This window comes from Delftia sp. 11MD (assembly GCF_050907895.1).
Classification (GTDB): Bacteria; Pseudomonadota; Gammaproteobacteria; order Burkholderiales; family Burkholderiaceae_C; genus Comamonas; species Comamonas tsuruhatensis.
In genome coordinates this window covers 335,332-392,139 of record NZ_CP194333.1, presented here as the reverse complement: position 1 = coordinate 392,139, position 56,808 = coordinate 335,332, and the positions used below count along the sequence as shown (strand labels likewise).

49 protein-coding genes, 1 tRNA gene and 3 pseudogenes (2 of these 53 cut by a window edge) are annotated in these 56,808 nt (G+C 62.9%); 20 read left to right on the top strand and 33 right to left on the bottom strand.

Features of this window, described 5'->3' with window-relative positions; translation table 11 throughout:
* Positions 1-755: the 5' portion of an O-antigen ligase family protein gene (locus tag ACRSCF_RS01745; protein ID WP_016448583.1), read on the bottom strand. Its footprint begins 514 nt before the window's first position; 755 of the gene's 1,269 nt are visible here — the first part of the coding sequence; the start codon lies at positions 753-755; its stop codon lies beyond the left edge, outside the window.
* Between the two features lie 130 nt (positions 756-885).
* Between ACRSCF_RS01745 and ACRSCF_RS01740 the strand changes: the two genes are divergently transcribed.
* Positions 886-1,746 (top strand): capsular polysaccharide synthesis protein, encoded by an 861-nt coding sequence (locus tag ACRSCF_RS01740; RefSeq protein ID WP_017407684.1) that lies wholly within the window; start codon positions 886-888, stop codon positions 1,744-1,746.
* Between the two features lie 31 nt (positions 1,747-1,777).
* Here the strand turns inward: ACRSCF_RS01740 and ACRSCF_RS01735 are convergent, their stop codons facing one another.
* The 4 genes from ACRSCF_RS01735 to radA all read right to left on the bottom strand — a co-directional run bounded on the left by ACRSCF_RS01735 (position 1,778) and on the right by radA (position 5,007).
* Positions 1,778-1,987, bottom strand: coding sequence for a zinc-finger domain-containing protein (locus ACRSCF_RS01735; protein WP_012202256.1), 210 nt, complete (start codon positions 1,985-1,987; stop codon positions 1,778-1,780).
* A gap of 121 nt (positions 1,988-2,108) precedes the next feature.
* Positions 2,109-3,047 (bottom strand): branched-chain amino acid transaminase, encoded by a 939-nt coding sequence (locus tag ACRSCF_RS01730; RefSeq protein ID WP_016448585.1) that lies wholly within the window; start codon positions 3,045-3,047, stop codon positions 2,109-2,111.
* Between the two features lie 44 nt (positions 3,048-3,091).
* On the bottom strand, positions 3,092-3,538 hold the full coding sequence (locus tag ACRSCF_RS01725; protein WP_016448586.1) for a hypothetical protein: 447 nt from the start codon (positions 3,536-3,538) through the stop codon (positions 3,092-3,094).
* Between the two features lie 83 nt (positions 3,539-3,621).
* The gene (gene radA, locus ACRSCF_RS01720; RefSeq protein WP_016448587.1) at positions 3,622-5,007 is read right to left on the bottom strand and encodes a DNA repair protein RadA; all 1,386 of its coding nucleotides are present in this window, start codon (positions 5,005-5,007) and stop codon (positions 3,622-3,624) included.
* Between the two features lie 142 nt (positions 5,008-5,149).
* Here radA and ACRSCF_RS01715 point away from each other — a divergent pair.
* Positions 5,150-5,226 (top strand) — tRNA-Met (locus tag ACRSCF_RS01715).
* Positions 5,227-5,294: 68 nt separating this feature from the next.
* Here ACRSCF_RS01715 and ACRSCF_RS01710 read toward each other — a convergent pair.
* Complete coding sequence (locus ACRSCF_RS01710; protein WP_046239700.1) at positions 5,295-6,110, bottom strand: siderophore-interacting protein; 816 nt, start codon at positions 6,108-6,110, stop codon at positions 5,295-5,297.
* A gap of 96 nt (positions 6,111-6,206) precedes the next feature.
* Here ACRSCF_RS01710 and ACRSCF_RS01705 point away from each other — a divergent pair, with 96 nt between their 5' ends.
* On the top strand, positions 6,207-6,647 hold the full coding sequence (locus ACRSCF_RS01705; protein ID WP_016448589.1) for a MarR family winged helix-turn-helix transcriptional regulator: 441 nt from the start codon (positions 6,207-6,209) through the stop codon (positions 6,645-6,647).
* Here ACRSCF_RS01705 and alr read toward each other — a convergent pair whose 3' ends face one another.
* Positions 6,648-7,751: an alanine racemase gene (gene alr, locus ACRSCF_RS01700; RefSeq protein ID WP_133073784.1), complete on the bottom strand. Its 1,104-nt coding sequence runs from the start codon at positions 7,749-7,751 to the stop codon at positions 6,648-6,650. It lies immediately after the preceding gene.
* A 134-nt stretch (positions 7,752-7,885) separates the two neighbouring features.
* Here alr and lplT point away from each other — a divergent pair, with 134 nt between their 5' ends.
* Positions 7,886-9,187: a lysophospholipid transporter LplT gene (lplT, locus tag ACRSCF_RS01695; RefSeq protein WP_016448591.1), complete on the top strand. Its 1,302-nt coding sequence runs from the start codon at positions 7,886-7,888 to the stop codon at positions 9,185-9,187.
* 198 nt (positions 9,188-9,385) lie between these two features.
* Positions 9,386-10,285, top strand: a complete 900-nt coding sequence (locus ACRSCF_RS01690) for a DMT family transporter (protein WP_016448592.1) — start codon at positions 9,386-9,388, stop codon at positions 10,283-10,285.
* Positions 10,286-10,312: 27 nt separating this feature from the next.
* On the opposite strand, the gene ACRSCF_RS01685 is transcribed toward ACRSCF_RS01690, so the two are convergent.
* From ACRSCF_RS01685 to ACRSCF_RS01650, 8 genes are all read right to left on the bottom strand, one after another.
* A complete protein-coding gene (locus tag ACRSCF_RS01685; RefSeq protein WP_034365701.1) occupies positions 10,313-10,831 on the bottom strand; it encodes an AmiS/UreI family transporter in 519 nt (172 codons plus the stop codon).
* Positions 10,832-11,139: 308 nt separating this feature from the next.
* Positions 11,140-12,006, bottom strand: coding sequence for a ProQ/FinO family protein (locus ACRSCF_RS01680; protein ID WP_034365703.1), 867 nt, complete (start codon positions 12,004-12,006; stop codon positions 11,140-11,142).
* An 84-nt stretch (positions 12,007-12,090) separates the two neighbouring features.
* Positions 12,091-13,341, bottom strand: a complete 1,251-nt coding sequence (gene glcF, locus ACRSCF_RS01675; RefSeq protein ID WP_034365716.1) for a glycolate oxidase subunit GlcF — start codon at positions 13,339-13,341, stop codon at positions 12,091-12,093.
* Between the two features lie 61 nt (positions 13,342-13,402).
* On the bottom strand, positions 13,403-14,185 hold the full coding sequence (locus ACRSCF_RS01670; RefSeq protein ID WP_012202244.1) for a YoaK family protein: 783 nt from the start codon (positions 14,183-14,185) through the stop codon (positions 13,403-13,405).
* A 25-nt stretch (positions 14,186-14,210) separates the two neighbouring features.
* Positions 14,211-15,350 carry a glycolate oxidase subunit GlcE gene (glcE, locus tag ACRSCF_RS01665; protein ID WP_034365705.1) on the bottom strand — a complete coding sequence of 380 codons (1,140 nt, stop codon included), beginning with the start codon at positions 15,348-15,350 and terminating at the stop codon, positions 14,211-14,213.
* A 192-nt stretch (positions 15,351-15,542) separates the two neighbouring features.
* Positions 15,543-16,916 (bottom strand): ammonium transporter, encoded by a 1,374-nt coding sequence (amt, locus tag ACRSCF_RS01660; protein ID WP_026062912.1) that lies wholly within the window; start codon positions 16,914-16,916, stop codon positions 15,543-15,545.
* Positions 16,917-16,947: 31 nt separating this feature from the next.
* The gene (locus ACRSCF_RS01655; RefSeq protein ID WP_012202241.1) at positions 16,948-17,286 is read right to left on the bottom strand and encodes a P-II family nitrogen regulator; all 339 of its coding nucleotides are present in this window, start codon (positions 17,284-17,286) and stop codon (positions 16,948-16,950) included.
* Between the two features lie 23 nt (positions 17,287-17,309).
* Complete coding sequence (locus tag ACRSCF_RS01650) at positions 17,310-18,041, bottom strand: TorF family putative porin (protein WP_016448601.1); 732 nt, start codon at positions 18,039-18,041, stop codon at positions 17,310-17,312.
* Positions 18,042-18,504: 463 nt separating this feature from the next.
* Between ACRSCF_RS01650 and tssI the strand changes: the two genes are divergently transcribed.
* From tssI to ACRSCF_RS01620, 6 genes and pseudogenes are all read left to right on the top strand, one after another.
* Positions 18,505-20,859 carry a type VI secretion system tip protein TssI/VgrG gene (gene tssI / locus ACRSCF_RS01645; RefSeq protein ID WP_432675182.1) on the top strand — a complete coding sequence of 785 codons (2,355 nt, stop codon included), beginning with the start codon at positions 18,505-18,507 and terminating at the stop codon, positions 20,857-20,859.
* Positions 20,860-20,946: 87 nt separating this feature from the next.
* Positions 20,947-25,511, top strand: a pseudogene (locus ACRSCF_RS01640) (RHS repeat-associated core domain-containing protein).
* A complete protein-coding gene (locus tag ACRSCF_RS01635; RefSeq protein ID WP_128422766.1) occupies positions 25,511-25,759 on the top strand; it encodes a hypothetical protein in 249 nt (82 codons plus the stop codon). Before ACRSCF_RS01640 ends, ACRSCF_RS01635 begins: the two are co-directional and overlap by 1 nt.
* A gap of 218 nt (positions 25,760-25,977) precedes the next feature.
* Positions 25,978-27,003: pseudogene (locus tag ACRSCF_RS01630) on the top strand (RHS repeat-associated core domain-containing protein); the annotation flags it as partial.
* Positions 26,951-27,478 carry a hypothetical protein gene (locus ACRSCF_RS01625; RefSeq protein ID WP_244451736.1) on the top strand — a complete coding sequence of 176 codons (528 nt, stop codon included), beginning with the start codon at positions 26,951-26,953 and terminating at the stop codon, positions 27,476-27,478. The pseudogene ACRSCF_RS01630 and the gene ACRSCF_RS01625, both read left to right, overlap by 53 nt.
* A 297-nt stretch (positions 27,479-27,775) precedes the next feature.
* Entirely contained in the window at positions 27,776-28,639 is an 864-nt protein-coding gene (locus tag ACRSCF_RS01620; protein WP_034368739.1) for a DUF4034 domain-containing protein, read from the top strand.
* A 68-nt stretch (positions 28,640-28,707) separates the two neighbouring features.
* On the opposite strand, the gene ACRSCF_RS01615 is transcribed toward ACRSCF_RS01620, so the two are convergent.
* A complete protein-coding gene (locus tag ACRSCF_RS01615; protein ID WP_034368742.1) occupies positions 28,708-30,036 on the bottom strand; it encodes a sulfatase family protein in 1,329 nt (442 codons plus the stop codon).
* A gap of 85 nt (positions 30,037-30,121) precedes the next feature.
* Positions 30,122-31,099, bottom strand: coding sequence for a tripartite tricarboxylate transporter substrate binding protein (locus tag ACRSCF_RS01610; RefSeq protein ID WP_034368745.1), 978 nt, complete (start codon positions 31,097-31,099; stop codon positions 30,122-30,124).
* A 102-nt stretch (positions 31,100-31,201) separates the two neighbouring features.
* Between ACRSCF_RS01610 and ACRSCF_RS01605 the strand changes: the two genes are divergently transcribed.
* On the top strand, positions 31,202-31,717 hold the full coding sequence (locus ACRSCF_RS01605) for a MarR family winged helix-turn-helix transcriptional regulator (protein WP_016452095.1): 516 nt from the start codon (positions 31,202-31,204) through the stop codon (positions 31,715-31,717).
* 58 nt (positions 31,718-31,775) lie between these two features.
* The gene (locus tag ACRSCF_RS01600) at positions 31,776-32,759 is read left to right on the top strand and encodes an alpha/beta hydrolase (RefSeq protein WP_034368747.1); all 984 of its coding nucleotides are present in this window, start codon (positions 31,776-31,778) and stop codon (positions 32,757-32,759) included.
* 13 nt (positions 32,760-32,772) lie between these two features.
* Here the strand turns inward: ACRSCF_RS01600 and aldA are convergent, their stop codons facing one another.
* From aldA to ACRSCF_RS01580, 4 genes are read right to left on the bottom strand one after another with little or no spacing between them, the layout of a single operon-like run.
* Positions 32,773-34,206, bottom strand: a complete 1,434-nt coding sequence (gene aldA / locus ACRSCF_RS01595; RefSeq protein WP_244387734.1) for an aldehyde dehydrogenase — start codon at positions 34,204-34,206, stop codon at positions 32,773-32,775.
* 16 nt (positions 34,207-34,222) lie between these two features.
* Positions 34,223-35,032: an HpcH/HpaI aldolase family protein gene (locus tag ACRSCF_RS01590; RefSeq protein ID WP_034368748.1), complete on the bottom strand. Its 810-nt coding sequence runs from the start codon at positions 35,030-35,032 to the stop codon at positions 34,223-34,225.
* Between the two features lie 11 nt (positions 35,033-35,043).
* Complete coding sequence (gene rhmD / locus ACRSCF_RS01585) at positions 35,044-36,231, bottom strand: L-rhamnonate dehydratase (RefSeq protein WP_043823180.1); 1,188 nt, start codon at positions 36,229-36,231, stop codon at positions 35,044-35,046.
* A 29-nt stretch (positions 36,232-36,260) separates the two neighbouring features.
* Positions 36,261-37,556 (bottom strand): MFS transporter, encoded by a 1,296-nt coding sequence (locus ACRSCF_RS01580; RefSeq protein WP_034368750.1) that lies wholly within the window; start codon positions 37,554-37,556, stop codon positions 36,261-36,263.
* A gap of 204 nt (positions 37,557-37,760) precedes the next feature.
* Here ACRSCF_RS01580 and ACRSCF_RS01575 point away from each other — a divergent pair, with 204 nt between their 5' ends.
* The 4 genes and pseudogenes from ACRSCF_RS01575 (at position 37,761) to ACRSCF_RS01560 (ending at position 41,638) form a co-directional block, all read left to right on the top strand.
* The gene (locus tag ACRSCF_RS01575) at positions 37,761-38,780 is read left to right on the top strand and encodes a LysR family transcriptional regulator (protein ID WP_034368751.1); all 1,020 of its coding nucleotides are present in this window, start codon (positions 37,761-37,763) and stop codon (positions 38,778-38,780) included.
* A gap of 336 nt (positions 38,781-39,116) precedes the next feature.
* Positions 39,117-40,100, top strand: a pseudogene (locus tag ACRSCF_RS01570) (YifB family Mg chelatase-like AAA ATPase); the annotation flags it as partial.
* A 661-nt stretch (positions 40,101-40,761) separates the two neighbouring features.
* Positions 40,762-41,289, top strand: coding sequence for a hypothetical protein (locus tag ACRSCF_RS01565; protein ID WP_050042366.1), 528 nt, complete (start codon positions 40,762-40,764; stop codon positions 41,287-41,289).
* Entirely contained in the window at positions 41,282-41,638 is a 357-nt protein-coding gene (locus ACRSCF_RS01560; RefSeq protein WP_050042368.1) for a hypothetical protein, read from the top strand. Before ACRSCF_RS01565 ends, ACRSCF_RS01560 begins: the two co-directional genes overlap by 8 nt.
* Before the next feature lie 237 nt (positions 41,639-41,875).
* Here ACRSCF_RS01560 and ligD read toward each other — a convergent pair whose 3' ends face one another.
* From ligD to ACRSCF_RS01545, 3 genes are read right to left on the bottom strand one after another with little or no spacing between them, the layout of a single operon-like run.
* Positions 41,876-45,289, bottom strand: coding sequence for a DNA ligase D (ligD, locus tag ACRSCF_RS01555; RefSeq protein WP_154833160.1), 3,414 nt, complete (start codon positions 45,287-45,289; stop codon positions 41,876-41,878).
* Between the two features lie 4 nt (positions 45,290-45,293).
* A complete protein-coding gene (locus ACRSCF_RS01550; protein ID WP_016452108.1) occupies positions 45,294-45,476 on the bottom strand; it encodes a DUF3606 domain-containing protein in 183 nt (60 codons plus the stop codon).
* Positions 45,477-45,503: 27 nt separating this feature from the next.
* Positions 45,504-46,418 (bottom strand): Ku protein, encoded by a 915-nt coding sequence (locus ACRSCF_RS01545; protein ID WP_034369066.1) that lies wholly within the window; start codon positions 46,416-46,418, stop codon positions 45,504-45,506.
* 181 nt (positions 46,419-46,599) lie between these two features.
* Between ACRSCF_RS01545 and ACRSCF_RS01540 the strand changes: the two genes are divergently transcribed.
* Positions 46,600-46,890: a hypothetical protein gene (locus ACRSCF_RS01540; RefSeq protein WP_052151777.1), complete on the top strand. Its 291-nt coding sequence runs from the start codon at positions 46,600-46,602 to the stop codon at positions 46,888-46,890.
* A 106-nt stretch (positions 46,891-46,996) separates the two neighbouring features.
* Here the strand turns inward: ACRSCF_RS01540 and ACRSCF_RS01535 are convergent, their stop codons facing one another.
* The 6 genes from ACRSCF_RS01535 to ACRSCF_RS01510 form a co-directional block, all read right to left on the bottom strand.
* Positions 46,997-47,317 (bottom strand): GlcG/HbpS family heme-binding protein, encoded by a 321-nt coding sequence (locus ACRSCF_RS01535; RefSeq protein ID WP_203400978.1) that lies wholly within the window; start codon positions 47,315-47,317, stop codon positions 46,997-46,999.
* Positions 47,318-47,699: 382 nt separating this feature from the next.
* Positions 47,700-47,966: a helix-turn-helix domain-containing protein gene (locus ACRSCF_RS01530; RefSeq protein ID WP_082254177.1), complete on the bottom strand. Its 267-nt coding sequence runs from the start codon at positions 47,964-47,966 to the stop codon at positions 47,700-47,702.
* Positions 47,967-48,761: 795 nt separating this feature from the next.
* Positions 48,762-49,265 carry a DUF4142 domain-containing protein gene (locus ACRSCF_RS01525; protein ID WP_034366591.1) on the bottom strand — a complete coding sequence of 168 codons (504 nt, stop codon included), beginning with the start codon at positions 49,263-49,265 and terminating at the stop codon, positions 48,762-48,764.
* A gap of 72 nt (positions 49,266-49,337) precedes the next feature.
* Positions 49,338-49,682, bottom strand: coding sequence for a hypothetical protein (locus ACRSCF_RS01520; protein ID WP_050042241.1), 345 nt, complete (start codon positions 49,680-49,682; stop codon positions 49,338-49,340).
* Positions 49,683-50,047: 365 nt separating this feature from the next.
* Positions 50,048-52,033: a S9 family peptidase gene (locus tag ACRSCF_RS01515; protein ID WP_154833156.1), complete on the bottom strand. Its 1,986-nt coding sequence runs from the start codon at positions 52,031-52,033 to the stop codon at positions 50,048-50,050.
* A gap of 298 nt (positions 52,034-52,331) precedes the next feature.
* Positions 52,332-53,495: a zinc-dependent alcohol dehydrogenase gene (locus ACRSCF_RS01510; protein ID WP_324622884.1), complete on the bottom strand. Its 1,164-nt coding sequence runs from the start codon at positions 53,493-53,495 to the stop codon at positions 52,332-52,334.
* A gap of 551 nt (positions 53,496-54,046) precedes the next feature.
* Here ACRSCF_RS01510 and ACRSCF_RS01505 point away from each other — a divergent pair.
* Positions 54,047-54,484: a response regulator gene (locus ACRSCF_RS01505; protein ID WP_046985312.1), complete on the top strand. Its 438-nt coding sequence runs from the start codon at positions 54,047-54,049 to the stop codon at positions 54,482-54,484.
* 69 nt (positions 54,485-54,553) lie between these two features.
* Positions 54,554-54,976 (top strand): hypothetical protein, encoded by a 423-nt coding sequence (locus tag ACRSCF_RS01500; RefSeq protein WP_152630152.1) that lies wholly within the window; start codon positions 54,554-54,556, stop codon positions 54,974-54,976.
* Between the two features lie 157 nt (positions 54,977-55,133).
* Here the strand turns inward: ACRSCF_RS01500 and ACRSCF_RS01495 are convergent, their stop codons facing one another.
* From ACRSCF_RS01495 to ACRSCF_RS01485, 3 genes are all read right to left on the bottom strand, one after another.
* Positions 55,134-55,688 (bottom strand): isochorismatase family cysteine hydrolase, encoded by a 555-nt coding sequence (locus tag ACRSCF_RS01495; RefSeq protein ID WP_324622883.1) that lies wholly within the window; start codon positions 55,686-55,688, stop codon positions 55,134-55,136.
* Positions 55,689-55,696: 8 nt separating this feature from the next.
* Positions 55,697-56,305, bottom strand: a complete 609-nt coding sequence (locus ACRSCF_RS01490) for a hypothetical protein (protein WP_034366608.1) — start codon at positions 56,303-56,305, stop codon at positions 55,697-55,699.
* Between the two features lie 141 nt (positions 56,306-56,446).
* Positions 56,447-56,808, bottom strand: partial view of a sensor domain-containing diguanylate cyclase gene (locus ACRSCF_RS01485; RefSeq protein ID WP_050042251.1) — the 3' portion only. The gene runs 1,216 nt beyond the window's last position; the window shows 362 of its 1,578 coding nt (coding positions 1,217-1,578); the start codon falls outside the window, past its right edge — the gene reads right to left on this strand; its stop codon occupies positions 56,447-56,449.

Genomic DNA, 56,808 nt, shown 5'->3' with positions numbered 1-56,808 from the left:
AGGTAGACCTCGTCGACGCGCTCGCTGACGCGGGGTATGAAGGCCATCACGGTGGCCAGCGCCACCACGATTGCAGCGCAGCCCAGCAACAGGCGCCCGAAGTACTGCGGGCGGTACATGCGCACCAGCACCATCAGCATGAGGAACATCGGCAGCAGCGCCAGCCAGCCCCCCCGCGAGCCCGACAGCAGCGAAGCCAGCGCACCCATTGCAGCGGCCGCCAGCACCAGCAGGCGCCACAGCAGGGAGCGCTGGTGCCAGAAGGACATGGCATAGATGCAGGAGAAGCAGCCCAGCAGCAAGGCCATGTTGCCCCACTGGATGGCATTGGTGTAGCCCGTGGCCCGCTCCATGCCCAGCACGCAGACCTGCCACAGGGCCATGAAGCCCGCGCCTGCGCTGCCCAGCGGTATGCCCCACAGGAAGATCCGCGCCGTGGGCGGGTAGCACATGGCGAACAGCAGGCTGACCGCGCCCAGGATGAATTTCACGGGGCGGTCGAACTGACCGGTGCCCCCGTCCAGCACGGACAGGTGGTACCACATCACCGCCATGCCCATGAACAGTGCCACCAGCAGCCAGGTGCCAGGCGACTGCCTGTACCGGACCCAGCGGGGCAGAAAACACAGGGCGCCCAGGGCCATGAGGCCCGCGCCATAGGAATAGCCCGAACGCAGCCACAAGGCCAGTCCGGGCACCAGAACAGCGGCCAGGGTCGTGAGGAGCCCTGGCAGCTTCGACTTGTCAAATCTCATCAAGACCGCGACTTTCTGCCCCAAAATGCGGGCATTCCGCTTTCCATCCGCTATGAAAAAAATTCCTGCGGTCTTATTCAGGCTGCTCCATCGCTGGGCAGCCCCTTCCAAAATCGGCGCAGATTACACCATGCCCGCGCCCTTGCAGCTGCCCCCATCGCCCCCGGCAGCCGATGGTCTTGCAGCGGACATCCCGAAGACGATCTGGACGTACTGGAACCAGTCCGGCCTGGACCCTTTCGTCCAGCAGTGCGTGGACAGCTGGCGGCGGCAATGCCCGGGTCACCAGGTCATCGTCGTGACACCAGAGAGCCTGGGCCAGTACGTGGCCTGCGGCGACCTTCCTGCGGCGTTTGCCGAACTCCACCCCACCAAGCAATCGGACTGGCTGCGCCTGTATCTGGTGGCGCACCACGGCGGCTACTGGTTCGATGCCACCACGCTGCTGACCGCGCCGCTGGACTGGATGGGCGCCGGCGCAGGCGCTGCCGAGCTGACCGGCTTCTACCTTGAGGGCTTCACCAGGGACAGGCGCTACCCCGTGATCGAAAGCTGGTCATTCTGCGCTCCGGCCGGCTCGCGCTTTGTATCGGAATGGCAAAAGGAGTTTCACCAGGCGCTGATCGTGGAGGGCCCTGCGGCCTACCTGCAGCGCCTGCAGTCGCGGCCCGACGCCGCCGAGGTGCTGCAGGGCATCCCCGATCCAAATTACCTTCTGATCCATGTGACGGCCCAGCAGGTGATGCGCCGGCTGCCCGATGCCCGGCTCACGCTGTTCAAGGCCGAGGACACCGCCTTCTTCTACCACCGCGCCCTGCGCTGGAAGTGGTACCTGCTCTACCCCCAGCTGTGCCTGGCGAAGGCGCCGCAGGTGGCGGCACCCATCGTCAAGCTGCGCGGCGGGGAACGGCGCCATTTCACGGACATGCTGGCCTTGCACGGAGGTGCTGCGCCAGACAGCATCTGGAGCCGCGCGCTTTCGGCGCGCTGAGACACGCAAAGCGGGCCGAGGCCCGCTTTGCTCAATGCCCGCCTGCGAAGACTTCGCCGGCCTTCAAGCGGTACAGCGTGCCGCAGTAGGGGCACTTGGCCTCGCCGGTGTGGGCCACGTCCAGGTAGACCTTGGGATGGCTGTTCCACAGCTTCATGTCGGCCTTGGGGCTGGGGCAGAACACGCCGCCCTGGGCGTTGAGGTCCTTGGCCGCCAGTTCGACGGTGGCATTCGTTGTCATGCTTGCTTATCTCTTTCGTGGGTATCTGTCATTTTCATCGCCGGGCCGCCCCAAGATGAAAAGCACCCCCTCGGGGGGCAGTGGACCTTGCAAAGCAAGGGTAGCGTGGGGGTCATTTTTCTCAGACCCGAGTCAGCCAATGGGCGTACTTGGGGTTGCGGCCGTTGACGATGTCAAAGAAGGCCTGCTGGATCTTTTCGGTGAGGGGGCCGCGGCTGCCCGCGCCGATCTCGATGCGGTCCACCTCGCGGATGGGCGTGACTTCGGCGGCCGTGCCGGTGAAGAAGACTTCATCGGCGATGTACAGCTCGTCGCGCGTGATGCGCTTTTGCACCACCTCCAGGCCGAGGTCCTTGCAGATGTGCATCACGGTATTGCGCGTGATGCCGTTGAGCGCGCCGGCCGACAGGTCGGGCGTGTAGACCACGCCGTCCTTGATGACGAAGATGTTCTCGCCCGAGCCTTCGGAGACGAAGCCCGAGGCGTCCAGCAGGATGGCCTCGTCATAGCCGTCGTCCAGTGCCTCGGTGTTGGCCAGGATGGAGTTGGTGTAGTTGCTCACCGCCTTGGCCTGGCTCATGGTGATGTTCACATGGTGGCGCGTGAAGCTGGAGATCTTCACGCGGATGCCGCGCTGCATGCCTTCCTCGCCCAGGTAGGCGCCCCAGGCCCAGGCCGCAACCATCAGGTGGATGGTGTTGCCCTTGGGGGAGACGCCCAGCTTGCGGTCGCCGATCCAGGTCAGCGGGCGCAGGTAGCACGATTCCAGCTGGTTGGCGCGCACGACCTCCACCTGGGCCTGGTTCACCGCTTCCTGGGTGAACGGGATCTGCATGCGCAGGATCTTGGCGCTGTTGAACAGTCGCTTGGTGTGGTCTTCCAGGCGGAAGATGGCCGGCCCCTGTTCGGTCTTGTAGGCCCGAACGCCCTCGAATGCGCCGCAGCCGTAGTGCAGCGTGTGGGTCAGCACGTGGATCTTGGCATCGCGCCAGTCCACCAGCTGTCCATCCATCCAGATCTTGCCGTCACGATCGGCCATCGAGGGAACAACGGGGCTCATAGAAACATCCTTGGGGGTATTGAACAGAACACCAACCCGCTATTTTAGGGCGCGGGGGCTGCCTCGGGGGCCGCCACCGTCTCGGGTTGCGGTTCGGGTTCGGGCGTGGGGCGCACCAGGGTCCACTTCACGAGCCGGCCATGCATGAACTCGCAGGTCACATGGGATTGCGTGCCGTCGGTCCAGCGGTAGATCTCGGGATGCTGGCCGTCTTCGGACAGGCGCTCGCCCAGGGAGCGCGTCATGGCCACCACGTGCATCAGCGAGACCTTGGGCTTGAGCTTGACGTTGAGCATCACGGCGCTGCCCACATAGCCCATGGGACGGTCCGAGGCCTTCTTCATGATGGACATCAGCCGCGTGAAGTGCAGCAGCAGCCACATCATGATGCCGCCGCCCACGGCAACCACGCCCATCCAGCCATAGGACTGGTGCGCAGCCACCAGCAGTACGAGCAGACCCAGGGGAATCAGGATATTGCGCAAATTCATGGCGCCGATTGTCTTATGGAGGCGCCGCAGGACCGCTGCGGACAGTGCGTATGCCCCCGCAATGCGCTCGGCAAGGCAGTGCCTCAGCCCATCCCTCGGACGATGTTCATGGCTTCGTCCACGCGCTCCACGGCATGCACGGTCAGGCCGGGGATAGCCTTCTTGGGCGCATTGGCCTTGGGCACCACGGCCATGGTGAAGCCGAGCTTGGCGGCTTCCTTCAGGCGCTCCTGGCCGCGCGGCGCGGGGCGCACTTCGCCGGCCAGGCCCACTTCGCCAAAGGCCAGGAATCCCTTGGGCAGGGCGCGGCCGCGCAGGCTGGAGGTGATGGACAGCATCACGGCCAGGTCGGCCGCAGGCTCGCTGATGCGCACGCCGCCCACGGCGTTGACGAAGACATCCTGGTCCGCGCAGGCCACGCCCGCATGGCGGCTGAGCACGGCCAGCAGCATGGCCAGCCGGTCCCGGTCCAGGCCCACGGACAGGCGCCGGGGCGCGGGGCCGCCCTGGTCGACCAGGGCCTGTATTTCCACCAGCATGGGCCGCGTGCCCTCCAGCGTGACCAGCACGCAGGAGCCCGGCACGGGCTCGCTGTGCTGGGACAGGAAGATGGCGCTGGGGTTGGTGACGCCCTTGAGGCCCTTCTCCGTCATGGCGAAGACGCCGATCTCGTTGACGGCGCCAAAGCGATTCTTGATGGCGCGCACCAGGCGGAAGTTGCTGTGCGTGTCGCCCTCGAAGTAGAGCACGGTGTCCACCATGTGCTCCAGCACGCGCGGGCCGGCCAGGGCGCCTTCCTTGGTCACATGGCCGACCAGGATCACGGTGATGCCCGTGGTCTTGGCCGCGCGCGTGAGGTGGGCCGCGCATTCGCGCACCTGGGCCACCGAGCCCGGCGCCGAGGACAGCTGGTCCGAGTACACGGTCTGAATGGAGTCGATGACGACCACGGCCGGCTGCGTGGCCTCCATGGTGGCGAGGATCTTCTCCAGCTGGATCTCGGCCAGCACATTGACCTGGCTGGCCTCCAGCCCCAGGCGGCGCGAGCGCAGCGCGACCTGGGCACCGCTTTCCTCGCCCGTGACATACAGCGTGGGCAAGCCCACGCGGTGCAGCGCATCCATGGCCTGCAGCAGCAGGGTGGACTTGCCGATGCCGGGGTCGCCACCAATCAGCACCACGCCGCCTTCGACAATGCCGCCGCCCAGCACGCGGTCCAGCTCCTCGATGCCGCTGGGCGTGCGCGCCACGTCCTGGGCCTCGATGGCCGACAGCGGCATCACGGCCTGGGCGTTGGCCAGGCCCGCATAGCCCTGCGGCTGGCTGAGCCGGTTCTTGCCCGCGCCCGCAGGCTCGGCAACGGCCTCGATCAGCGAATTCCAGGCCCCGCAGGCCGGGCACTTGCCCAGCCAGCGCGGGCTGGAGCCGCCGCAGGCATTGCAGATGAACGTGGTTTTGTCTTTGGCCATGGGTTGGGCACTATACCGAGCGGTGGCTGCCGCCCCGCCCGCCTGCCTGTTGTCTAACGCAGTTGCGTGACAAAGAGATATCGGTTATAGTTGTCTTCTTCGCTGCACAAAATGCGGTGAAACAAAATTACTGCGGAATTACCGCGCGATGGAGCAGTCTGGTAGCTCGTTGGGCTCATAACCCAAAGGTCGGAGGTTCAAATCCTTCTCGCGCAACCACCACGAAAAAAAGCCCACTTCGGTGGGCTTTTTTTCGTCTGTGCCTTTCTTGCTTTTCTCCACGCAGGTCAGCTGGGATCGTTCAGGTCTTCATGGTGGTCTGCCTGGCCCTGTTTCCAGTACGAGGCCACGCGCATGCGCTTGGGCGCGGCGCCCTTGGCCAGCAGCAGGCGCCGCAGCTCGGCCATGGCGCTGTGCTCGCCCGCCGCCCAGATATATCCGTCGTCGTCCTGGGGAAACTCCAGCGCCTGCACGGCGTCGGCCAGCGATTCGACCCAGGCACAGTCCAGCTGGGCCGTGCTCTTCCACTGGCGGCGGTCGGCAGGGTTGCGCAGCTGCACGCGCACCACGGCGCGGCTGCCGGCGGGCAGCTCGGCCAGGCGCCGCTCGATGGCGGGCATGGCGGTCTCGTCGCCGAACAGCCAATGCCATGGCAGGTTGGCCGAGATCACCAGGCTGCCGCGCGGCCCGGCCAAGCCCACCCACTGGCCCAGGGGCGCGGTCAGCGCCCATTCAGTGGCGGGGCCAGCATCGTGCAGTGCGAAATCCATGATGAGGTTCTGGCGCGCAGCGTCGTAGCGCAGCGGCGTGTAGTCGCGCAAGGTGGGGCGCTCGTCCTCCACGAAGGTGGGGCGGCCATCGAGCAGCACGGGAAGCGCGGGCAGTTCGCGCCCGGCCTGGGGCAGGATGAGCTTGACGTGGTCGTCAAAGCCCGAGCTGACGAAGTCCTCCAGTTCGGGTCCGCCCAGGGTCAGGCGCACAAAGCCGGGGCTGGGCTGCTCGCGCGAGAGCAATTGCACATGGCGGGCGCGGAAGGGATGGCGGACACGGTGGACGACGGGGGCAGGCGCCACGGCAGAGTTGGCTGGATTGGGCAAGTTCATTGGCGAAACGGCCTGTGACGGCCTAGAATGTTGATTTAGTCCACCAATTCTCTGTCATCCGTTGACTTTGTCAACATATTTCCACAAGACCCTGCCATGAATGCCTCCCTGCCCGCCGATATCTTCGAGGCCATGCACGAGCTGCTGCACCTGTTCCGCTCGCGCATGCGCGAGGACATGGAGTCCATGGAGCCCGGGCTGACGCCCAACGAGGTGCGCGTGCTGATGTACGTGGGCCGGCACCCGGGCCGCACGCAAAGGGATCTGGTCGACCACAGCCACATGGACAAGGCCCAGCTCGCGCGCATGCTGGCGCAGCTGCAGGAGCAGGGATGGCTGGACCGCGAACCGGACGCCCGCGACCGCCGCGTGCGCTGCCTGAGCCTCAGCCCCCAGGGCCAGGCCCTGTTCGACCGGCTGCGCCAGTCGCGCCAGGCGCTGGCGGCGCGGCTGCTCAAGGATTGGGAGCCTGCCGCGCAACAGCAGATGATGGCGCTGCTGGAGCGGGCCAGGGACAGCGTCCAGGCCGCGCCCTGATCAATCGACGGCCTTGTTCACGCGCGGCGCGACGGCGCACATGAGTTCATAGCCCAGCGTGCCGGCCGCCTCGGCCACCTCGTCGATGGGCAGCACGGCGCCGTTGCCGGCGCGGCCCCACAGCGTGACTTCGCTGCCCATGCCGGCATCGGGCACGGGCGTCAGGTCCACGGCCAGCATGTCCATGCTCACGCGGCCCAGGGTGCGGGTGCGCACGCCGTCGACCAGCACGGGCGTGCCGGTGCCGCAGTGGCGCGGATAGCCGTCGGCATAGCCGCAGGCCACGGTGCCCAGGCGCACGGGAGCTTCGGCCGTGAAGCGCGATCCATAGCCCACGCTCTGCCCCGCAGCCAGCTGCTGCACGCCGATGATGCGCGAGCTCAGGGTCTGCGTGGGCTGCAGGCCCCAATGGGCCGCCGTGTGCTGCGGATAGTCGGGCGAGCTGCCGTACAGCACGATGCCGGGCCGCACCCAGTCGCAGCGCACCTGGGCATCGTCGCCATGGCGCAGCGTGGCGGCACTGTTGCCCACGCTGCGCTCGCCGGGCAGGTCGCACGTGGCGTCGTGAAAGCGCTGCAGCTGCGCGGAGATGCCCGACTGGCCAGAGCCTGCGTCGGCATCGCTGAAGTGGGTCATGAACGAGATTTCCTCCACCTGGGGCAAGGCATTGAGCCGGGCCCAGGCCGCGCGAAAGCGCTCGGGCGTGAAGCCCAGGCGGTTCATGCCGGAGTTCATCTTGAGGAAGACGCGGTGGCCGTTCTGCGTCTTGTGCGCGGCCAGCCAGTCGATCTGGGCGTCGCAATGCACGGCATGCCAGATGGACAGGCGCGAGCAAAGCTCCAGGTCGCGCGGCTCGAACACGCCCTCCAGCAGCAGGATGGGGCCGCGCCAGCCCAGCTGGCGCACGCGCTCGGCCTCGGCCAGGTCCAGCATGGCGAAGCCGTCGGCGCCGCGCAGGGCCTCGAACACGTTTTCGATACCGTGGCCATAGGCGTTGGCTTTGACCACGGCCCACAATTTGGCATCGGGGACCGCTTGCCGCACCCGCTCCAGATTGTGGCGAAGCGCGGCGGAATGGATGGTGGCAAGAATGGGACGCGGCATGGTTTTCACTCAGTCAGAAGCTTGGGATTCTGGCACTGCCGGCCAAAGGCCGCGTGATATAACCGCCAGTCACTTGCCACGGGGCCCTTATTTAACCGGTCAGCAGCCCTGCGGCTGACCCCATCTGCCTATCCATGAAGCGCGGTTTCTACACCATCATGTCAGCGCAGTTCTTCAGCTCGCTGGCAGACAACGCCCTGTTCGTGACCGCCGTGGAACTGCTGCGCACCAATGGCGCCCCCGAGTGGCAGCGCGCCGCCCTGGTGCCCATGTTCGCGCTGTTCTACGTGATCCTGGCCCCCTTCGTCGGCGCCTTTGCCGACGCCCTGCCCAAGGGGCGGGTGATGTTCATCAGCAATGCGATCAAGATCGTGGGCTGCCTGATGATGCTGTTCGGCAACCATCCGCTGATCGCCTACGCCGTGGTCGGCCTGGGCGCAGCGGCCTACTCGCCCGCCAAGTACGGCATCCTCACCGAGCTGCTGCCCGCCTCCCAACTGGTCAAGGCCAATGGCTGGATCGAGGGGCTGACCATCACCTCCATCATCCTGGGCGTGCTCGTGGGCGGGCAGTTGCTGAGCCCGGGCATCTCGACCCATCTGCTGGACTTCGACCTGCCGCTGCTGGACACGGGCGTGGACACTGCGGCCGAGGCGGCGATTGCCGTGCTGGTCGGCGTCTATGCGCTGGCCGCCTGGTTCAACCTGCGCATTCCGCTGACCGACACCATCCTGCGCCCGCTGCGCCAGGACCCCAGCAAGAGCCTGCTGGCCAACACCCTGGCCCTGCTGCCCGACTTCTGGACCTGCAGCCAGCGGCTGTGGGGGGACAAGCTGGGCCAGATCTCGCTGTCCACGACCACGCTGTTCTGGGGCGTGTCGGGCAATCTGCGCTACATCGTGCTGGCCTGGGGCGCGGCGGCCCTGGGCTACGGCACCTCCCAGGCATCGGCCCTGGTGGGCGTGGTGGCCATCGGCACGGCGGCAGGCGCCATCCTCGCATCCATGCGCATGCGGCTGGACAACGCCACGCGCGTCATTCCGCTGGGCATCACCATGGGCCTGCTGGTGATCGCCATGATCTTCATCCACAGCGTGTGGGTGGCCATTCCCTTCCTGATCCTGCTGGGCGGCCTGGGCGGCTTCCTGGTCGTGCCCATGAATGCGCTGCTGCAGCACCGCGGCCACAACCTCATGGGCGCGGGCCGCTCGATTGCCGTGCAGAACTTCAACGAGCAGGCCTGCATCCTGGCGCTGGGCGCCTTCTATGCGCTGTCCACCAAGTTCGGGCTGTCGGCCTTTGGTGCCATCACGGTGTTCGGCCTGGTGGTGGCCGGCATCATGTGGCTGATCGGACGCTGGCACAGGAACAACCTGCGCCAGCATCCCGAGGAAGTCGAGCGCCTGCTGGCGATTGCCCGCAAGGATTGTCATTGAGACTACCCCCTGAGGCGCTTCGCGCCTTCCCCCAGGGGGGACGACACCCTCGCGGCGGGGCGGCCCTGGCTCGGTGTCTCTCGCTTTGGGCCTCGCCAGTTCCATAGGGCGCTATCGATTGATAGGCCTGGTCTAAATGGTCTTCTCGTATTGTGTTCGGTGCGGGCTTTGCCTGACCGGGCACTTTTTCGTGGTTTTATGCATAGCCCGCTGCCCGTTCTCGCCCTGCTGTTCAACACCCTGGTCTGGGGCCTGGCCTGGTGGCCGTTCCGCGCCATGCACGAGGCTGGCCTGCATCCGCTGTGGGCCACGGCGCTGATGTATGCCCTGGTGCTGGCGGGGCTGGTGGCGCTGCGCCCGGCCAGCCTGCGCCAGGCGCTGCAGTACCCGGCCCTGATCCTGCTGGGCGCCTGCGCGGGCAGCAACAACATCGCCTTCAACTGGGCCGTGACCATTGGCGACGTGGTGCGCGTGGTGCTGCTGTTCTATCTGATGCCCGCATGGTCGGTGCTGCTGGCCTGGAGGCTCCTGGGCGAGCGGCCCACGCCCGCTGCGCTGACGCGGCTGCTGCTGGCCTTCGGCGGGGTGGCGCTGGTGCTGGTGCCCGAGGGCACATTCAGCGGCGGCTCGCCCGGGCTGCTGCGCGGCCTGTCGCTGGCCGACGGCCTGGCACTGTTCGGCGGCTTCACCTTCGCGCTGACCAATGTGCTGCTGCGCCGCCTGCAGGCCGTGCCGGCGCAGGCGCGCATGCTGGCCATGTTCAGCGGCTGCATGGCGATGGGCCTGTTCAGCGCCTTTGCAGGCAGCAGCGTGGGCCTGGTGCCGCCGCTGCCGGCTCCGCAGGCCGGCTGGATGCTGATCGCCGCCGGCCTGGCCGTGCTGCTGATGCTGGGCAACTGGGCGCTGCAGTTCGGCGCCGCGCGCCTGCCGGCCGGCGTGACGGCCGTGGTCATGCTGGCCGAAGTGGTGTTCGCCAGCGTCTCCTCGGTGCTGATTGCAGGCGAGGTGCTGACGCCGCGCACGCTGCTCGGCGGCGCCTGCATCATCGCGGCCGCGCTGCTGTCTGCGCTGGCGCATGCACGACGGCGTGGGGCTTGACGCCCTGCCCGCACCAACGCTGCGCAATCAGCCCGTGAGCTGCCCGGCCAGCAGCAGGTAGCCCGGCAGCCAGCCTGTGAGCACGCCCTGCGCAATGCACAGCGTGCCCGTCATGCGGCCGATGTTGCGGCCCAGGGCCAGCAGCATGAAGAACATGGCCCACAGCACGGCCCAGGCCGCCCAGTTGGCGGCCATCCACCAGTCGATGGCAGTGCGGGCGCCGATCAGCGAATCGATGGCCACCGGCACGGCCGTGATCGCCACGAAGATGCTGAACCAGCCCAGGCCCCGGCCATCGGCCCCCGTGAAGCGGTTGATGGCAACCCACAGGTAGGTGAAGGCGAACAGCAGGGTGAGCGCGCCGGTCTTGACAGAGGCCGCATCAGGCTCGGGCCCGAAGGCCGAGGCCAGGCCGATGATCAGCGAGACCAGGCCCGCGAACACGTTGATGACCCAGATCTCCCGGTCGGCAATGCGCCCCAGCATCCACAGGCCATTCAGGCACAGCACGGCGCCCACGTAGAACAACGACAAACCCAGCCACATCGCAAGTCTCCTTTTGCTTTTTTGCTTTGAAGTGCCTTGCGCGCCCTTGCCAGACCACGGGAACGAGCGCGCACGGCAAGGCGCCGCCGCCCCGTGGCCGGGTGCAGCGGCGTCCGTGAAACAGTTCATCCCCGGGCCCGCCCCTGGTGGGCATCTGCGTGCTGGCGGAGGGTCCGCTGCAGAGATGCCGCCTGTGATCCAGGGCGGGTTCACCGGCGCGGCCCTTGCCAGGCATGCGGCGGTGGAGTGTGCCGGCAGACGGTGCTGCCGGTCTTTGGCGCCGGTCCTTGGCTCCGGTCCTTGGTACCTCAGGCCGCCTGCGTCTGCAGGCGACGGCGGGCGCGTTCCAGCTGCTGCGCCACCTGGCGCGGGTTCATGCCGTACATGTCGGCAAAGCCGGCTTCGGTGGTCTGGCCGCTGGCCTCGAAGGCGCGCAGCAGAGCTTCGTCTCGTGCAGAACGCGCATCGGCTTCGGCCAAGGCCTCGGCCACCAGGGCGTTGGTGGCCTCGTCACGGCCCTGCACGCGCGCCGCATAGTCGTCGCGGGACAGGCCCGAGGCCTCGTAGGCGGCGATGATGCGGTTGCGCAGCTTGGGCGCCAGGTCCTCGGGCGAGCGGTGCTGGCGGCGGCGAAAGACTTCGATCAGCGCATGGTGCACATGCTCGGGCGCCATGGGCTCGACCGATTGGCCCTGCAGGTCATGGCGCGCCTGGCCGCTAGCCACCACGGTGAGGTAGCGGCTCGAGCGTGTGTGCTGGGACAGGGCCAGCTTGAGCTGGTCGCGGTCGATGGCTTCGGGATGGGCGGCCAGCAGGTCCTCGAAGATGCCGCGCTTGAGCGGCAGGGGCTGCTCGCCGAACAGGTTCGGATGCCATTGGGCCAGTTGCGCCAGCAGCGGGTGCTGGGTGCGCACAGGCCTGGATGCGGGAGCCTCGGCACTGCCGGCCGCGCCGGTTGCGGCGTCGGCGACGGGCTCGGTGGCCTTGCCCTTGTTGCGGCCACGTCCGCCGCGGCGCGAGCGCTTGCGGCCCTGGCCATCGGCGCTGGCTGCAGCCTGCGGCTCGGTGCCGGCAGCGGCGTCCGCCGGCAGCGCGGCGCTCTGTTCTTGCGGTTCAGACACGGATTCAGTCATGGCGGAGCACGTGGGCTTGGAGAAAACGAAACCCCGCATCATGCCAGCATTGCAAAGGCTTGCGCGGGCATAGGCCCCACGGCGTCGCGCTGGAGGCACAGATGCGCATTCGGTACGCGGCTGGTCTCAGGCCAGCAGGGCCTCGTCCAGCACCTCGATCCAGTGGCGCACGGGCAGGTCCGTGCCGTTTTGCAGGTGGACGATGCAGCCCATGTTGGCCGAGAGGATGGCGGCGGGCCGCTGGGCATCGAAGCCTTCGGTCAGCGCACCGATCTTGCGGTCGCGCAACTGGTGCGAGAGTTCGGGCTGCAGCACCGAGTAGGTTCCCGCCGAGCCGCAGCACAGGTGCGATTCGGTGCGCGCCACGCGCAGCTCGAAGCCCAGCCTGGCCAGATGGGTTTCCACGCCGCCGCGCAGCTTTTGCCCGTGCTGCAACGTGCAGGGCGGGTGGTAGGCCATGGGCGCGGCCGGTGCGCGCACCCTGCCGTGCAGGCGCTCGGCCAGCTCGGGCAGGAGCTCAGGCAGCAGCTCGCTCAGGTCGCGCGTGAGGGCGCTGATGCGCGCGGCCTTGTCCGCGTACTGCGCATCGTCCTTGAGCAGGTGGCCGTACTCCTTGACGGTGACCCCGCAGCCCGAGGCGTTCATGACGATGGCCTCCACCGCGCCGCTGTCCACCTGGGGCCACCAGGCGTCGATGTTGGCGCGCATCTGCGCCTTGCCGCCTTCCTGGTCGTTGAGGTGGAATTTCACGGCACCGCAGCAGCCGGCGTTGGGAGCGATCACGGTCTGTATGCCGGCCGCATCCAGCACGCGCGCCGTGGCGTAGTTGATGCGCGGCATCATCGCGGGCTGCACGCAGCCGGCCAGCAGCAGCACCTTGCGCGCATGCTCGCGCACGGGCCAGCGGCCCGCGTCCTGCGGCTGGGGCACTTTCTCGGCCAGGACTTCGGGCAGCAGGCCGCGCACGGCCTGTCCCAGCTTCAGGGCCGGGGCGAACAGCGGCGAGTTCAGCCCCTCCTTGAGCGCCCAGCGCCTGGCGCGCTCGCCGAAGGGACGCGGTACCTGTTCCTCGACGATCTTGCGGCCTATGTCCACCAGGTGGCCGTACTGCACGCCGCTGGGGCAGGTACTTTCGCAGTTGCGGCAGGTCAGGCAGCGGTCCAGATGCTGCTGGGTGGCGCGCGTGGGCGTCCCGCCTTCCAGCACCTGCTTGATCAGGTAGATGCGGCCACGCGGCCCGTCCAGCTCGTCGCCCAGCAATTGGTAGGTCGGGCAGGTGGCCGTGCAAAAGCCGCAGTGCACGCACTTGCGCAAAATGGCTTCGGCCTCCTGGCCCTCGGGCGTGGCGCGGTACTGGGGTGCGAGTTGGGTCTGCATGGTGGGGCTCTTGTTGTACGGGTATCGGGGAACGGTCAGGCACGGCAGCCGGACACGGCGGTCATGCGCGAGGCGCGGCCCGCCGGCCCAGCAGCAGGGGCAGCCGCGCACGGTCGGCCCACAGCGGCGGCAGGGACAGCAGGCACAGCACCACGGCCAGCGGCACGACGAAGACGAAGCCCAGGTGCCTGAAACCCAGCGCGCCCGCAATGCCGCCCAGCAGGAACATGGACAGCAGCCCTGCGAACAGCCGCAGCCGCACATGGTTGGCGTGGACCCGGTGCTCGGGCGGGCTGCCATGGCGATTCCAGTAGAGGGCTCGGCCCAGCTCCATGCCCAGGTCGGTGATCACGCCCGTCATGTGTGTGGTGCGGATCTGCGAGGACGACATCTTGGTCACCGTGGCGTTCTGCAATCCCATGATGAAGGACAGCAGCAGCACGGCCAGCGGCACGGCGAACGGCGTGGGCCAGGCCAGCATGGCCGCGCCCAGCACGCCGAAGAGCAGCATCAGCGCGGCTTCCAGCAGCAGCGGCAGCGCATAACTGCTGCGCAGCCGGTGGTGGCGCGCCCAGTTGACCAGCAGCGACGTCGCGGCCGCGCCGCACAGAAAGGCCAGCAGCGCGCCGCAGGCACTGAGCACCAGCGCCGTATTGCCCAGCACCAGGTTGTCGGCCAGCAACGAGACAAAGCCCGTCATGTGCGAGGTATAGGAGTGCACCAGCAAAAAGCCGCCCGCATTCACCGCACCCGCGTTGAAGGCCAGCAACAGGCCCAGCGTGCGGTTGCTGGCCACCGTGCGGTGCCGGTCCGTGAGCAGGTGCAGGTGGTGGCGCATGCGCATGGGCGGAGCCAGGCGTTGGCCCGGCCTACCAGGCGGCGGCCAGCCGGCCGCGGTTGAAGATGCCCGCAGGATCGAAGGCCTGCTTGAGCCGTGCATGCAGCGCGGCCGTGGCATCGGCCGCCTGGGCGTCGAAATCGGGCTCGGCGCCGGGCTGCCCCGTTGCCTCGGAGCGGAACAAGGTGGCCGATCCGCCCGCTGCTTTTGCCAGCGTGCGCAGCGCATGGCCCAGCGCACGCGGCGCCTGTACCCAGCGCAGTGCGCCGTGCCATTCGACCAGGGGCCCCGTGCAGCCGTCAGGCAGCGCCAGGGCCGGAGCCGTCTGCGGCACGGACAGGCGCCACAGCGCATGGCCCGGTGCGCGTGCGGTGAACCAGGGCAGCTGGTGCTCCCGGCAGGCCTGCCAGTCGGCCGCAGCGCTGTGCATGCGCTCGCCCCCCAGGCGCCCGCAGGCCGCCTGCACGGCGGCACGCGCACCGCGCAGGCGCAGGTACAGCACGCCCTGGGCCGCGCTGTCTTCCTGCAGCCAGCAACTGGCATTGAGCGGCAGCGGCTGTCCGCCCCAGGCATTGAGCCAGTCCAACGCCTGCTGCTGCGTGCATTCGAAGCGCAGCGTGGCCTCGGCCGGCGCCACGGGCAGCACCTTGAGGCTGACCTCGGTGATCAGGCCCAGCGTGCCCCAGGAGCCAGCCATCAGCCGCGAGACGTCGTAGCCCGCCACGTTCTTCATGACCTGGCCGCCATAGCGCAGCAGCTCGCCCTGGCCGTTGATCATCTCCAGCCCCAGCACGAAGTCGCGCACGGCGCCCACGCTGGCGCGCGAGGGGCCCGACAGGCCGGCGGCCACCATGCCGCCCACGGTGGCGCGGCCATCCGCTCCCTCGAAATGCGGAGGCTCGAAGGGAAGGCACTGGCCCTGTGCGGCCAGCAGGGCCTCGACCTCGGCCAGCGGCGTGCCGGCGCGTACGGTCACGACCAGCTCGCTGGGCTCATAGCTGACCACGCCGGCCAGCGCCCGCGTGTCCAGCAGCTCGCCCTGCAGGGCCAGGCCGTGAAAATCCTTGGTGCCGCCACCGCGTATGCGCAGCGGCGTGGCGTCGGCCGCCGCGGCGCGCACGCGCTCGGCGATCTGGATGAGTTGGCTTTGGGCTGAATCCATGGCCTGCATCGTAGCGGCTGGGCCCTTTTGCGCCTCGGTGCGGACCCGTGAATTTTTTGAACGGCGCGCTTGAAGTTCTGCGGGCGGCGCAAAACAGCAGGGACGAAAAAGCAAAGACGCCATCTCTGCAGCGGCTCCAAAGCAAAAAAGGCCCCGGTGCAAGCACCGAGGCCAATCCGCAATGAACTCCCTGGAAACCGATCAGCGGTAGTACGCCACCTCGCCGTGCGTGGTGATGTCCAGGCCCTGGCGCTCGGACTCTTCGCTGACGCGCAGGCCGACAACCAGGTCGCAGATCTTGTAGGAGATGCCAGCCACCACGCCGGACCAGACGATGGTCAGCAGCACGCTCTTGACCTGCACCCACACTTGATGGCCCATGTTGAAGTTTGCCGGCTCGATGCCGCCCAGGCTGGAGGCGCAGAACACGCCGGTCAGGATGGCGCCCAGGATGCCGCCCACGCCGTGCACGCCGAACACGTCGCAAACGTCATCGACCTTGAGCAGCTTCTTCAGGCCAGACACACCCCACAGGCAGACGGGACCGGCGATCAGGCCCATGACGATGGCGCCCATGGGGCCCACGAGGCCGGCCGCCGGGGTGATGACCACCAGGCCGCCCACGGCGCCCGAGGCAGCACCCAGCATCGAGGCCTTGCCCTTGTGCAGGGCTTCAGCGGCCAGCCAGGAGATGGTGGCGGCGCCCGTGGCGACGATGGTGTTGATGAAAGCCAGGCCGGCGATGCCGTTGGCAGCACCTGCCGAGCCGGCGTTGAAGCCGAACCAGCCCACCCACAGCAGCGAGGCACCGACCATGGTCAGCGTCAGACTGTGCGGAGGCAGGGCCTCACGGCCGAAGCCGATGCGCTTGCCCAGCATGTAGGAACCCACCAGTCCAGCGATACCGGCGTTGATGTGCACCACGGTGCCGCCTGCGAAGTCCAGCGCGCCGTCCTTGCCCAGCAGGCCGCCGCCCCAGACCATGTGGGCCATGGGGATGTAGCTGAAGGTGAACCACAGCACCGAGAACAGGATCACGGCAGAGAACTTGATGCGCTCGGCGAAGGCGCCGACGATCAGGGCCACGGTGATGGCGGCGAACGTGGACTGGAAGGCCACGAACACGTACTCGGGAATGGTCGGCAGTGCGCCGGCCAGCGTGTCGGGCGCAATGCCCTTGAGGAAGATCTTGCCGAAGCCGCCGAAGAAGTTGCCTTCGCCCGCAAAGGTCAGCGAGTAGCCGTAGACGGCCCACAGCAGCGTGATCAGCGAGAAGATCACGAACACCTGGCACAGCACGGACAGCATGTTCTTGGTGCGCACCAGGCCGCCGTAGAACAGTGCCAGGCCCGGGATCACCATCAGGATCACCAGCATGGTCGAGGTCAGCATCCAGGCCGTGTCACCGGCGCTGAGCGCGGGGGCCGGCGCCTCGGCTGCCGCCGCGGCGGCGGGGGCTGCCGCAGCGGCCGCATCGGCAACGGCTGCAGCGGCGGCGGGCTCCTGTGCCAGGGCAGCGGCGCCTGCGGCCAGCAGGCCCAGCCCCAGGCCCATGGAAAGAAGTCGTTTGGTCATGGCAGTCTTTCGGGAAACGTGGGGTTGAAACTCACAGTGCGCTGTCGCCGGTCTCGCCGGTACGGATGCGGACGGCCTGCTCGATGGGCAGCACGAAGATCTTGCCGTCACCGATCTTGCCGGTGCGCGCAGCGGCCTCGATGGCATCGATCACCTGGTCCACCAGTGCGTCGGGCACGGCGGCCTCCAGGCGCAGCTTGGGCAGGAAATCGACCACGTATTCCGCGCCGCGGTACAGCTCGGTATGGCCCTTTTGGCGGCCGAAGCCCTTGACTTCGGTCACGGTGATGCCCTGCACGCCGATGTCGGAGAGCGCCTCGCGCACCTCGTCCAGCTTGAAGGGCTTGATGATGGCGGTCACCAGTTTCATGATGCTTAGCTCCTCAGGTCCGGTTACAGGGTCTTGGTCAGCGTCACGATCAGGCGGGCCTTGTTGACGTCACCAAAGTAAGACTTCTTGTTCGCACCCGTGACGGCCGCGCCCAGCGACACGCCGTCGCCGAAATCGTAGGCACCGCCCACGCTGTAGTCCATATAGTTGGGCACGCCCAGGCCCTTGATGTCGCTGGCAAAGCGCGTGAAGCCCAGCGAGGCCTTCACGGTCACCTTGGGCATGACTTCCTTGCTGAAGCCCAGCCACAGGTAGCCGGTATTGCGGCCCGACAGGCCCGAGCCGGCTTTCTCGCCCGCCCAGCCGAAGTAGTCCTTGGATACGGTGTGCGAATACTTGGCCGTGAACGGGCCGTACGTGGCCGCGCCATACAGCTCGGTGGTGTTGCCGCTGGAGTTGCCCGAGTACAGGTATTGCAGGGCCCCGAAGTCCAGGTCCACCTCGCCGGCCTTGAACTTGTAGCCACCGTAGAAGTCAGTTTCCAGGGAGTTGCCCGGCAGCCAGTCCACGCTGGAGTTCCAGTTGCCGATGTACCAGCCGCTGTCGCCGAAGGTGTAGTCGAAGCCGCCTTGCAGGGCAGGCTTGACGGCCTTGTTGCGTCCCGTGTCCTGGTCCTGTCCGCGGAACTTGTAGTTCGTCGTCAGGGACACATTGGCCGTGAGCTGGGCGTGGGCCCAGAGCGGAGCGATGGCGACACAGGCGATGGCGAGCGACTTGAGGCTGGCACGGGACATGGGATCCTCCGGTTTGAAAAATTTCGTGACAACCGGGTTAAGCACGGACCGTGCCAGTCTTTTCTGCTGGGTGGGGCGCCTTCCGACCTACCAATGCAGCACCGCAGTATCCTCCCATGCACCGGCTTTGTGCAGAAGTTCTGCACCGTTACGGTGATAGCGGTCGCTCACATGGCATCTCACCAAAAATGCACCAAAAAAGTGCAAATGCTTTCATACCCAGTACAGCACATTCCCAGGTCGCCTGCCACAGCACATGATCAGCCAAGACTGGATTACCTGATTTTGGAACATGCCTGATTGGATAGCCTGCCATTCAAATACATGCCTGTATCCAAGATGGGAAATTGCTTACATTTACAGGATGTATCTGACCCTGCATTTGATTGCCCTATAGCCATCGGCTTGTCTATGATCCCCGCTCACCAAGAGACGGGAGGCCGCCCCCAGGGCGGTTCATACAATGACACGCCGAGTCACCATCCATACGCCATTGGGCGATGAACTGCATTTCCGTGAATTGCGCGGCCAGGAAAACATCAGCCAGCTCTTCAGCCTTGATGTGGAAATGCTCAGCGAAAACGAAAGCATCGATCCCAAGGCCCTATTGGGCAAAAACGCCACCATAGAAATAGAAACCCAGGGCGGCGGCAGGCGCTTCATCGACGGCATCGTCACCCGCTTCGGCATGCAGGGCCAGGACCATCGCCACTACGCCTACAAGGCGCGGCTGAGTCCCTGGCTGTGGCTGGCCACGCGCAAGAGCGACTTTCGCATCTTCCAGAACCTCAACGTGCCCGACATCATCGAGCAGGTATTGGGCGTCTATGGCCATCCAATGCAAAGGAAACTCACGCGCGCCTATCGCAGTTGGGATTACTGCGTGCAATACAACGAAAGCGATTGCGACTTCGTCTCGCGATTGATGGAGCACGAAGGCATCTACTATTTCTTCGAGCACGCATCGGGCCGGCACACCCTGGTGCTGTGCGACGACATCATTGCCTCGCACGGCGCATTGCCCGGCGGCGAATCCATTCCCTTCTATCCCCCGGAAAAAGCCGCCGCAGGCGACCAGGAAAACATCCACGCCTGGCAGCTGGAGCAGGAAATCAAGCCGGGCCGCCATTACATCGACGACTACGACTTCAAAAAGCCCCGGGCCGAACTTTCCCACATGCGCCGCGATCCACCGGGCCATGCGCACGACGGCCATGAAACCTACGAATGGCCGGGCGGCTACACGGAGTACGGCGACGGAGATGCCTACATCCGCGTGCGCCTGAAGCAAGGCCTCACGGGCCGCAGCCGGGTGCGGGGCCAGTCCTGCCACCGGGCGCTGGCCACGGGCTACACCTTCAGCCTCTACAACTACCCGCGCGGCGACCAGAACCGGCAGTACCTGATCACGGGCCTGAGCTACCACCTCAAGGAGAATCCCCGCGTCAGTGCCGTCGCCCCGGGCGCCAAGGGCAGCGCCGCCGAAGACGGCTCCTTCCAGCGCTACGAACTGCAGGCCCAGCCCACCAGCCTGGCCTTCACGCCGCCGCGCACCACGCCCAAGCCGCGCACCACGGGCCCGCAGACCGCCGTCGTCGTGGGTCCGGCCGGAGAAGAAATCTGGACCGACGAATACGGCCGCATCAAGGTGCAGTTCCACTGGGACCGGCTGGGCAGCAAGGACCAGAACTCCAGCTGCTGGATCCGCGTGGCCACCAACTGGGCCGGCCCGGGCTTTGGCGCCATCTCGATCCCCCGCATAGGGCACGAGGTGGTGGTGGACTTTCTCAACGGCGACCCGGACTATCCCATCGTCACGGGCTGCGTCTACAACGCGGCCAACATGCCGCCCTGGGCGCTGCCGGCCAACGCCACGCAATCGGGCATCAAGACCCGATCGAGCAAGGGCGGTGCCGCAGGCGCGGGCATGAAGAACGGCCCGGGCGACGCCAACGCCATCCGCTTCGAGGACAAGGCCGGGCAAGAACAGCTGTGGCTGCATGCGCAAAAGGACCAGCTCACCGAGGTCGAGAACGACGAGGACAAATGGGTGGGCAACGACCGGCGCAAGACCATCGACCGGGACGAGACCAGCGTCATCCACCGCGACCGCACCGAGACCGTGGACCGTGACGAGACCATCACCGTGCACAACAACCGCACGGAGCGGGTGGACCATAACGAGAAGATCAGCATCGGCGACAACCGCAATGAAGACGTTGGCATCGACGAGAACATCTCCATCGGCAAGAACCGCAGCAAGACCATCGGCAAGACCGAGACCGACAAGATAGGCCAGAACTGGCACGTCACGGTCGGCCTGCTCAAGACCCAGACCATAGGCATGGCCTACATGCAGAACGTGGGTGGGATGAAGATGATGAACATCGGCGTCAACTACATGGAAAACATCGGCGTGGCCATGCAGACCCATGTGGGCATGAACCAGAGCCTCACCGTGGGGCAGGAGCGCCAGGTCAAGGTCGGCAGCAAGCAAAGCACCGAAGTGGGCTCGCAGTACTCGCTGACCGTGGGAGGAGGAGGCGGAGGTGGCAGTGGCGCGGGAGGTGGCGCCGGTGGCGGCATGGCCATGAACATCACGGCGCCCGGTGGGGGCGATGGCGGCGGTGGTGGTGGCGCAGGCGGAGGTGGCAAGGCCTCGCAGCTCACCATGGATGGGCAAAGCATCCAGCTCAATGCCGCCAAGATCCGGCTCGAAGCCCAGCAGGAAATCCTGCTGACCTGCGGCAAAAGCACCATCCGCATCACGCCCGGCGACATCCAGATCCTCTCGCCCATGGACCGGCTCAACTGCTGAGGCCCGCATGTCCTGCAGCCCCTGCATTCCCCGCATCTTCCGCATCCGCCGTCCCGTTCTCTCTCACCTCTCCAGGAGCAGCCTCGCATGAGTGGCCAACCCGCAGCCCGCATCACCGACAGCGTCGTCAAGGGCAAGATCGTCACCGGCTCGCGCACCGTGCTCATCGGCAGCCAGGGGGGCCTGGCCTGCTCCGTCTGCCCGGGCGGCATCACCGTCAGCTCCCCCGTCAACCCCCAGCTCGGCGCCAAGGTCCTGCTGGGCGCACAAGACCTGGACTTCGCCCTGCCATCGGCTGCGCTGCCCGTGGCCTGGCAGCGCCAGTACAGCAGCTACGTCAACCCCGAGCACGGCGCGGCCTGCGGGCTGCTGGGCCATGGCTGGCACCTGCTGCAGGAGCTCAGCATCCGCCTGCAGGAAGAGGCCACCTTGCTGCTGGACGCCAGCGGCCGCGTCATCACCTTCGACCAGCCTCTGGCCCCGGGCGGCCAGCTGCACAGTGCCAGCGAAGACATCTGGCTGCTGCGCGGCGGCAGCCCGGAGCCGGACGGCGGCACAGCGCCCTGGGCTGCGAACCCGCGCTGGTCGCATGTGGAGGCGGCGCTGGCGTGCAATCCCGAGGCCATCCTGGCCTTCAGCGGCGATGGCGACACCCTCTGGGGCTTTGGCCCCCCGCCCGGTGAGTCGGTCGATGGCCCCTGGCGCCTCATGGCCCAGATCGACCGCTTCGGACGCCGCCAGCTCTACCACTACAGCGACGGCAAGACCACGGCCCCGGACGTCAACGGCAGTCCGGAACCGCTGCCCGCAGGCCGCCTGGTCTCCCTGAGCGACGGCACAGGCCGGCGCTACCGCCTGCTGCACCAGCGCATCCACGGCGGCAAGGACGCGCAGGGCCTGAACGGACTGTGGGGCGCCGACGATGGCTGGCGCCTCATCGGGGTCGACCTCACGCAGGACCCGTTGCATCCCGTGTCCACCCCCATCGCTCCCATCACGCTCGTGCGCTACGGCTACAGCAGCGCAGGCGACCTCATCACCGTCCACGACCGCGCAGGCCAGCTCGTGCGCGAATTCGAATGGGACCACCACCGCATCAGCGCCCACCGCCATGCCAGCGGACCCTGGCACCGCTACCGCTACGAGAGCGCCCAGCCCGGCGCCCGCGTCATCGAACACAGCAACCAGGAAGGGCTGTCCTACCGCTTCGACTACCTCAGCCAACCGCCGGGCCCGGACGGCCAGCCGCGCGCGGCCACCCGCGTCAGCGACAGCCTGGATCGCATCGAGACCTACTACTTCGAAGGCACAGCGGGCCTGTCGCGCCTCATCGCCCACCACAAGGCCGACGGCAGCCGCTGGCTGCAAAGCTACGACAGCTTCGGCCGCCTGGCCTCTCGCACCGACCCGCTGGGCCGCAGCGTCCACCTCAGGCGCGACGGCCAGGGCCGGCTCATCGGCGTGCAACTGCCCGACGGGCGCAGCACCCAGCAGGAGCATGACGATGCCACGGGCCGCCTGCTCAGCACCACCGACACGGCAGGGGCCACCACCGGCTACCAATACGACGCCTGGGGCCGTCTCACCCAGATCACCCAGGCCGACGGCAGCACCGAGCGCTACCACTACCCCGACCCCAGGAAGCGCCGCTCACCTGCGACAGCCCCCGGCGCATCGAAGACGCCCAGGGCGGCAGCAAACAGCTGGCCTGGAGCGATGCGGGCCAACTGCTCAGCTACACCGACTGCTCGGGCCACAGCACGCACTACCACTACGACCGCTGGGGTGCGCTCATCGAAGTGGGCAACGCCCTGGGCCAGCGCCAACGCCACCAGCGCGACGGCCAGGGCCGCATCGTGGCCAGCGAACTGCCCAACGGCCAGATCGAGCGCTACCACTACGACAGCGCAGGCCACCTCACGCGCATCGAACCGGCCCAACCCCCGCTCACCCCTCTCATGGGGGGACAAAGCCCTGCTGCACCGGCCGCCGACCCCAGCATCCACCTGCGCTACGACCTCTGGGGCAGGCTGGTCCAGCGAACACATGGCGGCCTCACCCTGGCCTTCGAATACGACAGCGCTGGCCGCCTCACGCGTCTCGTCAACGAAAACGGAGCCCAAAGCCGCTTTGCCTGGGACGCGCTGGACCGGCTCGTGCAGGAAGAAGGGTTTGACCAGCGGCTGCAGCGCTACCGCTGGGATGCGGCAGGCCAGCTCATGGAAGCCACGGACGGCAACGCTGCACGGCAAAGCAGCAGCCACTACCGCTGGGACGAAGGCGGCAGATTGGTCGAACGCCAGCTGCCCGCCACGGCCCATGCGCCGGCCCAGACCCACCGCTACGAATGGGATGCGGCCGGACGCCTCATGGCCGCCAGCGTCTGGCAGCACACCGCAGAGAACACCATCCAACTGCAAAGCCGCATAGCACTGGAACGCGATGCCCTGGGCCGCATCACCGCAGAAGTGCAGCAGCTGTACCGGCCCGGCAAGCACAGCAACGGGGGCGGCGGCGCAGACCAGATCGAATACGAACACCGCATCGCCCACAGCCTGGATGCGCTGGGCGCACGCCAGCACAGCCAGCTGCAAGGCCTGGGAGAGATCGCCTGGCTCACCTACGGCTCAGGCCATGTGCACGGACTGCAGCTCAACGGCGCCGGCCTCATCGACTTCGAACGCGACGCCCTGCACCGCGAAGTCCGCCGCAGCCTGCACCCACCCACTCCCGCAGCAGATGCAGAAGCAGATGCAGACGCACACCACCCCCTGCAGGTGCAACGCCAATGGGACAGCATGGGCCGCCTCACGGCCCTGGGCACCACAGGCCTGCAAAGCATGGAAGGCAGGGAACACCTCGTCCAGCCCCTCATCGGCCAGATCCTTGGCCGCCGCTACCACTACGACAGCCTGGGCCAGCTCGTTGCCATCGAACAGGCCGGCGCCCCGGGCCAGGCCGCACAACTGCTGCGCTACGGCTACGACAGCGCCGGGCGCCTCAGAGCGGCCACCGACAGCCAGGACCCCCAGACCACCGCCCGCTGGCAGATCGACCCTGCCGGCAACCGCCTGCCAGCACTCGGTGCACCCGGTGCACCGGGCCAGACGAACACCCAGGACAGCTGGGCCGCCCAGGTCCACGCCCACTGGCGGCACACCGACTTCAACCTCATGGGCCTGGGCCACCTTGCAGGCCAGCGGCAAGGCCCCGTGCAGCGCTGGGAAGACAACCGCATCGGCTTCAGCGAAGACCGCGTCTGGCGCTACGACCCCTGCGGCAACCGCATCGCGCAAATGCATGCAGACCACAGCCAGCAGCAACTGCACTACGACGGAGCACACCAGCTCATCGCCGTGCGCAGCAGCCAGATCCAGGGCAACGCCGAGCAGTTGCGCCACCACAGCCGCTACACCTACGACGCCCTGGGCCGCAGGCTCAAGCAGCAAGTGGAAAGCGCAGACAGCAGCACCAACCCCGCCGGCACCCGCACCCACTACTACGGCTGGGACGGCGACCGCCTCATCCACACCGAGCGCCTGCAGCATGGCGATGACACGCGCCACATAGAACACACCATCTACGAACCCGGCAGCTTCACGCCCCTGGTGCGCCTGAGCACCACGGCCAGCGGCGACCCCCAAGACGAGCCCCACCTGCTGGTGCAAGCCATCGCCGCAGGCCTGCCCGACCAGGACGACCCCAACCACACGCCGGCCCTGGCCCTGATGCAAACCATGCTCGACGCCATGCCGCGCGACATGCAGCAAGACGCGGCCCGCCACCTGCGCCACACCCTGGACCACGGCCTGCCGTCCGGCGCCCAGGCCATGCTGGGCGAACAGGCCGAGGGCACGGCCCGCCTGCTCACCGGCATGCAGACCCAACTGCAGAAACAGGAAAAAGAACAGCACGCCCGCATCGCCATCCACCACTACCACTGCGACCATCTGGGCACGCCCATGGCCCTGACCGACCAACGGGGGCTAGTCACCTGGGCGGCCAAGCTGGACCCTTGGGGCAATGTGCTGCAGGAGTACAACCCGCAAGGCATCCACCAGGCGATCCGGCTGCCAGGGCAGCACCATGACAGGGAAACGGGGCTGTATTACAACCGGCATCGGTATTACGATCCGGTGGTGGGGAGTTATGTGAATCAGGATCCGATTGGTTGGTTAGGCGGAACTAATCATTTCAATTACCCTGAAAATCCATTGAATTGGATAGATCCGATGGGATTACGCTCAATTGGTCCCCCTGCGGCGGGAACATACTATCCACGAGGACAAATACCAAGACCTATTCCTCGTAGCGATCTGCCTCGTCGTGCAGCATATGAGGCTGCCGCGAACATGACGCAAACGCCAAATCCGGGGTATCCAGGGGATCCGCTTGATCTTCCATGTGTTGAATGGGATTGTTCTGATAAAAATTCACTTGCTTGCAAATCTGGCGATTCAAAAAAATCCACAGACTTCATTCCCCCTGCAAATTCAACTGCAGATCCTCCACAGGGATGCCGCTGCGTATCTGCAGGTAGAGATCCAGCGTATCAAATGCCATTTGATCCAAAAGTAGATCCATTCTCCAATGCTTATGATGTTAAAGATAATTGGAAGAAAGGGTTAGGGATTTTTCGACTGGGAAGATAATGAAAAAATTACTTTTCTTAATTGGTTGTTTCTTTATTGTTGTTACACTTGGATTGCCCGATGGAGTCAATATTCATACAGGTGTAAAATCGTCTCCATTCTATTTTATTTATTGGTTGGCGTTTCCGATTTTAGATTTTTTTGGAGAATGTGGTGGTATATTTTTGGGTGTGGTATTTATTATTTTTGCTATTTTTCCAAAAAATAAAAAAAATAAGTTACAGAAGGATGGAAATAAAAATAAATGAATGCGTTATATCGGATTTTTGGCATGTTTTATTAATTAACGGCTTGCACGAAATTCATAGAAATGCACGGAGTACGCACCCCATCCAGCGTGTCGACACAAACTAAAGATCAGTGGCGAAAAAGCTAATGAGAAATGTCTTCTCGTACAGCCCTCACAGCCCAAATCGCTACACATTCGACAGCAACAATCACAGCCTGCACCAAGCGGAACACCTGGAACACAATGGCCAGCGGCGATCCCCAAGACGAGCCTCACCTGCCGGGGCAAGCCATGACTGCGGGCATGCCGCAGGATAGCGACGACGACCACTAGGCACCAGCCCTGGCCCTCATGCAAACCACCCTCAGCGACGTGCCGAGGGACATGCAGCAAGAGGCCGCCCGCCACCTGCGCCACACCCTGGAGCACAGCCTGCAGCCCAGCGTCCAGGCGATCCTGGGCGAAGAGGCCGAGGGCACCACACGCCTACTGAGCGGCATGCAGGCAAAACTGCAGGAACAGGAGCGGCAACAGCGCATCGCCATCTCACTACCACTGCGACCAACTGGGCACGCCAATGGTCCTGACGGACCAGACCGGCCAAGTGGCCTGGGTAGCAAGCTGGATCCCTGGGGCAATGTGCTGCAGGAGTACAACCCGCAAGGCATCCTCCAGGCGATCCGGCTGCCAGGGCAGCACCATGACAGGGAAACGGGGCTGTATTACAACCGGCATCGGTATTACGATCCGGTGGTGGGGAGCTATATCAATCAGGATCCGATTGGGTTAGCGGGGGGATCTCATAATACTTCATACCCAAAATCACCAACTATCGCTATGGACCCTCTCGGTCTTTTTGATATTGCAGGAGGCGCTTTAGATTTGTGGGGTGTTGTTTCCGGAAGGAAATCCGCAAAAAAGAGATCGTGTAAATGTGATGCAATTTTAAAGAGAAAGCAGGCATATGAAGAGTTGGTAGCAAAACTCTCGCGAGGTACCCCGATGAGTGAATGGGATAACGAGGCACTAAGATATTTAGACAAACAAAGAAAAATAGATGCACTCACGGCCGCAGAGATCGGGTTTGAGTTTGGCTCAGACGCATTGATCGCTGCGGGAACTTCTGGTGGATTATCGGGAGCGAAAGCTGTTGCCGCGGAATACGGCGCAATGGTTAGCGCCACACCCAAAGGTTATGACAATTCAGCTCATGCAGCAGGGCGAGGGAATTGGACCATTTCAACATCTGATGAATGTGAATAAAATGAAAAAATATATTGCTGGTATTTTGCTGACTTCTTTCACGGTCACGGGTGCTATATATTTCTTTTACTCAAATACCAAAACCTCCGAATTCTGCATACCCAATAGCAAAAAATGCATAACCGTAAAAGGCAAATGGACTCTGCCTACTCAATTCGCAGACAAAGAATCACTACTTATTGTGAGCACACCATTTTTCAGCAAAAAGAATAGAAAAACTCTCGATATATATTTTCCTGCAGGAGAATTTGGCGGGCTTCTTGAAAGAAAAGACGCATTGATTGACTACAAATCCTATGACTGGGGAAGAGTTATGCAGTTCAATTTAAAAAACGAAGCCGTAAAAAATTTTAATTCAAGCGGCTTCTTTGAAGGAAAATTTTATGTGAAAGACAAACACGTAGTATTATCGTGCAACAACAATGACTGCTTGAACGATATAGTCTCTATTCACAATCCGAAATTGACAAAATAATTAATCAGCCTGCCTTCGCTGAACAAGCCCCAAGCATTCCAGGATGAACATGCTAATGCCGCATGAACCTCAGTCATACAGTTGCCCAGCAAAAATTGCTTATCCATAACATACGCAATTGAATTTCTGAATAATTTATTTACCATGCTGGTCGATAATTAATCGCATGGAGCCTGATGCTCACCATTCGATGCCGAATTTATCTTGATGGATATATTGTCTTGAGAAAGACAAATATATCTAACATTGATTTTGAAAATTTTTGAATAACACATTCCATTTCCAAGAGGGACGCACATGGCCTCCAACCCCACCCAAACCCTGATCCGCATCCTGCTCGCAACCCTGTCTCTCTCCGCAGCCACTGCCACTTACGCCGCGCAGTGCCCGCTGATTCCCGATGGCAATGCCACTCTGGAAGAGTCCGAGAGGGCTGCACTGCTCAGCGAGTTCAAGTTCGAGGCGCTGGACAAGGAGCTGGCCCGCAAGCACAAGAAGAATCTTTCCTCCTCGGGCGGGGACTTGTTGACCATGCGGGATCTGCTGGGACTGCAGCAACTGAGCCTGCAGGAAGAGAACGTGATGCGCATGTGGGCGGATCAGCAGCCCAAGTCGTTCTTTGCCCAGCTCAATGCGGGCCTCTATTACGGCAACAAGGCATTTGGCGCGCGTGGCGAGGCGCCGGCCTCCAGGGTGACGGGCAGCCAGTGGAACAGTGTCAAGCAGCTCAGCGCGAAGGCCCAGCCGTATCTGCAAAAGGCCATGGCGCTGGATGCCCGCTCGGCCTTGCCGCAGACGATGCTGATTGGATTGGCCGCGATGGAAAACCAGGTGGGTGGGCGTACTGCGGCGCAGTGGCTGCAGGCGGCCGATCAGGCCGATCCCAAGAACCTGGCGGCCCGCGTCAATGCCCTCAACTACCTGAGCCCGCGCTGGGGCGGGTCCTTGGAGGGCCTGGACCAAATGGTGTCACAGGCCGTGAAGTCGCTGCCATCGGCCAGCGCCGGCTATCTCCAATACAACCTGGTGCTTGCCAAGGCCAGCCATTACGAAGTCGTCGACAAGGACAAGAGCAAGGCCCAGGCCCTCTACAAACAGGCCAAGGACATGTGCGACAACTCGGAGGCCGCACGGGCGGGCATGGTCAGGACGTACCAGTAATCAGGAAACAAGGCAGGCCCAAAGGCCTGCCTTGTTTTATCGCCCACAGCCTGCGGGCACACACACCCTCAAAACGTCGCCGAAGGCAGATCCTGCCGACTGAACACCAGCGACACCTTGGCTTCTTCCGGAATGGGCGGCAGTGAAGCATCCCATTGCTGCCAGGCCGCGCGTAGCTCGGCCAGGCGCTGGGGCTCGCGGTCGCGCAGGTTGGCGCGTTCGCGCGGGTCCTGGGCCACGTTGAACAGGTATTCCACGCCTTCGATCTGCAGGTATTTCCAGTCGCCGCGCACCAGGGCGCGCTGGGCGCGGTGCTTCATGCGCCAGCACAGGTCGCGCTCGGGGTTCCAGGTACCGTCTTCCATCAGGGGCAGCAGGCTGACGCCGTCCAGCGGGTAGTCGGCGTGGCCGTCCACGCCCGCGGCGGCCAGGAAGGTGGCCGACCAGTCCATGGTCAGGTTGGGCGTGTCGCTGACGGCGCCTGCCGGCATGCGCTCGGGCCAGCGCGCCACCAGGGGCACACGGATGCCGCCTTCGAGCAGGTCCATCTTCTGGCCGATGAAGGGCCAGTTGTTGGAGAAACGTTCGCCGCCGTTGTCGCTGGTGAAGACGATGAGCGTGTTCTCGGCCATGCCCTTTTTCTCGAGCGCATCCAGCACCCAGCCAATGCCTTCGTCCATGTGGTGGATCATGCGCTGGTAGGTCTCGATGGTGCCGCCGTCGGTGTGCTTGCCGAAGCCGCCGATGCGCCGCGATTCCTCCAGGTCGTCGCGCGTGAGCCAGGGCCAGTGCGGGGCGCTGTAGTGCAGGGACAGGTAGAAGGGCTTGTCGGCCGTCTGGCGCTCGACGAAGTCCACGGCGCGGCGGCTAAGCAGGTCGGTGAGGTAGCCCTCTTCCTCGTGCGGCTCCTCGTTGATCCAGAAGTCGGGGCGGCCGCGCGGGTCGCAGTGGGCGAAGTAGTCGGCGCCGCCTGCGTGAAAGCCGTAGAACTCCTCGTAGCCCGACATGCGCGGGCCGAAATGCGGCGGGTAGCCCAGGTGCCATTTGCCGACCAGGGCGGTGGCGTAGCCGGCGTCGCGCAGCAGCGAGGCCACGGTGGGATGGTCGGGCGGCAGGCCCAGCACCTTGTCGCCGTGGACGCTGGCGATCGGCTCCTCGGCCGCGCCGCGCAGGCGGTACTGCCAGCGGCCCGTGGCCAGGGCAAAGCGTGTGGGCGAGCACACGGCCGAGTTGGAATAGCCGCGCGTGAAGCGCATGCCCTGCGCGGCCATGGCGTCCAGGCGAGGCGAGACATCGGTGGCGCGGCTGTGCGCATCGCGCGCGCCCGTGCAGCCGAGGTCGGCATAGCCGAGGTCATCGGCCAGGATGAAGATCAGATTGGGGCGCTGGGTTGCCATGGGAGCCAGAAGACAGTGGATGCGTTGGGAAAGGGAGTATCGCCAAAACGGCGATGCCTCAGGGCCACAGGCCCTGGTGGCGGCTTCAGTCGTTGGTCAGGTGGATGCGCTTGACCAGGGCGGCCCACTGCGCGGACTGTCCCTTGGCACGCGCCTGGGCCTCGGCCACGGTGGAGCCGACCATCTCGATGTCCAGGGCCTTGGCGCGTTCCTTTTGCTCGGGTGCGCGGATGGCCTCGTTCATGGCGTCGACAAAGCGCTTTTGCACGGCAGGCGGCACGCCCTTGGGTGCGGCCAGCAGGATCCAGAAGGTGCCGTCGAACTCGGGAAAGCCCGACTCGGCAATGGTCGGCAGCTCGGGCGCCAACGCCGAGCGCGTCTTGCCCGAGGTGGCCAGGGCGATCAGCTTGCCGCTCTGGACCTGGGGCAAGACCGTGGGGCCGGCCAGGAAGCCGCAGTCCACCTGGCCGCCCAGCAGGTCCTGCATGGCCGGCGCGGGGCCCTTGTAGGGCACATGGACCATCTTGGCGCCCGAGGTGGCCAGCAGCGATTCCATGACCAGGTGGCCCGGCGAGCCCGCGCCGCCCGAGGCATAGGTCAGCTCGCGCGTCTTGCTGGCGGCCACCATGTCCTTGACGGACTTGAAGCCCGTGCCCGGGCCGCAGACCAGGGTCTGCGAGAAGCGCGCGGCCACGACCAGGGTTTCCAGCGCGTCGGCCTTGTAGCCCATGTTCTTGTAGACATGGGGGTTGACGGTGAGCACGGGGTCCATGGCCCACAGCCAGGTGTAGCCATCGGGCGCGGAGCGCGCGACCTCGGCCGCGCCGATGTTGCCGTTGGCGCCCGGCTTGTTGTCCACGACCACGGCCTGGCCCAGCGCCGCCTGCATGGCGGCGGCCACGGGGCGCAGCGAGATGTCGGACGGGCCGGCCGGCGGATTGGGCACGACGATGCGGATGGGCCTGGCCTTGGGCCATTCCTGGGCCAGGGCGGGCGCCGCGCACAGGCCGGCGGCGACCAAAGCCAGGGCGGCACGCGCCAGGGCTGCGAGGGGGCTGGGCATACTTGTCTCCTTGTCGTTGTCTTGCGGCCAATGTACGCAGGCCGCCGACAATGCATCTAATCCATCATCCCTAGCGTAAACCCGAAACCGGCCCGCGAGTCCATGACCGACCTCCACCGCTGGCGCCACCCCGCCGTGCTCGACGACATGTTCCTCTACCACCTGGCGCGGCTGCAGGCGGCCGCTGGCAGCCGCGTGGTGCGCCTGTGCGAGGGCCGCTACGGCATCACGCGGCGCGAGTGGCGCATGCTCTGCCTGCTGGCCGAGGCCGGGCAGCTGCAGCCCTCGCAGCTGGCCGAGCAGGCGCAGCTGGACCGCACGCGCACCTCGCGCGCGGTCACGGCGCTGCTGGCCAAGGGCCTGGTGTGGAAAGAGAGCCAGGTGGGCGATGCGCGCCGCGCACTGCTGCGCCTGAGCGACACGGGCCGCGCCCTGCATGCCGAGCTGTTCCCGCAGGTGCAGGCCATCAACCGCGAGCTCATGGACGCCGTGCCCGAGCCCGAGCTGCAGGCCATGGCCAGCGCCTTTGCGCGCATCCGCGCCCGGGCGCGGGAGCTGGAGGCCAGCAGCCCGCCGCCCAAGGCGCCGCGCAACCGCAAGCGCACGGCCTCGACCTGACAGGGCCGACAGACAAGCATGCTCCAATGGCACGCAGATCAACTCTGCGGCCTTTCCCATGAAAGCTCTACTCCTCGGCCTGGCGGCCGCCATCTGCGCAAGCACCACCATGGCCGCACCGGCCACGGCCGTCCTTGGCGAAAAGCCGCTGCAGGCAACGGGGCCACTTGACCCACTGCGGGGTGTTCTGCTGATGCCAAGCCAAAGCGCGCCGCCGGTCGTACTGATCGTCCCCGGCTCAGGCCCCACCGACCGCAACGGCAACAGCCCGTTCGGCCTCAAAGCCTCGACCTACCAACTGCTCGCACAGGAACTGGCCACCCAGGGCATTGCCACCGTACGCATCGACAAACGTGGCATGTTCGAAAGCTACAAGGCCGTGGAGGACCCCAATGCCGTGACCATCCAGGCCTATGCCGAAGATGTGCACCACTGGGTGGACGCCATCCGAAGCGAGACCGGTGCCCAATGCGTCTGGGTGCTGGGACACAGTGAAGGTGGACTGGTCGCCCTGGAGGCTGGCCAGGGCCGCTCCGATATCTGCGGACTGATATTGGTAGCAGCTCCTGGTCGCCCAATGGGGCAGACGCTTCGGGAACAGCTCAAGGAAGACCCCGCCAATGCACCGATCCTGGACCAGGCGTTACCGGTCATCGAGGCTCTGGAAGCAGGCAGGCGCGTGGATACCCGCCAGATGGACAGGCCGCTCAACACCATGTTCCATGCCAGCGTACAAGGCTTTCTCATCAACACCTTCGCGCTGGACCCCGCTCGCCTGATAGCGGGCTATTCCAAACCCGTGCTCATCATTCAAGGTGAGCGCGACCTGCAGATCAAGCCAAAGGATGCTCAGCGTCTGGCCAAGGCTGCACCGAACGCCAAGCTTGTGCTGTTGCCCGCCACCAACCATGTGCTCAAGAAGGTGGAGACCAACGATCGCGCTGCCAATCTTGCAACCTATGACAAGGAGGGGCTGCCGCTAGTGCCCGGGGTTTCCAGCACCATTGCCCGGTTCATAACGTCAGCCACCGTGAAGCGATAGGCGAGCCGTTGGCTCACCCCTGCAGGTACACCACATGCGTGTGCGTGTACTCGTACAGGCCGTGCTTGCCATCAGCCCCGCCCACGCCGGACTTGCGCACGCCCGCATGGAAGCCCTGCATGGCCTCGAAGTTCTCGCGGTTGATGTAGGTCTCGCCGAAGTCGATCTCGCGCATGGCCTGCATGGCCTTGGACAGGTCACGCGTGTACAGCGACGAGGTCAGGCCGTACTCGCAATCATTGGCCAGGGCGATGGCCTCGTCCAGGTCCTCCACCACCTGGATGGGCAGCACGGGGCCGAAGATTTCCTTGCGCATGATCTCCATGCCGGCATGGCAGCCGGCCAGCACCGTGGGCTGGAAGTGAAAGCCCGCGCCCAGGTCTGCGGCCTGCCCGCCCGTGACCAGTTGCGCGCCGTCGGCGATGGCCTGGCGCACCTTGGCCTGTACGCTGTCCAGGCCCTTTTGGTTGATCAGCGGGCCCATTTCCACGTCGGGCCGCGCAATCGGGTCGCCGTAGCGCGTGGCGGCCATGGCTTGGGCGATGCGGGCCGTGAACTCGTCGGCCACCTGGCGCTGCACGTAGACGCGTTCGGCGCAGTTGCAGACCTGGCCGGTGTTGATGATGCGCGAGTCGCGGATGGCGCGCACGGCCAGGTCCAGGTCGGCATCGGCCAGCACGATGGCCGGGGCCTTGCCGCCCAGCTCCAGGTTGAGCTTGGTGATGTGGGGCGCGGAGGCTGCGGCGATGCGCTCGCCCGTGGCCACGCTGCCCGTGAAGCTGACCATGTCCACGCCCGCATGCCCGGCCAGCGCAGCGCCCGTGCTGCCCTGGCCATAGACCACGTTAAACACGCCGGCCGGCAGCTCGCACTGGGCCAGCAGCTCGGTGAAGGCGTGGCAGTTGATGGGCGTTTCCTCGCTGGGCTTGATGACGATGGTGTTGCCCGTGAGCAGGGCCGGCGCCATCTTGCGGGCGATCAGGAAGAAGGGAAAGTTCCAGGGCAGGATGCCCGCGACCACGCCCAGCGGCTTGCGCAGCAAAAAGATCTGCTCGTTGGCCCGGTCGCTGGTGATGACCTCGCCCTCGATGCGGCGTGCCCATTCGGCCATGTAGTCCAGATAGTCGGCGGTGAAGTTCACCTCGACCTCGGCCAGGCCCAGGACCTTGCCCTGCTCCTCGGTGATGGTGCGCGCAATGCGCGCGGCGTTGTCGCGGATGCGGGCCGCCACGCGGCGCAGGTACTGCGCGCGCTCCACGGCCGGGCGGCGCGCCCAGGCCTTGTGGGCGCCGCGCGCGGCGGCGATGGCGCGGTCCACATCGGCCTGGCTGGACAGGGGCGAGCGCGCCAGCACCGCGCCCGTGGCGGGGTTGGTCACCTCATGCAGTTCGGCGCTGTCGGTGAAGCTGCCGGCGATGAAATTGCGCAGCACGGTAGGGGATGCCATGGAGTTCTCCTTGGGTTCAGTAGGTGCGGAATGCAGGGGCCGCCTGGTCCGTGGCTTGCGTGGCGCGATAGCGCCCCAGATTGGCCAGCGCGGCCTGGCGCAGCAGGCTGATGTCTATGCCCACGGCGATGAAGCGGCAGCCCCAGTCCGCATAGCGGCGCGCATCCTCCTCGCGCGGCGCGAGGATGCCGCAGGCCTTGCCGGCAGCCAGCGTGGCCTCGACGGTGCGGCGTATGGCGTCCTGCACCTCGCCCTGGCTGGCGTCGCCCGCATGGCCCATGCCCGTGGACAGGTCGGCCGGGCCGATGAAGACGGCGTCCACGCCATCGACGGCCGCGATCTCGGCGGCGTTGGCCACGCCCCGGGGCGACTCGATCTGGACGATCAGGCACAGCTGTTCATGCGCCGTGCGGATGTAGTCGGGCACGGCATCCCAGCGCGTGGCCCGCGTCAGGCCGCCGCCCACCCCGCGCACGCCATGGGGCGGGTAGCGCATGGCGCGCACCAGCTCGCGCGCCTGTTCGGCCGTCTCCACCATGGGCACCATCAGCGTCTGCACGCCCACGTCCAGCAGTTGCTTGATGAGCACGGTGTCGCCCTGCACGGCGCGCACCACCGGGTGCGTGGCATAGGGCGCCACGGCCTGCAGCTGGCCCAGCAGCGTGGGCACGGTGTTGGGGGCATGCTCGCCATCGACCAGCATCCAGTCATAGCCCGTGGTGGCGATGATCTCGGCCGCATAGGGCGTGGCAAAGCCGGCCCAGATGCCGTACAGCGGCTCGGCGCGCCGCAGCGCGGCCTTGAAGGGGTTGGCAGGCAGTTGCATGGCGGGCTCCTTCAGTGCGTGTACGGGCGGTGCAGGGCGCACTCGGGATTGAGCTCCACGCCGAAGCCAGGCTTGTCCAGCGCCGACAGGCGCATGCGGCCGTTGACGGGCACGGGCTCGCCCAGCAGCTGCGGATGGAACATGGGCACGACCTCGTCGGCCTTGGGGGCCATCATCAGGAACTCGGCAAACGGGCTGTTGTGGCGCGTGGCCACGAAGTGGTAGCTGTAGACGCTGGAGCCATGCGGAATGACCAGGGCCTGGTGGGCATCGGCCAGGGCCGAGATCTTGAGCAGCTCGGTGATGCCGCCGCACCAGCCCACGTCGGGCTGGATGATGTCGCAGCAGCCCATCTCCAGCAGCTGGCGAAAGCCCCAGCGCGTGGCCTCGTGCTCGCCCGTGGTCACCAGCATGCCGGTGGGCACGTTCTTGCGCAGGGCCGCGTAGCCCCAGTAGTCGTCGGGCGGCAGGGCCTCCTCGATCCACTTGAGGCCATGGGCCTGCGCACCCTGGGCCAGGCGCGTGGCGTAGTTCACATCCAGGCTCATCCAGCAGTCCAGCATGAGCCAGAAGTCCGGGCCCACGCGCTCGCGCATGGTGGCCAGCTCCTGCAGGTTGCGGCGCAGGCCCTCCTCCCCTTCGGCCGGGCCGTGGTGCAGCGGCATCTTGCCGCCGATGAAGCCCATCTTCTGCGCCAGGTCGGGCCGCGCGCCCGTGGCGTAGAACTGCAGCTCGTCGCGCACGGCGCCGCCCAGCAGCTGGTGCACTGGCTCGCCGCGCACCTTGCCCAGCAGGTCCCACAGCGCCAGGTCCACGCCCGAGATGGTGTTGATGACGATGCCCTTGCGGCCGTAGTACAGGGTGGACAGGTACATCTGGTCCCAGATGCGCTCGATGTCGGTGACCCGGGCGCCTTCGAGGAAACGCGCCAGGTGCTTTTCGACGATGTAGGCCGCAGGCTCGCCGCCCGTGGTCACGGCAAAGCCCACGCGTCCGGCACTGTCCTCGATCTCCACCACCAGCGTGCCCAGCACGTTGATGCCGAAGCTGCGGCGGCTTTGCCGGTACTCGGGGTACTTGGCCATGGGCGTGGCGATGTGGTCGTCGATCCAGTGGCCGTCGGACTGGTCGTGGTAGTCGGCGCCGCCGCCCTTGAGCGTGAAGGCGCGCACCTGCTTGATGGTGGGGATCTGTGTCATGGGATGGTTGTGCTCCGTGTGCAAGTGGTTCAGGCGGCCGACGGTGCGGCCAGGGCCGGCGCCAGGCGTGCACGCACGCCCAGCACCAGGGCCGCAGCCAGCAGCGTGGTGCCGGCCAGCAGGTACAGGCCGGCAGCCGGGGAGTGGAAAAAGCCCTCGGCCCAGTTCTTGACGATGGGGGCGATGAAACCGCCCACGGCGCCGAGGGAGTTGATGAAGGCGATGCCCCCAGCGGCCGCAGCGCCGGCCAGCGTGTTGGCGGGAAAGGTCCAGAACACGGGCTGCACGGCGATGAAACCGGCCGCCGCTAGGCACAGCGCGGCCACACCCAGCAGGGGGCTGGAGAAACTCACCGATGCAGCCATGCCCACGGCAGCCATCACCAGCGTCAGGCTGGCGATACCGCGCGGCTGGCCTGTTCGCTCGGCATGGCCGGGAATCCACCAGGCGGCCAGCAGCGCGCACAGCCAGGGAATGGCCGAGACCACGCCCACCAGCAGGCCCACCTTGGTGCCCAGCAGGCCCGCCACCTGGCTGGGCAGATAGAACACCACGCCATAGACGCTGGCCTGGATCAGCAGGTAGATCAGCGCCAGGTAGAGCACGCGCGGCTGGCACAGCGCGGCCAGCAGGCTGTGGCCGTGGCCGCCCTTGGCGCGCTCTTCGCTGTCGAGGATGTCCTGCAGCAGCGCCTTGTCCTCGCGGCTGAGCCAGGTGGCGTCGGCGGGGCGGTTGTCCAGGTGGAAATACGCCCAGATGCCCACGGCCACCGCCATCAGCCCCTCCACCGCGAACAGCCACTGCCAGCCGTGCCAGCCACCGATGCCGTCCAGCTCCAGCAGCAGGCCCGATAGCGGGCTGCCGAAGATGAAGGCCAGCGGCGCGCCGAAGTAGAAAAAGCCCATGGCCTGCGCGCGGTGCGCTGCCGGGAACCAGTAGGTCAGGTACAGGATGACGCCGGGGAAGAACCCCGCCTCGGCCACGCCCAGCAAAAAGCGCAGCACGTAGAACGTGGTCTGGTCGTGGGCGAACATCATGGCCGCCGACACCAGGCCCCAGGTGACCATGATCCGGCACATCCACATGCGTGCACCCACGCGGTGCATGATCAGGTTGCTGGGCACCTCCAGCAGCGCATAGCCCGCGAAGAACACGCCCGCGCCAAAGGCGAAGGCCGCATCGCTGATGCCGGTATCGGCCTGGAAGGCCACCTTGGCAAAGCCCACGTTGGCCCGGTCCAGGAAGGCCATGATGTACATGAGCAGCAAAAAGGGCAGCAGGCGCCAGGAGATCCTGGCGAGCAGGGGAGCGGGGAGTTTTTTCATGACTTTCCTTGCAGGCAATGAGAGGCCGTCACGCCCGGTCGCCCGGAGCGCTGAAGGCGTGCTTTGTGAAGGTGCGAGCGCGGCCGCGGCGTTGGTGCCGGCCGCGTCGGCGCGTCATGAAACAGGCGATGGGCTGTGCATGTCTTGTCTCCTGGATTGGATCTGTTTTTTCTTGTCGCAGGGCGAATGTACGGCGCATGATCGATGCTCAACAAATCGAATTTCGGTCACATCCGATACCTTGCGCTTATGCCTGACAAGCCGCCCGAATCCACCCCGCCCGTGCTGCACCGCAGCCTGCTCAACCGTCTGCGCTACAAGCACCTGCACATGCTGGTGGCGCTGGGATCGAGCCTGAACCTGCACCGCGCATCGCTGAGCCTGGCCATGTCCCAGCCTGCGGCCACGCGCATGCTGCGCGAGATCGAGGACATGTTCGGCTGCCAGCTCTTCGAGCGCCTGCCGCGCGGCATGCGGCCCACAGCCCTGGGCGCGCAGCTGGTGCGCTTTGCCGAGGCCTCGCTCAACAGCCTGGACCGCTGCGCCGAGGACCTGGCCGCGCGCCGCCAGGGCGGCTACGGCTACCTGTCCATCGGCACCATCATGGGCGCAGCACCCGACCTGGTGATGACGGCCGTGGCCCGCATGAAGGCGCAAAGCCCGCAGCTGCGCCTGCGCATCATGGGCGACACCAGCGACCAGATCCTGCGCCTGCTGGACCAGCGGCGCATCGACCTGGCCATTGCACGGCGCAGCCCCACGGCAGACAGCAGCGGCTACGGCTTCGAGGAACTGGGCAACGAGCGGCTGCTGCTCGTCGTGCGCAGCGGCCATGCGCTGGCGCGCCGGCGCAAGCTCGACTGGGAGGAACTGGTGCGCGACTGGCCCTGGATCCTGCAGCCGGCCACCAGCCCTGCGCGCATCGCGCTCGACCAGCTGCTGCAGCGCCTGGAGCTGCCCGCGCCGGCCGACATCATCGAATGCAGCTCGGTGTACTCCATGCAGCAACTGGTGCAGCTGACCGATGCCGTGATGCTGCTGTCCGAATCCGCGCTCAAGGACTATCTGCGCATGGGCCTGGTCAGGGCGCTGCCGGTCTGCATCGACGTGCCCATGGCGCCCTTCGGCATCCTCACCCGCACCGACGACGCGCCCACGCAGGAGCAGCAGCGCTTCATCGCGCTGCTGCGCGCGCAGGCCCGGGGGCTGGCTCAGGCCGGCTGAGCCAGCACCGCTCGCGTTTCGACCTGCAATCTCGCATGGCGCAGGGGAACGGCAGTTGCCGGGCCTGCTCGGCGGCCTGCTGTCACGCGGCCTGGGCTTCAACACCGGCGTGCAGTTCATGGGCTACTACACGGCCGTGCTGAGCGTTCCGGCGCTGGTGAAGCTGTTCTGATTTTTGCGCTGCAAGGGTCAGAACATTCTGAGATTTGGGTTCAGCGCCGCGCCCGCCGTCCACAAGGCCCAAGGCCGTTGCCATACTGGGTTACCGAAGCCGCCGCACCGCTGGCGGCTTCTTCCTTTGTGTGGCTTTGTGTCTGTCGTTCCTGCGAGGTGCCCATGGGTCTGGCCCTGGTTCAAAGTCGTGCGCTGCTGGGGCTGGCCGCCCCGCGTGTCACCGTGGAAGTGCATCTGGCCAACGGCCTGCCGTCGTTCACGCTGGTGGGTCTGGCCGATGTCGAGGTCAAGGAAGCGCGTGAACGCGTGCGCTCGGCGCTGCTGAACTCCGGGCTGGAGTTCCCGAGCAACAAACGCATCATCGTCAACCTGGCGCCCGCCGACCTGCCCAAGGATTCGGGGCGCTTCGACCTGCCCATTGCGCTGGGCATTCTCGCGGCCAGCGGCCAGATCAATGGCGATGCGCTGGCCGACTACGAATTCGCGGGCGAGCTGTCGCTGTCGGGCGCGCTGCGGCCCGTGCGCGGCGCGCTGGCCACGGCCCTGGCCCTGCACCGCCAGCAGGACGGCGCCCGCCTGGTGCTGCCGCCGGGCAGCGCGCAGGAGGCGGCCTTCGTGCCGTCGGCCCAGGTGTTCTGCGCGCACCACCTGCTGGACGTGGTGCGCCGCTTCATCACACGCTCGGCCAATGCCCTGGTGCAGGCGGAGCAGGAACCGGACGATGCCTGCTGCAGCGACGAAAGCGAGGACACCGAAGAGACCGACGAAACCGACGCCTTGCCGGCAGCAGGCGACACCCAGACATGCCCCGGCCCGGGCTGGCATGCGGTGCAGCCGCAGCCCGCCGTCGCCGTGCGCAGCAGCCTGGACCTGGCCGAGGTGCGCGGCCAGGCACAGGCGCGGCGCGCGCTGGAAATCGCTGCGGCCGGAGGCCACGGCCTGCTGCTGGTGGGGCCGCCGGGCTCGGGCAAGTCCATGCTGGCCCAGCGCTTTGCCGACCTGCTGCCGCCCATGAGCGATGACGAGGCGCTGGAGGCCGCCGCCATCGCCAGCCTGGCCGGCCGCTTCACGCCCGAGCGCTGGCGCCAGCGCCCCACGGCCAGTCCGCATCACACGGCCAGTGCCGTGGCCCTGGTCGGAGGAGGTTGTGGATTCCACCAAAAGACTGAACTACACAATAAAATTCTTAACTCGGGCGGAAGCCCACAGCACATTAGTTTTCCACACTGACCTGCTGTTTTTGCGGGGCAGCCGCGATGGACTGCGGCGAAGCGTTGCCTGCAGGCACATAGAACTCGCGGCGGTGCGTTGCCTGCAGGCACATAGAACTCGCGGCGGTAGGGCTGAGCTGGTCACCAGGGGCTGCCTGGCGTGAGTGGGTCCCACGCATCGAGACCACCCGAGGCCTCGGCGTCGAAGGCATCCACGCTGAGCTGGCCGTACAGGGCGAATGCGCTGGGTCGGGCGCGAACGAGGAGCGAAGCCTCGGACGTTGATCAATGCGGAGTGGGTTCGAGTGCTCCGCCGCCCTACCGCACTGGCGCACTGGCGCGATGAGGGGTGAGCATCGTTTGGATGGCTCAAATCGAGCCTGAGTGACGCGCTCCCGGGGACTTCGCGGCCACCATGCTGCTCCCTACAGGGAGGCTTATTCAAAACACCGAGGGCGCTGAGCGCTCCGTAGAAAGGCTCGCCCTCGCACAAGGACAGCTGTCGCCCAGGAGCGGGCGCCTGCTAGGTTTGCGAGCTATCCGCTCTGTTATCGTAGAACTTCTGATGCTTATCTACAGATAACGGTATACACAACATGCCCGATACGATCACCTTACTGGGGAAACGCGGCGAGTACGCAATTGGGAGCCAGCTTTTACGCCCGTTAAAAGACGGGTCTCACCCGATATTTGATCCGTGCCACCTTGGGGAAAAGGCGGAGTTACTCGACTTCGTAGTGCGGCTTCAAGAAGACGGACATCCTTTTGGTCCCTATTTTTTCTTGCAGGTTAAAGCGACCGGCAACAAACCTGAAGGAGGTTCCATACGCGCGGATTTCTCTCAAGAGGAAGTCACACGAGCCCAAGCAATGAAAGCTCCTGTCTATGTCGCGGCGGTAGATGCATCCGAATGCAATCAGGAGAAGATCTACATCCAACCGATTTACAACGGAAGGAAAAAAGGGATATCTCGAATAAAAACGTCGAAGCCTCTTGCTGATGTGAATGTGCTTCTGGCACTCTACGAAGAGGTAAAGGCACATTTTGAGTGCTCAACGGCGACGTTCAATGCCCCTTCGGGCCATCAGGAAGAGATCGGTGATGAGGAGCAAGGCAATGGATGAGCGTAGTGCAGATCGATTCGCGACGTCTCTTGTTGCGCTTAGCTTGATCAGAGCTGGCTTTGAGGTCAGAGAGTCCGTGCGGTTTGGATCGAAAGTAATTGATATTCTTGCCAACCGGTTCGAAGACGACGGAAGTGAAACTATATTTGGAGTCGAATGCAAGTGGGTACGATTTCTCAACAACCTGCACAGAGAGAACTACTTCGCCCAAGCAAGCGCTTTAGCACTAAATAGCTTTCCCATCGAAGTCGCCGTCGTTATCGGTGACGGTGCCCAGATTCGCGTGACACCCGCCCTCCAAAAGCACATGGTTTTCGATGCCTCCGAGATGACTGTTGAACCCTTATAGGCGGAAGATATGCGAAGGCTTTTATCGCTGAGCGGCTGACTCTCAGTAGGTCAGAGCGCATTGCCGAACGTCCGCTCAGGGTCGATTGCTGGCCGACACGAACGACCACTGATAGGTCGCTCATTTTTGTCGCGCTGCCCCATCAAGTCTGCCCTCCGGCGACAGACCACACCCAGCCCAAAGCCGACGTGCTTGGCAGGTGGTCCCCGATCCAACGGCATCACGGCTCACGCCTCCCTATGTTCCAGCGAGTATTTTTATGGCACTGTCGACTGACTGCCGCTTCCTCCAGAATTCCCTCCAGGGATCTTCCTGCTGAAAACTCAAATACTCCCGCGCCGTCGCAATTGTCCACTGCGCGCCGCCCTTGAGCTCCTTGAGCTGCTCCCAACCCACCGGCATCGAAACCCCCAACCCGGGCCGCGAGCGCGCTGAGAAGGCGCACGCGGTGGTCTGCCCATGGCCGTTGCGAAGGTAGTCGATGAAGATTCTCCCGACGCGGTTTTTGCCGCCCATCACAGAAACGAACCGGCTTGGGATCACCCGCGCCATGTGCTTCACCACGGATTGCGAGAACGCTTTCACCTCGGTGTAGTCGCGCTTGGGCGTGATCGGCACCACTATGTGCAGTCCCTTTCCACCGCTGGTCTTGAGCCAGCACTCCAGGCCCAGCTCGGCGAGCATCACGCGGGTGAGCTGCGCGGCCTCCTGAAGCATCGGCCAGGTGACACCCTCTCCAGGATCAAGGTCCAGCACGAACCGGTCCGGCTGGTCGATGCGGGCGACCTTGGAGTTCCACGTGTGGAACTCAACCACGTTCATCTGCGCTGCCGCAATCAGCGCGTTTGCGGAGTTCACAGCCAACAGCGCCTCGTGACCGGGCCACAGGGCGGGGTCCAGTTCCTTGAGCCCCGGCATCTTGCTTTCTGGGTGCTTCTGAAAAAACAACTGCCCCGTAATCCCGTTTGGCGCTCGGACCAGCGATGCTGGCCGATCCTTGAGATGGGGCAGCATCCACTCGGCAACGCTTTCGTAGTAGCGCACAAGATCAATCTTGCGCAATCCCGTGGTGGGGTCAATCACCCGGTCGGGATGAGTGATCTTGACCTTGGAGATCGTCTGCGCTGCCTTGGACTCTGTCGCAACGGGGGCAAGCGCTGAGGCGGCTGGGTTCTTCACGCGCTCGCGGATGATCATCTTCGCCGGCTTGTCCGTGCGGATACCTCGGAACACCGCGTGCCGAATGCGTTTGTCGGGGGTCCATTCCCCAAACGCCACCTCCACCACCAGGGAGGGACGGACCCACCGCTCAGCACCGACCTTGCGCTTGGACCACCGGCCCGGCTTGAACTCGGCTGCGTCCAGAGGCGGGTCCGGAACTTCGAGCTTCACCAATCGGGCATGCAGTTCGGCCCCCGTCGAGGAACCCCATCCCGTGCCGACGGATCCGGCCGCCACAAGCTTCCCCTCCTCGTGATAACCCAGCAGCAGACTACCGACCTCTTTGGCAGCGCCAGTGCGGTCGGTGAAGCCCAGAACCACGAACTCCTGCCTGTGCTGGCACTTGAGCTTCATCCAGCTGTCGGTCCTCCCGGATTCATACGTTGCATCCGCCCGCTTGATCATCAGGCCCTCTAGCCCCATGTCGCAGGCGGCGCCCAAAAGCTGGGAGGGCGCGACCTCGAAAGCCTGGCTAAACCGGACGGTGCTGCTCTCGCGTTTGTCGAACAGCTCCTGGAGCAGCTGCCGCCGCGCTACCAGCGGTACGCTGCGAAGGTCCTGATCGCCCAGGTAGGGCACATCGAACACGAACATCACGATTTCCCGCGTGCGAGCGTTGTCAATCGCGTTCTGAAGGCGGTTGAAATCCGGGATACCGGCGTCATTCAGCACCACGATTTCCCCATCCAGCCAAGCGCGGGTCAGGCCAAGCTCCGCGATGCAATCGGCCACCTGCTGCAGCTTCTCTGTCCAGTCATTACCGTTGCGCGTATAGAGGCGAACCTCGTCTCCTTCCACGCGCGCAAGAATGCGATAGCCGTCGAACTTGGTCTCGATGATCCAGTCGCCATCAGGGACCGACGACACCAGCGTGGCGAGTTGCGGCTCCAGCTTGGCAGGAAGGCGGGACTTTTTGGCGTTCGCCAGCGGTTGAAATGTGGCGCCAAGTGCGGATCCCGTCGTGCCAACGACCGGCTCACGTTCCTCCGCGAGTCCCAGCGGCGTCTCGACCACGCTGTCGGGCAGCGCGGCGATGACGTCGTACTCTGTGCTCGGCCGTGCCCAGGCGTCGCCGCGTTTCTTGAACAGCATCCACTGATCCTGCTTTTTCTCGCCAGGCTTCGAGATGCGCACAAGTTCCCAAAGACCCGCAAGCTTTTGGCCGTGGAGGTGGAACATGATTTTGCCCTTGGCCAGCCCGTCGCGAGGATCGCCCACGGGCTCCCACGTTCCGCGGTCCCAGATGAGGACCTTGCCGGCGCCGTACTCGCCTTTCGGAATGGTCCCCTCGAAGGTGTTGTAGTCGGTGGGGTGGTCCTCGACATGAATGGCCATGGACTTGACCTTGGGGTCGAACGATGGACCTTTTGGTACCGCCCAGCTCACCATGACGCCGTCCATCTCCAGCCGGAAGTCGTAGTGCAGACGGGACGCCCAGTGTTTCTGGATCACAAACTGCAATGGCTCCGCCGCGCCCTTTGCGCGACGAGGGAGCTTCGCAGCAGCGCCGGGGGGTTCGGAAGTCTTCGTGAAATCGCGCTTGGCCTTGTACTGTGCGAGCGGTTCGGGAGTGGATGGGGGTTTGGCTTTCGCCGTCCTCTCGGCCTTCTTCGTGGCAAGCGATTTCTTGACAGCTATGGTCGGTTTGCGCACCGCTCGTGCTTTTTCGACAGTGAGCTCCGCCCACACCGGGGCATGGTCGCTCGGACTCTCCTTGCCGCGCTCCTCGCGTTCCACTCCCGCGTCCAGCAGCTTCAGCGAGTGTCCAACGAGAATGTGGTCGATGCGCAGCCCGGCGTCGCGTTCCCACCGCTTGCGCCGGTAATCCCAGAACGTGAAGGGCACCTTGCGATGGACCTTGCCGATGGCATCCGTCCAACCTTGCGCCAGGATGCTGGCAAAGGCGGCACGCGCCTCCGGCTGCAACAGCGCGTCATCGCGCCAAGTATCGGGTTTGTAGATATCTGCGTCCGTGGGCACAACGTTCCAGTCACCCAACAGCACCACAGGGTGCCCGGAATGCCAGAGCTCCTCGGTCCGGCGCCGTAGGCGCTCGAACCAGCGAAGCTTGTAGTCAAACTTGGGGCCCGGCTGGGGATTGCCGTTGGGCAAATACAGGCAGGCAAACAAGATCCCCGTGATGGCCGCCTCCAGGTAGCGCGCCTCCTTGTCTGTCGAGTCACCAGGCAACGCCGTGACGATGGGCAGAGGGTCCGCATTGCGGCTCAGTATGGCAACGCCGTTCCAGGTGCGCTGCCCCACCACCAAGCTGCTGTACCCGGCCTCCTGCAGCGCGGCGGTCGGAAAATCAGCCGTCGGGCATTTGATTTCCTGCAGCGCGACCACATCGGGCTGGGTGCGTTGCAGCCAGTCCACCAGCAGCGCTAAACGCTTGTTGACGTTGTTGACGTTCCACGTCGCGACGCGCACAGGCTCACCGGATGCCCTTCAGGTGTTCCTCGACAGCGGCAGCATCGTTGCCCACGGCGCGGACAGCGGCTTCGAGTTGCTCCGGCGTCACGTTGAACTTCTTCGCCCAGTCGCGAACCTCGTACTCTTGGGAGAGGCTGATGCGTTTGCGGTCCTGGCCGCCGGATTGGGATTTGTCGTCGGGCATGTTGGCTCCAGAGGTGGAAACTGTAGATCAAGCGGCTTTGCGTTCAGTACCGGACTTTCGCGCGGCAGACTTGGCCGGTGTCTTCTTGGCGGAGGCCTTGCTCGCCTGCTTGGCCGGGGCTTTGGTAGCTGACTTGTCGCTGGGCTTTCCGCCGCCTTTGAGGCTGCGCTGCAGCAACGCGGTGAGATCGATGACATCGGCGGACTGAGGTGCTTCCTCCTCAGGTTCGAGCACCGTCTTTCCTTCCCCTGCCTTGGCTTTCTTCTCGACGAGTTTCATGACCTGAATGCGGAACTCATCCTTGAAGTCGGCGGGGTTCCACTTTCCGGACATTTCTTCGACCAACTGGGTGGCCATCTTGAGTTCGGCTGCGCTCACAGACTTGCGGCCCTCCGCAGGGAGATCGAGGCTGTCCAGCGTTTTGACTTCGTCGCCCCAGCGCAGCAAAGACAGCACCAGCGCTGGTCCGGAAGGTACGAGTGCCGCAAGGTGCTGCTTTGTCGCAATCACCACTTTGGCCAAGCCGATTTTTCCGGTGGAGATCAATGCTTCCCTCAGGAGGGTATAGACCTTGTCACTCTTGTTGATCGGCGCGACGTAGTAGGGGCGCTCTAAGAAGACAAACGGCAGTTCGTTGGCTTCGATGAACCGCTCGATGGAGATGGTTTGTGTGGTCTTGGGAAAGACTGCTTCTATCTCTTCGGGGCTGATGATCACGTACTTGTCATCTTCGTACTCGACGCCCTTGACGATGTTCTCTTTGGTGATTTCGCGGCCGGTGCGCTTGTTCACGCGCTTGTAGCCCACCGGGTCCATGCTGCGCTTGTCCAGCCAGTCAAAGTCCACGCCTTCCTCTGTCGCCGCTGTGTGGAGGCCAACAGGGATGTGAACCAATCCGAACGTGATGGCACCCTTCCAGAGGGTGCGGCTGCCAGTGGCCATGGAGCTCTCCGCAGTTTGACTGCAGAAAGTTTGCTCGGCTGCCTTGTTGACGGATGTAGGCAGCGACTTAACGTTTCCGTAGGTTTGGGCACATTCCAGCACCAGTTGTCCGTGCCTATACTTCGGCATGGTCGATGTACTACGCCTCCTCGCCGTTCATGTTGCGGAGCCTGACCCCGGGATGTTTGAATGGGTCATCACTGAACGCGTGAACGAGGATCAATGGAAGGAAATCGATCGCGCCAAGGAAGGATACAAAACCTACAAAACCGCCATGGCCAGCGGACTGATGGCATTGGAAGAGATGATCGCCGACCTGGATGTGGGGCCGCGAAGAGACACTGAGCAGACCGACCGACAGCAGACCCCATCTGAAGGAAGGATTCAGCCAGCGACATCCGATGGGAAGGATGCTGCCTCGCCCAAGGGGCCAACGAACGCTGCCTACTTTGGATTCGGCCCCATCCGGTAGCTCCGGAATCCCATCCAGACGATGCTCACCCCTTATCCCGCCAGTGTGGCAGGGCGGCCGAGCGCTCAACCCCTGCATAGGTATTTTCTAAACTCCAGCAGCCGCTTTACTTGATCTCCGCCTCGAAGGCCTTCAGAACCGTTTGGCCGATTTTCTCATCTTGGTCCCAGCTTCCTCCGCCAACGCCGAACGCCCCAACGAACTTACCATTCACGAAAAGCGGGTAGCCGCCCGCGAACAGCACCACATGCGCGTCTGCGGTGTTGATCCCATACAGCGGTTGGGACGGCTGCGTCAGTTTTGCCTCGCCCGACGGCATCCGCATCACGGCGGAGCTGTAGGCCTTGTTGGGCACGAGCACAGTGGTGACCAGCATCGCTTCGCCGTAGCGCTTAAAGTACAGCGGCCAGCCCTTCTCGTCTGAGATAGCCCCCTGATTCCCCGGCCCCGTCCTAACGCTTATCTTTGAAGATAGGAACAGGACTGTGCATATGACTAGCCCTATGCGTGCGTTCTTCGATTGGCTTGTGAAGCAAGCACGCCTTTCTCAATAGGCATCCGACCAGCTTGGAGCGGTCGGCGGCGGGGAAGAAGGCCCTCCAGCCGCGTCGTCAACCTCGAGGCGGTCAAACAGGTTGGGGCTTGCACTGAAGCACCGAACACCCGCGCCCAGTGCGCAAGGTTCTTACGACCCGACCGATCAGCACATGGTTTATGCAGCCCGAACTCAACAGCGTTGACCAAAAGCCGCAGAACCCTAATCTGCACTACTTCGAAGGCGTCGCGAGCTCAGGAGCACGACACACTGGTCACCACGGGTAGCCGCTACTGCCGTCGGTGGTTTGCGACGCAGCGGCGGGGCGCCGGAGCACCAACTCGACGCCCAGGACACTAAGGAGACGCAGTAGGCGATCAGCGCTGACGTTCGGGGCGTTCAGTTCTAGGTGAGATAGCTTTTGCTGCGTCAGCCCCATGCGTGCGGCCACGTCGTTTTGCGTCATTCCCGACTCCTTGCGGAAAGCCTGAAGGACAGCCGTTAGCTGGCCAGATGTCCGAATTGGAAATTCAGCTGCCATGCCTAGTTCCTTGCCACTCTTTACTTGAATTTTTTGGTATTGACATTTTACCAATATATATTGGTAAACGTCAGCACGAACAGCCCACGGCAAGAAGGAACCAGCACGTTCTCGCCGTTGAGACAGGCCACTCGGAGCAAGCCTCTACCTCGCTCGTGTAGTTCCCGGGTTGGGTGTCTGGCGCACCTTGTGATCGCGTAAGTTGCTGCTGTACTTCCCGCTATTGGCCGTCGATGTCCTCTGCGAAGAAGCCTTCTATCAGGCGCACTCCATCGAGGCGCGAAGCTCTCAAGCGCGATTTCTTGACGTGCCTGCAGGCCGCGCAGGGCACCGAGTCCGACTTGGTGCTGGCCAGGGGGATCGCAAGTTCGCCCTGTTGGAGGTCAGCCCCAGGATCAGCGTGGCGCGCAACACACGCAATTCTCAGAAAGGCCTCCTGTGTGCACGTGACCTCCCGAGAGGACATGGGCAAACGTGCGGAGGGGCGGACAGTCTATCATCAGCGCGCCGAATACCGGTCTGACTACAGTCAGCTCCATCGACGAAGGCAGCGACAGGGCCATGTTTCGTACCAAGGTCAAGTAAGTCACAGGCCCCATTCGCTGGGCAGGACGGTGACTTAGGGCCCCTCCTGAGCGTCCTTGCAGGAGACATCGCCTTGAAAGGCTGCGAGGCTGGCGACACGCTATCCACGAAAACTCCTTCAAGGGCAGGAGACGCTACTGGGAGTAGCTCTCCTCTACCCTTGCCTGAGCGTAGTCTTCAAAAGATGTAGGCAGGGATGAGGAAAGATTCCTACTTGCCTAGACTTTTCTGCAGGTCCTGGGCATGCTCACGATGGTTGACAAGGGCAGGCAGCGTTTTGGCAGCAAAAGCCTTGATCTGCGGATCGTCAGCGTTCTTGCTGGCCTTCTCAAAAAGTTTGATGTCCTTGCGATGGTCATCAATGCCCACTTCCCGGATGAACTCCTTGTCGAAATGCTTGGACTCGGCGACCTTGGCCAAGCGGTTTTTCTTTTCTGCAGGCAACTCAGAAGGCAGGACCGCGCTCTTGCTGGTAGCCAAAGCCTTTAGTTCATCGTTCGCTGAGGAATGGTCCTTGACCAACATTTCGCCAAAGGCCCTGACATCAGATGAGTTCGCCTTTTCTTGGGCTAAACGTCCTGCCTCCACTTCATAAAGACCACCAACTGCAGCCTTGTTCAGGAACTCTTGGTCCTTCTTGCTGACTTGGGCGTTCGCACCGACGGAAAGGGCCAAACCAAGAATTGCGGCCACCATCACAGATACCTTTTTCATACTCACTCCTTTCAATATATGTATGGCAAGAAGTTCTGCCACACTCACTGATAAACGGATCCTTAACCAACATTACCGTTTTTCGTCATTCTTTTCCTTCCGCCAACTGGCGAAATCTTCGTTCTTATTCTCCGACGTATCTCCCCGCGTACGTTCGTTCTGCGCTGGGTCTTCGCTGTGAGAATGGTCAATTTTTCCTGCTTGCTTACTCAGAGAAGCATTCCTGGCGCCCCCAAAGCTACTGGGGCTGCCCGAAAAATAATCCCCACCTCTATTTTTCGGATCCGGCTCGTTTCTGACGTTTCTGGGCTCACCAATATTTCCGACAGAAGCTTTGTAGTTCGTCCTGCCATCAGACCCTTCTTTCATATATCTAGCATGCTCTTCGGCAGACGGGGGAGTTTTCATTTTGGTCATATCAAATTCCGATCCAACTTTGTAAAAAATCAATAGGCACAATTTTTTGCACTATAAGATATTTCCCTGTATGGTTGTCTTTCGTGCGAAACGCTTATTTACTGCGCACAGTCCATAAGCCTTGGAAAAATCGTCAATACTGATATGATGCTCCTTTCTTATCTGGCCGTCTCTGATTCGCCAAATATTTACACTCCCATCCAGGCTCTGAAAAATCTTCAGATTCCCAGCTGAAATTGACCGAATATCGAAGTCGAATCAATTGCAATACGCTTTATCGTCTCGGCTTGCTTGCGATTCAATATTCCGTCAGGGCGGCTGCCCATAGATCGCACATGACCTCCTTTCACGGACTCATAAGAATCTCAACTCCTATTTTCTATACAACTTTCAAGCCATTCACATATTCTTTGAAGCGCGTCAACGCGATGCGAAGGCCGCCCTGAGACAGAAAATGAATGATCAGCTCCAGGGTAGAGAACCATTTCCGTCTTAACGTTTCCAGCACAGGCCAATTTCACATAAAGCTCTTCCGTCTGTGACTTTGGACAACGCTCGTCTTCCATACCCTGTATGAATAGCGTGGGAGCTCTCACGTTATCCATAAGAAACGTTGGCGACAATCGATACGCAAGCTGGTGGAACTCAATCTTCTTCGCATCTATGGAGTAGGTGTCAGAATAATACCCACCGTCGGAAGTACCAAAATGAGACTCGATATTCCCGACCGGGGCGCACACAACAGCAGCGCTAATCCATTCACACTTTCCAATGCTATAGGCTGCCATGAAACCTCCATAGGAGGTTCCACTGACCGCGATGCTGTCGCCAACTACCCCCTCAATCTGCAGCTGCTTCACGATGGCCAGATGCTGCGGCAAATCAAGTTCACCCCATTTGCCGCGCAGCCTGTCCGAGAACTTTCTGCCATAACTGCATGATCCAACCGTGTTGGCTGACAATATCGTCCAACCAGCGCAGGCTAATATCTGCCAATAGGAATGGGCGGAAAACCTCAAATCTACGTAGCTTGCCGGCCCGCCATGGAAGTCAACAAGCAGCGGCCCCTTCGTTTTTCTTTTTCTCTCGATACCGCCTTGCAGTTGCAACACCCAGCCGTCTATATCCTCCGTTCCGCCATCGCCGTCAGGCGCGCAAAAGCTCCTATACATCACAGCCAGCTTGTCTCTTTCATTCCACCAAGCATTGAAGCTGCTGATTTTCTGCTCTTGCTCCCCGCCGATTGCCTTGTAATAGACTTCCTGCGGGCTTGCCGGATCTTCTGCCGTGTACACAAACCCATCCCCTAGGGCCAATGAATCCAGATGACGGTTGCCTTTGGCAATCACTTTGCATTGCCCCTCCGGCACCGAGATCAAAGCGGCGGACTGCACACCCTCGCGCGCCTGTATGAAACCGACCGAATTACCACTTCGGGTCCAGCACAGGTCTCCGGGAACCACCTCCAAGGATTCGGAGCCCAGCCCTTTGACCTCTTTGGTTTCCAGATCTATCAACCAGAGCCTACACTGGGGATCACCTGAATTCAGGGAGCCCGTAAAGACTATCCATCGGCCATCGGGCGACCAGCTGGGTGATGAACTGTTGGCCTGGTCAAAGGACATGCGCTCAGCCCTGCGCACGTTGTCGTTCTCGACATCCAGCACCCAAATATCCGTACAGTGATATTCATTGGGTTTTTCTCGGGTTCTGGAAATGCATATTTTCTTTCCATCCGGGCTCCACGCCGCACTGCGGACCTCGTAATCTCCGGAAGTGATCTGAGTCGTCTGCCCATCGTTCACATCGACGACGAACAGGTGACTGCGGGTGTCGAGGATGTAGCCTGTTCCGTTGAGCTTGTAAGGAAGCCTCCAGCACAGCTTCGGAGAATCTGGATCTGGCGCCTTGGCCTTGGCCCCGTCGTCCCGGACGCATCCTTCGTGACGCTGGTTGGGGTCAACGGTGACATTGCCTATCACCAGCAGCCTGTCCCCGGTGGGGCTCCAGCGCGTATCCGAAGCGCCGCGCGCAAGGCTAGTGAGTTGGCGAGGCTCTCCACCATTGCAAGGCAGGAGATAGACCTGGGACGAACCTTGGTTCCGGTTGGACAGATAAGCGATCTGGGAAGCATCGGGGGACCATCGAGGCCCGCTGTCAAGACTCGATCCCCAGGTAAGCTGTCTGGGCTCTTCGCCCACCGGGGAAATCAACCATAGACACGAAAAATACTCATCCTTTTCCCGGTCGGCTCCTTTCACGGAGCAGACAACTTGGTTCTCCGCGGAAACATCAAGTCCGGAAACAACTCTTTCAAGATACACATCTTCCGGAGTAAAGGACTGGGTCATGAAGGCTCCTACTAGGTTGAAAAGTGCTTGGCATATCAAAAGCCCCGCAAGGCATTAAAGCTACTCATTGCCTCTGATGGACTTGTCGTGTATTTCTCGGATTTTCCTGCAACGCCCCGGAATAAAATCCCAGACCATGATTCATGTTCTTGCGGTTTTGCTTTGACATAATCCACTCCTAGAGATTTCGGAAAAATCAAAAAGCGAGATGCACTCACAACCTTTGCGAATAATCTGCATAGGCAGAGTTACCCTGTCCGGCGAACTCTGTATTTCATTCGTGTTGTCATTGAACAGACTAAGGAGTTAGTACCACCTTGCGACAAGATTCTTCCTGCTTTTCGAATATTTCATAACCTTTGACAATCTCGCTCAAGTCCATGCGATGCGAGATAATTACTTCAGGCTTCATCAATCCGTTAGCAATGTGATCAAGCAGATCGGGGAGGTATTTCTGAACATGCGTCTGCCCCATCTCAAAGCACAGCCCCTTGTCAAAGGCATCTCCAAAAAGAAAGCCGTGGATGAAGCCCGCATAAACGCCGGGAACGCTGACCACACCGCCGCGTCGGGTAGCCGCAATGCACTGGCGCAGTGCCTTCCCGCTGGAGCCCTCGATTTTCAGAGTGGTGAGTACGGTCTCCACGGCGCTTCCCTTGGCCTCAAAGCCCACAGCGTCAATCGTGGCATCCACGCCTCGGTGGTGGGTATTTTCAAGAATAAATTCGGCAGGATCATCAATATCCGAAAAATTGATAGGTATCACGCCATATGTTTGTTTTGCAAATTCCAGACGGTCAACGTTATCGTCCACCATGAAAATCGTTTCAGCCCCCAGGAAGCGCGCACATAGTGCGCTCATCAACCCTACAGGTCCAGCACCAAATATAGCTACCGTGGACCCCTTGGAGATACGGGCATTGAGTGCCGCCTGATAACCGGTAGGCAAGATATCCGACAGAAAAAGCACCTGATCATCACCCAAAAAATCCGGTATCAGAATTGGCCCAGCGTTGGCCCGAGGAACTCGAGCATATTCCGCCTGTCCACCCGAGTACCCGCCGTACAGGTGGCTGTAGCCAAACAGTCCAGCTCCAGGCCTTGCAGACTTTTTGTTGATAATGGCCCCGCGCCCCGAATTGGTTTCTTCGCAAGCAGCAAAAAGTGATCTATTACAGAAAAAACATTCGCCACAAGCAATGACGAACGGCACGACTACCCTATCTCCCTTTTTCAGGTGCTTTACACCTCTTCCTGCTTCCTCGATCACCCCCACGAATTCATGTCCCAGAATATCACCGGTCTCCATTTCAGGAATCTTTCCACGATAGATATGAAGGTCTGAGCCGCATATAGCAGTAGCAGTTACCTTGATGATGATGTCCTCCTCATCTTGCAGTTGAGGATCTGCCACCGTTTCGTAACGAACATCCTTGGAACCGTGGTAGGTAAGTGCCTTCATCAGAATCTCCGTCGTTAGATTAACTGCCACTGAAATTGAGTTTCAACCTCAAGTGGTGGGGCAATTTTTGTGCCCGCAATGTCAGGCGAGTAGAACCCTACTGCCGAGCTTGCAGCAAGACTCGCGCGCCAGAAGAACGGCTGCGGAACTGTAGGCATTTGCCGCACGGACCCTGATTCAGACCTCCCCATGCATTTATCGGGATAGTGCCTAAGCTGCGACAGTCCAACAATTACAGAAAGATGTACAAAGTGCATCCTCAGCTGGAGAATCCAATAGCGCAACTGGAAATCCTGTGGTCTATCGCTTGAGCTGTTGACAGCCATCTCGTGATGTCTTGCCGAGGTACTGAGGAATATTTTCGAGCTTTGACAGAATTGAGCAATTTCTCTGAGATCTTAGAATTTCTCTATCACCTCAATGTCGTAGGCAGGTCTTAAGCTTGCACCGATTTGTTAATAATGGCAACAGTTGAAATAAATTGGGCACCGGTGAAACTTTCTCATCCAAATGAATGAGAATTTTTATTCTTGATACCTTAAGGGGGCAGCGTGCAAAATCAACCCGACACGAATGCAACGGATGAGGATCTAGGAGCGCTCCCCCTTTACGGCATGCGCATCTTGGTTGTGGATGATGACTCCGATATCGCTGAGACGATGGCAGCACTGTTGGAAATGGACGGCGCCGAGGCTTCGCCATGCACCAGTGCAAGAGAAGCCTTGAAAAAACTTGCGCAGGGTTCCTGGAACGTTGTCCTCTTGGACATTGGGATGCCTGAAATGGACGGAATGGAGGTGGCCCAAGTAATTCGAGACTCAGCGCTAGGCGCGCGCCTTTTTATCGTGGCCATTACGGGACATAGCCAGGCACAGATGCGGTGCCGCATAGCTGAGACAGAGTTCGATCTGATTTTTACCAAGCCAGCTGATCCAGAACATCTGTGTCGAGCACTTGGAGCTTGGTGGAACGCTCCTGCAAAGGTGTAATGGATGCTGGACCGATTCGATAATATTTCGCATGCACAGGAGCGAAAGTTACGGTTAACGGAGAGCAATATGAATGTTTACCAAACCCACGCCAAGAAAAATGCCAACTTGGCTGCTGCCCTTGAAGGGATGTCTTATCTTCCGCCCGGGGATGCACGTCCATCTCGTGACTATGTTGAGGGTCTCCCGAGTCCCGACTGCGAAATCGAAGTGGTCTTGCGAAATGCTCATAGCCTAGGCTCTGAGGAACTCAAAGCTGCTGAGCATGCTTTCAAGACAGCCATGTTGACCATCTTTGGCGGTACCTATGGGCTCTATGACGGGTATGTCGCCAGTTTGGGATGTACAGAAAGCGCCAAGGATTGGCGTGCCAAGACTGCGCTTGCACATGCAAAAGTCCAAGAGGTCATCGCGCATGAATCTGGTGAGGCATTGAGGCTCGGTCAAGCTGGAGGCGCATTTTTCCAAATAACAATCACGCACAAGATGTAGTTGACCTCTACACTGGTATGGCAAGGTTTTCCGCTGCTTCATCAGTGTCTGTACATGCTATCGCTTGCCGCGGTTCAGCGTGAGATATGGCAAGCTTCGCTATTGCATAAAGGATCAGGTCTTTAATCATCCCTCTCCATCCGCCCAGTTGATGCTCTTACAGAACACTTGAATGACTGGCGAAGATGCCGCAAAGCAAATGCTTTTCTTGAAGGATTTTCAGCTGCCGTACAATCGCTCTCACCCACACGCTATATCCTGACATCCGTGCATCGGTGGCAGAAAGCATGACACACATATCGGTGGCAAATCCCACGATGATCAATTTCTCCGCTTCCATGCGATCGAGGAGATGCTGAAGCGGAGTGGAATGAAATGCCGAATGCTGGGGTTTCAATATCACGAGATCTGTCTCACTGGGGGCGAGAGTCCGCGCTATCTCGCCACGAGGTCCAGGCAACCCCATGCATTCGACAAGAATATCAGAAAACTCGCTCTGCCAAGTTCCATAGTTGTCATTAGCATAAATTGCCGGAATATTACGACTTTTAAGCTTGGCTTTAAGCTTCGAGATCCTGGATGCCGCTCGTACTGCCTCGCGAACCAAACCGCCGGCATTCGGGAATTTAAATGGGTTGATTACATCAACCAGCAACAGAACCACCGGACTACGAGGCACGTCGGTAGGCTTTAAAACCTGACTACGCGGCATTTTGGTCGTCAGAGCATAGATTTGCGCTGCTGCTCGGCACGCGATGCACCAATGGCAGTCTCCACTTGCTTGATCTCTTCAGGCGGTGGCAGGACGGCCGGCAGACCGAGGCTCTGAATGGCGAGTTCACGGCACCAGCCCTTTGTGTGATAGAGATGATGATCTTCATCCTTCTCCACCCGCGCATGCGCTTCCTTGAGCGCCTTACCTGTCTCACCGGTGGCCACTTCCGCCACCATGCCCAGTAGCTCCCAATTTGCGTGGTCCTTGGTCTCCGCATGCACCACACATTCGCAAGCAACTAGCTGCGCTGCACTGCGATCACCGGCAGTGAGCGCCAGTTCCATGGCCTTTACCAGCGACAATCCGATGTGCTTGACCACCTGGCGCGAAGGCGTCACTTCGTCCGCATTAATGCTCAGGAACTCACATGTCGTGCGGACAACGTTCTGGTGGCTTAACGTCTCTTCCAGATACTTTTCCCATTCCTCTTTCAGGTCCTCGTTGATGGCACATTGCAAAGCCGTCCGATAAACCTGTTCTCCGCCGAGCTCCGTTTCCATCATTTGCAGCAGCAAATCCTTGAGCTGGACTTCGTCATAGCGTGTCTTGGGCATCATCGTTCTCCAGGGCGAGTGATAGGGATATTGATATTCCTACCGATAGCCATTAATTTCTGTAGGCCTGCACGGACGATGATGTAGTATTTTTCAGAGAATTTCTGTATGAAGAGCTTGCGCAATTGGCGCGATCGGAATCTACTGCTCTCCCTTTGCACGACCAGATGCTCTCAAGATGCACCTGTTTCTACCCAAACGTTTCGCGGCATACAGAGCTTGGTCTGACAGGTCAATCAGCTTCTCGGAGGTCAAATTTGTGTCGTTCCAGTCTGCCGTTGCCACGCCACAGGAAACGGTAACTATTCCAATATCGCTGCCTGCATGGACAAGCATCAGACTTTCAATTCTTTCTCTCGCACTATTTGCCACTTCCAAGGCACCTTGCCCATCAGTATCCGGAAGAATTGCGAAAAATTCCTCGCCTCCGTAGCGTGCCAAGATGTCTCCAGGTCGCCGCATAGCTCCTGAAAGGGCTGATGCCACCTGTCTTAGGCAATCGT

Excerpts from the sequence above, each read along its gene's own strand:
- ACRSCF_RS01550 (WP_016452108.1), bottom strand. The coding sequence starts at position 45,476 with ATGCCCGACGACAAATCCCAATCCGGCGGCCAGGACCGCAAACGCATC.
- ACRSCF_RS01530 (WP_082254177.1), bottom strand. The coding sequence starts at position 47,966 with ATGGCAGCTGAATTTCCAATTCGGACATCTGGCCAGCTAACGGCTGTC.
- ACRSCF_RS01605 (WP_016452095.1), top strand. The coding sequence starts at position 31,202 with ATGACCGACCTCCACCGCTGGCGCCACCCCGCCGTGCTCGACGACATG.
- tssI (WP_432675182.1), top strand. The coding sequence starts at position 18,505 with ATGACACGCCGAGTCACCATCCATACGCCATTGGGCGATGAACTGCAT.
- ACRSCF_RS01740 (WP_017407684.1), top strand. The coding sequence starts at position 886 with ATGCCCGCGCCCTTGCAGCTGCCCCCATCGCCCCCGGCAGCCGATGGT.
- ACRSCF_RS01625 (WP_244451736.1), top strand. The coding sequence starts at position 26,951 with ATGCAGCAGGGCGAGGGAATTGGACCATTTCAACATCTGATGAATGTG.
- aldA (WP_244387734.1), bottom strand. The coding sequence starts at position 34,206 with ATGGCATCCCCTACCGTGCTGCGCAATTTCATCGCCGGCAGCTTCACC.
- ACRSCF_RS01725 (WP_016448586.1), bottom strand. The coding sequence starts at position 3,538 with ATGAATTTGCGCAATATCCTGATTCCCCTGGGTCTGCTCGTACTGCTG.
- ACRSCF_RS01520 (WP_050042241.1), bottom strand. The coding sequence starts at position 49,682 with ATGACCAAAATGAAAACTCCCCCGTCTGCCGAAGAGCATGCTAGATAT.
- ACRSCF_RS01690 (WP_016448592.1), top strand. The coding sequence starts at position 9,386 with ATGCATAGCCCGCTGCCCGTTCTCGCCCTGCTGTTCAACACCCTGGTC.
- amt (WP_026062912.1), bottom strand. The coding sequence starts at position 16,916 with ATGACCAAACGACTTCTTTCCATGGGCCTGGGGCTGGGCCTGCTGGCC.
- ACRSCF_RS01560 (WP_050042368.1), top strand. The coding sequence starts at position 41,282 with ATGGATGAGCGTAGTGCAGATCGATTCGCGACGTCTCTTGTTGCGCTT.
- ACRSCF_RS01680 (WP_034365703.1), bottom strand. The coding sequence starts at position 12,006 with ATGATGCGGGGTTTCGTTTTCTCCAAGCCCACGTGCTCCGCCATGACT.
- ACRSCF_RS01500 (WP_152630152.1), top strand. The coding sequence starts at position 54,554 with ATGAATGTTTACCAAACCCACGCCAAGAAAAATGCCAACTTGGCTGCT.
- ACRSCF_RS01710 (WP_046239700.1), bottom strand. The coding sequence starts at position 6,110 with ATGAACTTGCCCAATCCAGCCAACTCTGCCGTGGCGCCTGCCCCCGTC.
- ACRSCF_RS01575 (WP_034368751.1), top strand. The coding sequence starts at position 37,761 with ATGCTCAACAAATCGAATTTCGGTCACATCCGATACCTTGCGCTTATG.
- ACRSCF_RS01730 (WP_016448585.1), bottom strand. The coding sequence starts at position 3,047 with ATGAGCCCCGTTGTTCCCTCGATGGCCGATCGTGACGGCAAGATCTGG.
- ACRSCF_RS01610 (WP_034368745.1), bottom strand. The coding sequence starts at position 31,099 with ATGCCCAGCCCCCTCGCAGCCCTGGCGCGTGCCGCCCTGGCTTTGGTC.
- ACRSCF_RS01495 (WP_324622883.1), bottom strand. The coding sequence starts at position 55,688 with ATGCCGCGTAGTCAGGTTTTAAAGCCTACCGACGTGCCTCGTAGTCCG.
- ACRSCF_RS01655 (WP_012202241.1), bottom strand. The coding sequence starts at position 17,286 with ATGAAACTGGTGACCGCCATCATCAAGCCCTTCAAGCTGGACGAGGTG.
- ACRSCF_RS01735 (WP_012202256.1), bottom strand. The coding sequence starts at position 1,987 with ATGACAACGAATGCCACCGTCGAACTGGCGGCCAAGGACCTCAACGCC.
- ACRSCF_RS01490 (WP_034366608.1), bottom strand. The coding sequence starts at position 56,305 with ATGCCCAAGACACGCTATGACGAAGTCCAGCTCAAGGATTTGCTGCTG.
- ACRSCF_RS01525 (WP_034366591.1), bottom strand. The coding sequence starts at position 49,265 with ATGAAAAAGGTATCTGTGATGGTGGCCGCAATTCTTGGTTTGGCCCTT.
- ACRSCF_RS01620 (WP_034368739.1), top strand. The coding sequence starts at position 27,776 with ATGGCCTCCAACCCCACCCAAACCCTGATCCGCATCCTGCTCGCAACC.
- glcF (WP_034365716.1), bottom strand. The coding sequence starts at position 13,341 with ATGCAGACCCAACTCGCACCCCAGTACCGCGCCACGCCCGAGGGCCAG.
- ACRSCF_RS01650 (WP_016448601.1), bottom strand. The coding sequence starts at position 18,041 with ATGTCCCGTGCCAGCCTCAAGTCGCTCGCCATCGCCTGTGTCGCCATC.
- ACRSCF_RS01635 (WP_128422766.1), top strand. The coding sequence starts at position 25,511 with ATGAAAAAATTACTTTTCTTAATTGGTTGTTTCTTTATTGTTGTTACA.
- radA (WP_016448587.1), bottom strand. The coding sequence starts at position 5,007 with ATGGCCAAAGACAAAACCACGTTCATCTGCAATGCCTGCGGCGGCTCC.
- ACRSCF_RS01685 (WP_034365701.1), bottom strand. The coding sequence starts at position 10,831 with ATGTGGCTGGGTTTGTCGTTGTTCTACGTGGGCGCCGTGCTGTGCCTG.
- ACRSCF_RS01580 (WP_034368750.1), bottom strand. The coding sequence starts at position 37,556 with ATGAAAAAACTCCCCGCTCCCCTGCTCGCCAGGATCTCCTGGCGCCTG.
- ACRSCF_RS01515 (WP_154833156.1), bottom strand. The coding sequence starts at position 52,033 with ATGACCCAGTCCTTTACTCCGGAAGATGTGTATCTTGAAAGAGTTGTT.
- ACRSCF_RS01540 (WP_052151777.1), top strand. The coding sequence starts at position 46,600 with ATGTTTGAATGGGTCATCACTGAACGCGTGAACGAGGATCAATGGAAG.
- ACRSCF_RS01615 (WP_034368742.1), bottom strand. The coding sequence starts at position 30,036 with ATGGCAACCCAGCGCCCCAATCTGATCTTCATCCTGGCCGATGACCTC.
- ACRSCF_RS01705 (WP_016448589.1), top strand. The coding sequence starts at position 6,207 with ATGAATGCCTCCCTGCCCGCCGATATCTTCGAGGCCATGCACGAGCTG.
- ACRSCF_RS01545 (WP_034369066.1), bottom strand. The coding sequence starts at position 46,418 with ATGGCCACTGGCAGCCGCACCCTCTGGAAGGGTGCCATCACGTTCGGA.
- alr (WP_133073784.1), bottom strand. The coding sequence starts at position 7,751 with ATGCCGCGTCCCATTCTTGCCACCATCCATTCCGCCGCGCTTCGCCAC.
- ACRSCF_RS01600 (WP_034368747.1), top strand. The coding sequence starts at position 31,776 with ATGAAAGCTCTACTCCTCGGCCTGGCGGCCGCCATCTGCGCAAGCACC.
- ACRSCF_RS01590 (WP_034368748.1), bottom strand. The coding sequence starts at position 35,032 with ATGCAACTGCCTGCCAACCCCTTCAAGGCCGCGCTGCGGCGCGCCGAG.
- ACRSCF_RS01670 (WP_012202244.1), bottom strand. The coding sequence starts at position 14,185 with ATGCGCATGCGCCACCACCTGCACCTGCTCACGGACCGGCACCGCACG.
- ACRSCF_RS01510 (WP_324622884.1), bottom strand. The coding sequence starts at position 53,495 with ATGAAGGCACTTACCTACCACGGTTCCAAGGATGTTCGTTACGAAACG.
- ACRSCF_RS01565 (WP_050042366.1), top strand. The coding sequence starts at position 40,762 with ATGCCCGATACGATCACCTTACTGGGGAAACGCGGCGAGTACGCAATT.
- glcE (WP_034365705.1), bottom strand. The coding sequence starts at position 15,350 with ATGCAGGCCATGGATTCAGCCCAAAGCCAACTCATCCAGATCGCCGAG.
- lplT (WP_016448591.1), top strand. The coding sequence starts at position 7,886 with ATGAAGCGCGGTTTCTACACCATCATGTCAGCGCAGTTCTTCAGCTCG.
- rhmD (WP_043823180.1), bottom strand. The coding sequence starts at position 36,231 with ATGACACAGATCCCCACCATCAAGCAGGTGCGCGCCTTCACGCTCAAG.